Source organism: Streptomyces sp. NPDC005262, assembly GCF_042872425.1.
Lineage (GTDB): Bacteria > Actinomycetota > Actinomycetes > Streptomycetales > Streptomycetaceae > Streptomyces.
In genome coordinates this window covers 1-57671 of record NZ_JBIAKK010000028.1, presented here as the reverse complement: position 1 = coordinate 57671, position 57671 = coordinate 1, and the positions used below count along the sequence as shown (strand labels likewise).

At 67.8% G+C, this 57671-nt stretch carries 50 protein-coding genes and 5 pseudogenes (1 of these 55 running past the window's edge); 33 read left to right on the top strand and 22 right to left on the bottom strand.

Features of this window, described 5'->3' with window-relative positions:
* A protein-coding gene (locus tag ACFYP5_RS37665) for a hypothetical protein (RefSeq protein WP_389044364.1) crosses the window boundary here: on the bottom strand, positions 1-357 show its 5' portion. It extends 24 nt beyond the left edge of the window; the window shows 357 of its 381 coding nt (coding positions 1-357); the start codon lies at positions 355-357; its stop codon lies beyond the left edge, outside the window.
* 991 nt (positions 358-1348) lie between these two features.
* Between ACFYP5_RS37665 and ACFYP5_RS37660 the strand changes: the two genes are divergently transcribed.
* Positions 1349-1615, top strand: coding sequence for a hypothetical protein (locus ACFYP5_RS37660; protein ID WP_389044362.1), 267 nt, complete (start codon positions 1349-1351; stop codon positions 1613-1615).
* Positions 1616-2136: 521 nt separating this feature from the next.
* Here ACFYP5_RS37660 and ACFYP5_RS37655 read toward each other — a convergent pair.
* Positions 2137-2574 carry a nuclear transport factor 2 family protein gene (locus ACFYP5_RS37655; protein ID WP_389044360.1) on the bottom strand — a complete coding sequence of 146 codons (438 nt, stop codon included), beginning with the start codon at positions 2572-2574 and terminating at the stop codon, positions 2137-2139.
* Positions 2575-2700: 126 nt separating this feature from the next.
* Positions 2701-3585, bottom strand: a complete 885-nt coding sequence (locus ACFYP5_RS37650) for a pirin family protein (protein ID WP_389044358.1) — start codon at positions 3583-3585, stop codon at positions 2701-2703.
* A 94-nt stretch (positions 3586-3679) separates the two neighbouring features.
* On the opposite strand from ACFYP5_RS37650, the gene ACFYP5_RS37645 reads away from it, so the two are divergent.
* Positions 3680-4147: a MarR family winged helix-turn-helix transcriptional regulator gene (locus ACFYP5_RS37645; RefSeq protein WP_389044356.1), complete on the top strand. Its 468-nt coding sequence runs from the start codon at positions 3680-3682 to the stop codon at positions 4145-4147.
* A gap of 179 nt (positions 4148-4326) precedes the next feature.
* Here the strand turns inward: ACFYP5_RS37645 and ACFYP5_RS37640 are convergent, their stop codons facing one another.
* The 3 genes from ACFYP5_RS37640 to ACFYP5_RS37630 form a co-directional block, all read right to left on the bottom strand.
* A complete protein-coding gene (locus ACFYP5_RS37640; RefSeq protein WP_389044354.1) occupies positions 4327-4617 on the bottom strand; it encodes a hypothetical protein in 291 nt (96 codons plus the stop codon).
* 417 nt (positions 4618-5034) lie between these two features.
* The gene (locus ACFYP5_RS37635; RefSeq protein WP_389044351.1) at positions 5035-7461 is read right to left on the bottom strand and encodes a SpoIIE family protein phosphatase; all 2427 of its coding nucleotides are present in this window, start codon (positions 7459-7461) and stop codon (positions 5035-5037) included.
* Between the two features lie 36 nt (positions 7462-7497).
* Positions 7498-9960, bottom strand: coding sequence for a SpoIIE family protein phosphatase (locus ACFYP5_RS37630; RefSeq protein WP_389044349.1), 2463 nt, complete (start codon positions 9958-9960; stop codon positions 7498-7500).
* A 324-nt stretch (positions 9961-10284) separates the two neighbouring features.
* Between ACFYP5_RS37630 and ACFYP5_RS37625 the strand changes: the two genes are divergently transcribed.
* On the top strand, positions 10285-11016 hold the full coding sequence (locus ACFYP5_RS37625; protein ID WP_389044347.1) for a TetR/AcrR family transcriptional regulator: 732 nt from the start codon (positions 10285-10287) through the stop codon (positions 11014-11016).
* Between the two features lie 419 nt (positions 11017-11435).
* Here the strand turns inward: ACFYP5_RS37625 and ACFYP5_RS37620 are convergent, their stop codons facing one another.
* Positions 11436-13256 (bottom strand): glycoside hydrolase family 15 protein, encoded by a 1821-nt coding sequence (locus ACFYP5_RS37620; RefSeq protein WP_389044345.1) that lies wholly within the window; start codon positions 13254-13256, stop codon positions 11436-11438.
* A 119-nt stretch (positions 13257-13375) separates the two neighbouring features.
* Positions 13376-13957: a TetR/AcrR family transcriptional regulator gene (locus ACFYP5_RS37615; RefSeq protein ID WP_389044342.1), complete on the bottom strand. Its 582-nt coding sequence runs from the start codon at positions 13955-13957 to the stop codon at positions 13376-13378.
* 684 nt (positions 13958-14641) lie between these two features.
* Here ACFYP5_RS37615 and ACFYP5_RS37610 point away from each other — a divergent pair.
* The 5 genes from ACFYP5_RS37610 (at position 14642) to ACFYP5_RS37590 (ending at position 17824) form a co-directional block, all read left to right on the top strand.
* Positions 14642-15139: a hypothetical protein gene (locus ACFYP5_RS37610; protein WP_389044340.1), complete on the top strand. Its 498-nt coding sequence runs from the start codon at positions 14642-14644 to the stop codon at positions 15137-15139.
* 305 nt (positions 15140-15444) lie between these two features.
* Complete coding sequence (locus ACFYP5_RS37605; protein ID WP_389044337.1) at positions 15445-15846, top strand: SsgA family sporulation/cell division regulator; 402 nt, start codon at positions 15445-15447, stop codon at positions 15844-15846.
* Positions 15847-15991: 145 nt separating this feature from the next.
* Positions 15992-16324: an NIPSNAP family protein gene (locus ACFYP5_RS37600; RefSeq protein ID WP_389044334.1), complete on the top strand. Its 333-nt coding sequence runs from the start codon at positions 15992-15994 to the stop codon at positions 16322-16324.
* A gap of 59 nt (positions 16325-16383) precedes the next feature.
* Positions 16384-17283, top strand: a complete 900-nt coding sequence (locus tag ACFYP5_RS37595; RefSeq protein ID WP_389044332.1) for an aminoglycoside phosphotransferase family protein — start codon at positions 16384-16386, stop codon at positions 17281-17283.
* A gap of 127 nt (positions 17284-17410) precedes the next feature.
* A complete protein-coding gene (locus ACFYP5_RS37590; RefSeq protein WP_356674023.1) occupies positions 17411-17824 on the top strand; it encodes a hypothetical protein in 414 nt (137 codons plus the stop codon).
* Positions 17825-18038: 214 nt separating this feature from the next.
* Here the strand turns inward: ACFYP5_RS37590 and ACFYP5_RS37585 are convergent, their stop codons facing one another.
* From ACFYP5_RS37585 to ACFYP5_RS37565, 5 genes are all read right to left on the bottom strand, one after another.
* The gene (locus ACFYP5_RS37585) at positions 18039-18443 is read right to left on the bottom strand and encodes a DUF4265 domain-containing protein (RefSeq protein ID WP_389044328.1); all 405 of its coding nucleotides are present in this window, start codon (positions 18441-18443) and stop codon (positions 18039-18041) included.
* 80 nt (positions 18444-18523) lie between these two features.
* Positions 18524-19371 (bottom strand): IS5 family transposase gene (locus ACFYP5_RS37580; RefSeq protein WP_389044325.1). Its coding sequence is split into 2 segments (ribosomal slippage): positions 18524-19029 and positions 19029-19371, totalling 849 coding nucleotides; the frame shifts between segments, so codons are not numbered across the junction.
* Positions 19372-19433: 62 nt separating this feature from the next.
* Entirely contained in the window at positions 19434-19799 is a 366-nt protein-coding gene (locus ACFYP5_RS37575) for a hypothetical protein (RefSeq protein ID WP_389044323.1), read from the bottom strand.
* Between the two features lie 47 nt (positions 19800-19846).
* Positions 19847-20017: a hypothetical protein gene (locus ACFYP5_RS37570; protein ID WP_389044320.1), complete on the bottom strand. Its 171-nt coding sequence runs from the start codon at positions 20015-20017 to the stop codon at positions 19847-19849.
* A 73-nt stretch (positions 20018-20090) separates the two neighbouring features.
* Positions 20091-21197: a hypothetical protein gene (locus ACFYP5_RS37565; protein ID WP_389044318.1), complete on the bottom strand. Its 1107-nt coding sequence runs from the start codon at positions 21195-21197 to the stop codon at positions 20091-20093.
* Between the two features lie 307 nt (positions 21198-21504).
* On the opposite strand from ACFYP5_RS37565, the gene ACFYP5_RS37560 reads away from it, so the two are divergent.
* The gene (locus tag ACFYP5_RS37560; RefSeq protein ID WP_389044315.1) at positions 21505-21750 is read left to right on the top strand and encodes a DUF6368 family protein; all 246 of its coding nucleotides are present in this window, start codon (positions 21505-21507) and stop codon (positions 21748-21750) included.
* Here ACFYP5_RS37560 and ACFYP5_RS37555 read toward each other — a convergent pair.
* The gene (locus ACFYP5_RS37555; RefSeq protein WP_389044368.1) at positions 21707-22165 is read right to left on the bottom strand and encodes a transposase family protein; all 459 of its coding nucleotides are present in this window, start codon (positions 22163-22165) and stop codon (positions 21707-21709) included. The two genes, ACFYP5_RS37560 and ACFYP5_RS37555, sit on opposite strands and share 44 nt — an antisense overlap.
* 288 nt (positions 22166-22453) lie before the next feature.
* Entirely contained in the window at positions 22454-23077 is a 624-nt protein-coding gene (locus ACFYP5_RS37550) for a TetR/AcrR family transcriptional regulator (RefSeq protein ID WP_389044313.1), read from the bottom strand.
* Positions 23078-23311: 234 nt separating this feature from the next.
* On the opposite strand from ACFYP5_RS37550, the gene ACFYP5_RS37545 reads away from it, so the two are divergent.
* Both ACFYP5_RS37545 and ACFYP5_RS37540 read left to right on the top strand, forming a co-directional pair.
* Complete coding sequence (locus ACFYP5_RS37545; RefSeq protein ID WP_389044311.1) at positions 23312-26533, top strand: bifunctional cytochrome P450/NADPH--P450 reductase; 3222 nt, start codon at positions 23312-23314, stop codon at positions 26531-26533.
* A 134-nt stretch (positions 26534-26667) separates the two neighbouring features.
* Complete coding sequence (locus ACFYP5_RS37540) at positions 26668-27714, top strand: zinc-binding dehydrogenase (protein ID WP_389044308.1); 1047 nt, start codon at positions 26668-26670, stop codon at positions 27712-27714.
* Positions 27715-28309: 595 nt separating this feature from the next.
* On the opposite strand, the gene ACFYP5_RS37535 is transcribed toward ACFYP5_RS37540, so the two are convergent.
* Positions 28310-28945 carry a TetR/AcrR family transcriptional regulator gene (locus ACFYP5_RS37535; RefSeq protein WP_389044306.1) on the bottom strand — a complete coding sequence of 212 codons (636 nt, stop codon included), beginning with the start codon at positions 28943-28945 and terminating at the stop codon, positions 28310-28312.
* Between the two features lie 137 nt (positions 28946-29082).
* On the opposite strand from ACFYP5_RS37535, the gene ACFYP5_RS37530 reads away from it, so the two are divergent.
* From ACFYP5_RS37530 to ACFYP5_RS37510, 5 genes are all read left to right on the top strand, one after another.
* A complete protein-coding gene (locus ACFYP5_RS37530) occupies positions 29083-30228 on the top strand; it encodes a VOC family protein (RefSeq protein ID WP_389044302.1) in 1146 nt (381 codons plus the stop codon).
* Complete coding sequence (locus ACFYP5_RS37525; RefSeq protein ID WP_389044299.1) at positions 30225-31163, top strand: fumarylacetoacetate hydrolase family protein; 939 nt, start codon at positions 30225-30227, stop codon at positions 31161-31163. Before ACFYP5_RS37530 ends, ACFYP5_RS37525 begins: the two co-directional genes overlap by 4 nt.
* Positions 31160-32773, top strand: a complete 1614-nt coding sequence (locus tag ACFYP5_RS37520) for a bifunctional 3-(3-hydroxy-phenyl)propionate/3-hydroxycinnamic acid hydroxylase (protein WP_389044297.1) — start codon at positions 31160-31162, stop codon at positions 32771-32773. Before ACFYP5_RS37525 ends, ACFYP5_RS37520 begins: the two co-directional genes overlap by 4 nt.
* Before the next feature lie 16 nt (positions 32774-32789).
* Positions 32790-34808 carry an acetoacetate--CoA ligase gene (locus tag ACFYP5_RS37515; RefSeq protein ID WP_389044296.1) on the top strand — a complete coding sequence of 673 codons (2019 nt, stop codon included), beginning with the start codon at positions 32790-32792 and terminating at the stop codon, positions 34806-34808.
* 148 nt (positions 34809-34956) lie between these two features.
* Entirely contained in the window at positions 34957-35574 is a 618-nt protein-coding gene (locus tag ACFYP5_RS37510; RefSeq protein ID WP_389044293.1) for a malonic semialdehyde reductase, read from the top strand.
* Positions 35575-35875: 301 nt separating this feature from the next.
* Here the strand turns inward: ACFYP5_RS37510 and ACFYP5_RS37505 are convergent.
* Both ACFYP5_RS37505 and ACFYP5_RS37500 read right to left on the bottom strand, forming a co-directional pair.
* Positions 35876-36890 (bottom strand): annotated as a pseudogene (locus ACFYP5_RS37505) (HoxN/HupN/NixA family nickel/cobalt transporter).
* Between the two features lie 220 nt (positions 36891-37110).
* Positions 37111-37503: a hypothetical protein gene (locus tag ACFYP5_RS37500; protein ID WP_389044292.1), complete on the bottom strand. Its 393-nt coding sequence runs from the start codon at positions 37501-37503 to the stop codon at positions 37111-37113.
* 435 nt (positions 37504-37938) lie between these two features.
* Here ACFYP5_RS37500 and ACFYP5_RS37495 point away from each other — a divergent pair, with 435 nt between their 5' ends.
* From ACFYP5_RS37495 to ACFYP5_RS37420, 16 genes and pseudogenes are all read left to right on the top strand, one after another.
* Complete coding sequence (locus ACFYP5_RS37495) at positions 37939-38568, top strand: hypothetical protein (RefSeq protein ID WP_389044290.1); 630 nt, start codon at positions 37939-37941, stop codon at positions 38566-38568.
* A gap of 130 nt (positions 38569-38698) precedes the next feature.
* Positions 38699-39453, top strand: a pseudogene (locus ACFYP5_RS37490) (cytochrome ubiquinol oxidase subunit I).
* Between the two features lie 22 nt (positions 39454-39475).
* Positions 39476-40423: pseudogene (gene cydB / locus ACFYP5_RS37485) on the top strand (cytochrome d ubiquinol oxidase subunit II); the annotation flags it as partial.
* A gap of 108 nt (positions 40424-40531) precedes the next feature.
* On the top strand, positions 40532-41875 hold the full coding sequence (locus ACFYP5_RS37480; protein WP_389044366.1) for an NAD(P)/FAD-dependent oxidoreductase: 1344 nt from the start codon (positions 40532-40534) through the stop codon (positions 41873-41875).
* 79 nt (positions 41876-41954) lie between these two features.
* Positions 41955-43466, top strand: coding sequence for an MFS transporter (locus ACFYP5_RS37475; protein WP_389044289.1), 1512 nt, complete (start codon positions 41955-41957; stop codon positions 43464-43466).
* Positions 43467-43579: 113 nt separating this feature from the next.
* Complete coding sequence (locus tag ACFYP5_RS37470; protein WP_389044287.1) at positions 43580-44167, top strand: TetR/AcrR family transcriptional regulator; 588 nt, start codon at positions 43580-43582, stop codon at positions 44165-44167.
* A gap of 398 nt (positions 44168-44565) precedes the next feature.
* Positions 44566-45195, top strand: a complete 630-nt coding sequence (locus tag ACFYP5_RS37465; protein WP_389044286.1) for a hypothetical protein — start codon at positions 44566-44568, stop codon at positions 45193-45195.
* A gap of 87 nt (positions 45196-45282) precedes the next feature.
* Complete coding sequence (locus ACFYP5_RS37460) at positions 45283-46611, top strand: Dyp-type peroxidase (RefSeq protein ID WP_389044283.1); 1329 nt, start codon at positions 45283-45285, stop codon at positions 46609-46611.
* A 36-nt stretch (positions 46612-46647) separates the two neighbouring features.
* Positions 46648-47820, top strand: a complete 1173-nt coding sequence (locus ACFYP5_RS37455; protein WP_389044281.1) for a DUF4331 family protein — start codon at positions 46648-46650, stop codon at positions 47818-47820.
* On the top strand, positions 47817-48890 hold the full coding sequence (locus tag ACFYP5_RS37450; protein ID WP_389044278.1) for a tetratricopeptide repeat protein: 1074 nt from the start codon (positions 47817-47819) through the stop codon (positions 48888-48890). Before ACFYP5_RS37455 ends, ACFYP5_RS37450 begins: the two co-directional genes overlap by 4 nt.
* A gap of 230 nt (positions 48891-49120) precedes the next feature.
* Complete coding sequence (locus tag ACFYP5_RS37445; protein WP_389044275.1) at positions 49121-50167, top strand: zinc-binding dehydrogenase; 1047 nt, start codon at positions 49121-49123, stop codon at positions 50165-50167.
* A gap of 340 nt (positions 50168-50507) precedes the next feature.
* On the top strand, positions 50508-51212 hold the full coding sequence (locus ACFYP5_RS37440; protein ID WP_389044273.1) for a hypothetical protein: 705 nt from the start codon (positions 50508-50510) through the stop codon (positions 51210-51212).
* A gap of 1009 nt (positions 51213-52221) precedes the next feature.
* A pseudogene (locus ACFYP5_RS37435) lies at positions 52222-52524 on the top strand (transposase); the annotation flags it as partial.
* A gap of 73 nt (positions 52525-52597) precedes the next feature.
* A complete protein-coding gene (locus tag ACFYP5_RS37430; protein WP_389044272.1) occupies positions 52598-52975 on the top strand; it encodes a VOC family protein in 378 nt (125 codons plus the stop codon).
* Positions 52976-53148: 173 nt separating this feature from the next.
* Positions 53149-54132, top strand: coding sequence for a phosphotransferase family protein (locus ACFYP5_RS37425; protein WP_389044269.1), 984 nt, complete (start codon positions 53149-53151; stop codon positions 54130-54132).
* A 119-nt stretch (positions 54133-54251) separates the two neighbouring features.
* Positions 54252-54425: a hypothetical protein gene (locus ACFYP5_RS37420; protein WP_389044268.1), complete on the top strand. Its 174-nt coding sequence runs from the start codon at positions 54252-54254 to the stop codon at positions 54423-54425.
* A 169-nt stretch (positions 54426-54594) separates the two neighbouring features.
* Here the strand turns inward: ACFYP5_RS37420 and ACFYP5_RS37415 are convergent, their stop codons facing one another.
* Both ACFYP5_RS37415 and ACFYP5_RS37410 read right to left on the bottom strand, forming a co-directional pair.
* Positions 54595-54798: a cold-shock protein gene (locus ACFYP5_RS37415; RefSeq protein ID WP_389044267.1), complete on the bottom strand. Its 204-nt coding sequence runs from the start codon at positions 54796-54798 to the stop codon at positions 54595-54597.
* 246 nt (positions 54799-55044) lie between these two features.
* Positions 55045-55380, bottom strand: coding sequence for a MerR family transcriptional regulator (locus tag ACFYP5_RS37410; RefSeq protein WP_389044265.1), 336 nt, complete (start codon positions 55378-55380; stop codon positions 55045-55047).
* 898 nt (positions 55381-56278) lie between these two features.
* Between ACFYP5_RS37410 and ACFYP5_RS37405 the strand changes: the two genes are divergently transcribed.
* Complete coding sequence (locus ACFYP5_RS37405; RefSeq protein WP_389044262.1) at positions 56279-56815, top strand: helix-turn-helix domain-containing protein; 537 nt, start codon at positions 56279-56281, stop codon at positions 56813-56815.
* On the opposite strand, the gene ACFYP5_RS37400 is transcribed toward ACFYP5_RS37405, so the two are convergent.
* Positions 56790-57548 (bottom strand): IS6 family transposase, encoded by a 759-nt coding sequence (locus ACFYP5_RS37400; RefSeq protein WP_389044260.1) that lies wholly within the window; start codon positions 57546-57548, stop codon positions 56790-56792. The two genes, ACFYP5_RS37405 and ACFYP5_RS37400, sit on opposite strands and share 26 nt — an antisense overlap.
* 27 nt (positions 57549-57575) lie before the next feature.
* A pseudogene (locus ACFYP5_RS37395) lies at positions 57576-57671 on the bottom strand (IS5/IS1182 family transposase); the annotation flags it as partial.

Sequence of the window (57671 nt, the reverse complement as noted above, 5' to 3'; positions counted from 1 at the left end):
GCTCACGGCGCACCACTCCCCCGACGCCGGGCGGACGACGCTGAAGCGTGGAAGGAGCTGGGTTGCCAGCTCGTCCTGGAGCATGACCTTGTTTCCCCGGCCAGTTTCGCCGCTATGCCGCGCCTCGCGCCAGGCACCGCAAAGGCGCGTGCCCTGGCCGGGAAGATCATGGAACGCGCGGCCGGGCTGCACGGGGCCGATGATCTGCTGGCGGACTGCGCTGGCGTGATCGCGGAGTTCCGTGAGGTGCTGGAACGGCACCTGCTGTCGCGGCCGACTGAGTATCTCGTGTCCTTCCGTGCCGAGCTCGCGGTCGAAGGGGGAATACCACTGGGCGAATGTCCTGGAGGGCTTCACGGAGGACATCAATCACGTGGACTGTCCACCTACAGGGTCTCACCGACATGCGGTCTCGGCTCAAGCCACCGCCCTCCCCCGAACTGACATCGCGCCCGTCGCGTTCCAGACGGACCATCGTCTGGCTGCCGCCGGCCGAGAACGACTCACCCACGGCGCAGACCGCGGCCCGATCGTGCCGTCGGCCCGGCGCACGAGCGCCGTGTCGATGTCATGCCACTGGCCCGAGGCGTCCTGTGCCCGCTGTGGCGACGTCGCCTGTTTCAGGCTGTACGTCCCGTCCGGGTTCGCGAACGTCTGTGAATACTCGGTCCGCTCGGATGTGACCTCGACCGGCTCACCCGATGCTGCGGCTTCCTCGGACGGCGTCTGCGCCGCTGTCGTAGCAGCGTGAACCGCCGGTGAATTCACCATGCACGTAGCGCCGACAAGCAACGTCCACGCCAAAAGTCTGGCAACAGCATGGCGCGCCCCCGGATTCCGCCTACGCGAAACCCGGCCCCCCTTGTGCGAATTCACAGCCCCACCCCATGCGTCACACATGCATCACGAATATGACGCTGACCGTAACCGGGCAATCGCACAAGTCAATAGTGACCCAGGTCACACTACGGAGTTTTGGGGCCCCAACGAAGGAGAAGGACCGATTTAGGAGACCGAAAAGCTGCCGCACGAAATGAACGACCACGTGGCACGCAATGAACAACAGGCGAATGAAAGATTTATGACGTGCTGACATGCAGCACGAGCCGTCGCCGTGCCGATCTGTCTCACGTCAGATGCAAGCAACCGTTAAGGGCGTGCCTGACTGACCGACAGCATGTGTCCGGTCGCTGGGCCGTCCGGACCGCCGACGGACACGCACAGGCCTCCCCTGCATGTCTCAAAGTCGCCCGCCAAGCCACTTCTTGAGCCATCGAACAAGTCATTCGGATTGACGGCCGGTGCCGCAGGGCAGCTCTCTTTCTTCGGTCTGCAACAAGGAGGGCGGATGGCTCGCAGGAAGTCTCTGGCGGCGCAATTGGTCCAGACGTACCGCGATGCGCAGAAGGCGAAGGCCGCTGCTGCCAAGCGGGCCGACGCGGAGCGTGATCGTCAGGCCCGCGCAGCGGAACGGGAGGCTGCTCAGCGCGCCAAGGAAAAGGCCAGGCAGGAGCGGGAGCGGGCGCAGGCCTGGGTCCGTACGCAGAAGGAGAAGGATTCTCAGCGTTCCGCCGAGTCCCGGAAGGCCGAGCAGATCGTCCGGGGAGAAGCGTGAGGCGGCCCGGGCCAAGGAGGCTGAGCAGAGGAAGCGGGCCGAAGCGCGTGAGAAGGCGGCGGCAGATCGGCGTGCGAAGCAGGAGATGAGCGACCGTCTGCGTCAGGAGGCGATTCTCAAGACAGCCGAGATCGAGACGCAAGTGGATTGCCTGATGTCCGTGCTCCGCACGCGGCCGGAGGGTCTTCACGCGCACCGACTACGGATGGAAGAAGCTTTCAGCGAAGGGGGCTTCGATGGCCTGACCGCCTGCGTGGAGGAAACACTCGGTGAGGTTGGCTACCCCGACAGTCTTCGCGGTGGGCGTCGCGCGGCTTTTGCGCCGGAGGCGAGGGAGCTGGTCCTGGAGGTCGAACTGCCTGGCCAGGTAGTGGTGCCGGCTGGCGGTACCGCTTGCCGAGGCACCGCTGCGCGCGTGCGTGTTGCGCCGGGCAGATCAGGCTGCCCGGCGCACGGCCCGTGTGGATGGCGGGGCGCTCAGCCCGATGTAGGGCGGGCAGCCGCTGACGGGGCCGGCACGGTCAGGCCGTGACGTTGCCCTCGTAGGCGCCGTCGGTGGACGCCGCGACTCGCATCGGGTCCCACAGCTCGCGGAAGAGCACCAACTTCCCGTCGCGGAACCGCATCTTGTTCATGTAGATCTGCGTGTAGGCCTTGCCGCTCTTGGTCACCGCGTCGCCCTCGTACTCGTTGATCACGGTGTTCGGGTCAGCGTCGACGGAGTGGGAGACGACGTCCCGCATCTGCAGATCCTGCAGTTGGGAGAGCATCTGCGTCAGGTAGGTGACGGCGACCTCCTTGCCCTCGAAGCGGTCCGGCATGCCGAGGGAGGGGCCGTAGGGGAACTCCAGGACGACGTCGTCGGCGAACAGCTCGAAGCCGAGCTCTCCGATCAGGAACTTGCGGGCCAGCTCGCGGTTGGCCGCGGCGATCTCGGTGGCGGTACGGGTGTCCGACATGATGGTGTGCCTTTCTCGTGGCCGGTGGTTTCGGACTGCCCCGGCCGGTGGGGGCGCGTGCCGGGTGGGGCCTGGCACGCGTGTCGGGGGTGCTCCGTGGGCCCGGGTGCGGGCCTGCGGAGCGGCTCAGCGGTACTGGAGGCGGGCCTGGCGGGGGATGGCCCCGAACGAGCCGCTGTGGAAGCCGCGGAAGGCCTGTTCGATCTCGGCCGGACTGTTCATCACGAACGGGCCGCCCATCGCGACCGGCTGGCCGATCGGCTCGCCGCTGTACGCCATCACCACGCTGGGCCGGTCACCGTCGCCGGTCTGCAAGGTGATCACGGAGCCGTCGGCCTGCGGTGCGGGGTCGGACCACGCGGTCTGTCCCTCACCCACGGTGCGCCCGGCGACCTCGACCTGCCCGGCGAGCACGTAGAAGAAGGCGCGGTCGCGGCCGGGCAACAGGTATTCCAGGGTCTGGTTCGGCTCCAGCGTGATCACCGCGCCGGAGATCGGCCAGTGGTTCAGGGCCGGGCCGGTGATGCCGTCGGCGGTCCCGGAGATGAGGTCGACGCGGCTGCCGGCCCGCTCGACCACCGGCCGATCCGCCGCCCGCAGGTCCTGATAGCGGGTGTCCACCATCTTCATCTCGCGTGGCAGGTTCACCCACAGCTGCAGGGTGTGCGCACGCTCGTCGCGGTAGGCGAGTTCGCGGTGGATGATTCCGCGCCCGGCGGTCATCCACTGCACGTCCCCGGTGGCGAGGGCACCGGCGTTGCCGGTGTTGTCCCCGTGCTCCAGGACGCCGTCGACAACCATCGTCACCGTCTCCACGCCGCGGTGCGGATGCCACTCGAATCCGGGCGAGGAGAACCAGTCCTCGCTCAGCAGCAGGAACGGGTCGGTCTGCTCCGGCCGCATCGGGGCGATGATCACGTTCTTGTCATCGACCTGCGTGTCCGGCCCCAGGCGCATCTTGTCCTCGACCCGGACGACGGTCCGGCGGGTTGTGGGCCATCGCGCTTCCATGGCGTGCCTCCCTTCGGATGACCATCGAGTTGATGTGTCACCTCAAGATGTACGACCCCGAGGTGATATGTCAACTCGGGTTATGATGATGGCTGTGGCACAGGAGCAGCAGGGACTCAATGAGCGCGAGATGCGCGCCTGGCGGGTCTTCTTCCAGATGCAGGAGGTCCTGCGCGGCCGCATCGAGCAGCAGCTTCAGGCCGGCAGCGACCTTTCCAACGCCGACTACACCGTGCTGGTCGCCCTCTCGGAAGCGCCCGAGGGCCGACTGCGGGCCTTCGAACTCAGTCGCGAACTCGGTTGGGAGAAGAGCCGCCTCCACCACCAGCTCACCCGCATGTGCAGGCGCGGCCTCGCAGAACGCCAAAGCGGTCCCGCGCGCGCCATGTACGCCGCCATCACCCCGCAGGGCCGCGCGGCCCTCCAAGGGGCCGTCCCCGGCCACGCCGAGGAAGTCAGGCGGCTGGTCGTCGACCGTCTAACGGCCGAGCAGTTCCATCAGCTCGGCGAGATCTCCGCGATCATTCTCGATGGGCTCCGGGAAGAGGAACCCGCGCCCTGAGCCCCGATCCACCGCGTATGCGCGTCATCGCGGAGGCCGAGGGGCCGGTAGCGCGCCCGCGGGCGCCGTGGGCAACTGTCGACCTCCACCGGCGGGATGTGGTCTGTGAGGCTGGCACCAGGTTGAGGCGGCCGCGGGAACCCAGCCGCACGAGCTCAACCTGAGCTGTACTGAAGCATCTACTTCTTCATGTAGTGGAAGCCCAGGCTCTGCGAGACGGTCGGCGGCTGGGGTGTGATGCGCGTCGGGGCCAGGGTGCCTGGCCGCCCCTGGACGGCGGTGGCCTGCTCGCGCACGAGCGGCGAGCCTGCGCAGTCGAATGTGAAGTCCAGACCCAGGCCGTAAGTACCCTCCGGGCACTGACGGCTCAGGTCGGCGAAAGTACCGGGCGGCCCATCGGACAGCACCTGCAGCGTGTTTCCGGCGAGGGGGGCGCCGCGCGGCGCCGGTATGCAGTGGATGTCGGTCATGAGTCGCCCCTCGGGCGGAAGGGTCTCGCGAGGTGTCGGGCGGCTGCCGCGGTGGCGGTGGTGGGGAGAACAGGCATCAGGCATGCACTGCTCCATGTTCCGTACGCCGCATGGAACATGGCGCCAGCAAATCATACGGCGTGTGCGGCCCACCGCCTGGACAACAAGATCGGCTCCCCGATCCGCCTCATCCTCGTCTCTGGCACCCGTTCGGGAGGACATCAAAGTCACTGCGGGGCAGCAGTGGGTGTGCACCGATGCTTGAGAGGGCACCGGCGCCCACGGCATTCCAGTACTGAGTGTCAGACCCCCGGTGCCCTCATGGGAGTTCCGCCGTCGAGGAGTGCAGCGTCGCGGGTCACGGCTCTCGGGTGCGATGGGCGGTGCCCGTCTATGTCATGGGCAAGGCCGGTCGGGTCACTCGATGAGCTGCTCGGACCAGATCGTCTTGCGATTCTGGCCGTGGCGGCAGCCCCATCGCGCGCCGAGTTGGGCGACGAGGAACAGGCCGCGTCCTCCCTCGTCGGTTGTGCGGGCACGTCGTAGGCGGGGCTGAGTGCTGCTGGAGTCGGTGACCTCGCAGACCAGCACGTTTTGGCGGATCAGCCGCAGCTCCGCCGGCGGACGACCGTAGCGAATCGCGTTGGTGACCAGTTCGCTGATGATGAGTTCGGTGGTGAAGAGAAGGTCGTCCAGCCCCCACGTGGTGAGTTGGCGGGCTGCCCATTCGCGAGCCTCGGAGACGGCAGCCGGATCGACCGGGATTTCCCAGTGTGTGGTGTCCTCCGCGGGTATGGCGCGGGTGCGTGCCAACAGCAGGGTCACGTCGTCACGCGGCGCTTCGTCCACCAGGTCGATGAGGAGCGCCCGGCCGGTTTCCTCCAGAGCACGGTCCGGGCGGCAGGACGCGGCGAGCGCATGGGTCAGCCGCTGGAGCCCATCGTCGGTGTCGTCCGCGCCCCGATCGATCAGGCCGTCGGTGTAGAGAACGAGGACGCTGCCCGGCTCGAGGTCGATGGTGGTGGTCTCGTACGGCATACCGCTGAGGGCGAGCGGTGGTCCCGGCGCGATCCCGACGGTCTCTGCGGTCCCGTCAGGCCGGACCAGGACGGGTGGCGGGTGCCCGGCACTGGCCATGGCGCAGCGGCAGCTCACGGGGTCGTACACCGCGTACAGGCATGTGGCGCCGACGAAGTCGTGGTCACCGGGTGGGGCCTCGGCTGCTAGGCGCTGGACCAGGTCTGCGATCCGGGTGAGCAGCTCATCCGGTTCGAGTTCGAGGTCCGCGAGCGTCTGGATGGCGGTGCGTAGGCGGCCCATGGTGGCGCTGGCGGCGATGCCGTGGCCGACCACGTCGCCGGCGACAAGGGCCAGCCGCAGGGAGGGCAGAGCGATGGCGTCGTACCAGTCGCCGCTGATTTCCGCTCCGTCGCATGCGGGCAGGTAGACGCCGGCGGTCTCGGCTGCCGGAGTGTCGGTCGTGGCGGGAGGAAGCAGCCTCTGCTGCAGTGCCACGGCCGCCCGGTGCTCGCGGGTGTAACGGCGGGCGTTGTCGATGGCGAGCGCACTGCGTGAGGCGATCTGCCTCATGAGGTCGGCCTCGTCCTCGGCGAATGGGTCGGATCGGCCGGTGCGCCAGACCACGATGTTGCCGAGGGTGAGGCCGCGGGCGTACAGCGGCGCCACCATCACCGCATGGGCGTCTGGCGGGAGGAAATTCTCGGCCGACTGTGGGTCGCCGATCAGGGCGACGATGTCTTCACGGCCGTAGATGACTGTCTGGCCGTGTTGTGAGCTGCGCAGGAGGGGGTGGTCGGACAGTGGGGGGATGGAGTTGCCGAGCCTGATGCCGGGCGGCCACACGGCGGTGGTTGGTGCCAGGGCAGCGTTGCGCAGATGAGGATCTCCACCGCCCAACTGCTCGGAAGGTTCGTCCCCGTCGAACACGGACGTTGCAAGGTCGACTGCGGCGAGATCTCCGAACGCGGGTACGAGTGTGTCCGCAAGGTCCTGCGCGGTGTGCACGACATCCAGGGACCCTCCTACCTGCTCGGCCACCTCGCGGGCGAGCTCCAGATGACGGCGGGCGCGCAGCTGGTCGGTGCCGTCGATGTACAGGGCTGCGACCCCCGTGGGGCGTCCTCGTGCGTCCTCCAGCCGGAAGGCGGACAGCGACAGAGCGTGCCGGCGTGCAGGGTCGTGCCGCCAGCTCACCTGCAGGCTGCTGCGGACCACTGAGGCGCCGGTCTCGAGCACCTGGCGCAGTACTGTCTCGAGGTTCTCGGCGTCCTCGGCGCACAGCACGTCGCACAGCCGGGTGCCGGGCTGTACCGGACGGCCGCCGGGAATGCCCAGCGTGGCGTTCGTCTGCACGGTGGTGAGGTCCGTGTCGTGCAGAGCGACCGTGATCCGGTTCTGTGAGGACAGGGCGCGCAGGAGCGCTGCGGCGTGCTCGTGGTCGGCGACGTGGTGCGCAGGCGCCGCCAGCACGAGGAACTCGGCCGAGCCGTTCACTTTGGTGGTGCGGAAAGCGACGTCGACGGTGTTGCCGCACTGATGCCACAGTCGTACCCGGCCGGATGCCGGGATCGTCGTGGTGCTGCGCAGTTCGTCGGGGAGGTCGGCCACCAGTTGCTGAACGGGGCGGCCGCATACCTTCTCGGCGGTGAACCCCGTTAGCTCCGCTGCTGCCTCGGTCCACCGCACCACGGAGCCGCGGTTGTCGAGCACGGCGGCTGCCAGGCCCGCGAAGACGTGCGCGTTGCCGAGGGAGTGGGGGTCGGGGACGCTCAGCTCTTCCCGGGCGCTTACTGAGTCGGTGTCATTTGCGTTGCGGATAGCCATTTTGAAGACCTTCTTGCAGGAGCATAGGGCGACGATTCACGTCGCAGCGGCTGTGGGGGGCAGGTCTTGTTCGGCCCAGACCACCTTGCCGTCCGTCCCGGGACGCGAGCCCCACCTGCGCGAGAGGCGAGCGACGAGGAAGAGGCCGCGGCCGTTCTCGTCGAGGGTCTGGGGCTGGCGGGGGCGTGGCTGACTGGTGTTGGTGTCGGAGACTTCACACGTCAGGACCCGGTGCTGGATGAGCCGTAGGCGGCTCGGGCCGTCGCAGTGGCGAATGGCGTTGGTGACCAGTTCACTGACGATCAGCTCCGCTGGCGCCATGAGCGGCTCCAGACCCCATTTGCTGAGCTGACGAGCGACCAGGTGCCGGACGTTCGGGACGGTGGTCAGCTCGTTCGGCAGGTCCCAGGAGGCGACCTGGGTGGGTCGGAGCGCGCGGGTGCGCGCAAGGAGCAAGGTGACATCATCGGCCGGTGCCTGGGTCGGCAAGGTCTCCATCGCTCGCGTGCACAGGTCCTCCAGGGATGCGCCCGGGTGTGCGAGAGCGGCGCCCAGGCGGGCCAGGCCGACGTCGATGTCGTCGTCGCGGGATTCGACCAGGCCGTCGGAGTAGAACGCGAGCAGACTCCCCTCGGGCAGCTCCAGTTCCACGGACTCGAAGGGAACCAGGCCTAGACCGAGGCCGAGTGGGGCTCCGGAGGGCAGGTCGGGGACGGTGACCTGGCCCTGCACGTCGATGATCAAGAGCGGAGGATGCCCGGCCCGCGCCACCGTGCACCGTCGAGTGACCGGGTCGTAGACGGCGTACAAGCAGGTTGCTCCCAGCACCGCGGGGACCTCGTCGGAAGCGTTGGCGTCTTCGTCGTTCAACCGCCGGACCGTGTCGTCGAGGTGCGCCAGCAGTTCGTCGGGGGGCAGGTCAAGGTCCGCGAGCGTGCGCACGGCGGTGCGCAGTCTGCCCATGGTGGCTGCGGCGTTGATGCCGTGTCCGACCACATCGCCGACGACGAGGGCCACCCGGGCGCCGGACAGTTCGATGACGTCGAACCAGTCACCTCCCACGCCGTGGTCCATGTCGGCCGGCATGTAGCGCGAGGCAACCTCGACGGCGGCACCGCCTTGGACACGGCGGGGAAGCAGGTCGCGTTGCAGCGTGAGGGCGGCGGTGCGTTCGCGCGCGTACCGGAGGGCGTTGTCCAGGCAGAGCGCGGCCCGGGTGACGAGTTCCTCGGCGAGGAGCAGGTCGTTCTCCTGAAACGGCGTCTGTTCCTCGGAGCGGGCGAACAGCGCCAGTCCCAGCACGCAGCGCCGCGCACGGATGGGTACGACCATGAGCGAGTGGATTCCGCTGTCGCGCACCTTCTGTGCCCGCACCGGGTCGTGGTCGACCCAGGGGCCGGCTTGGGTGTCCAGTACTGGTTCCAGGTGAGACCTGCCCGTGCGTAGGACGGCGGCGAATGACGAGCTCGGGTGGGGGTGGATCACCTCTTCGCGCACAAACGGCAATTCCGGGACATCCGGGTCGATGGTGGCCAGGCCGGCACGGCGCAGCGGCGGGGTGCGGCCGCTCGTCGTGCCGATCCGTGCCGAGGGCTCCAGGCCGAGCGAGACCGGCTCCACCAGGTCGACGATGGCGTGGTCGGCCAGCAGGGGTACGGCGAGCTCGGCCAGCTCCTGCCCGGTCTGCATGACGTCGAGGGTGCTGCCGATGCGTGTGCTGGCCTCGCTGAGGATGGCAAGGCGCTCGCGCGCCCGCCGGTTGCCGGTGACGTCCACGGCCATGGAGCACACGCCCAGTGGTGTGCCGTCCGCGCCCTGAAGGCAGAAGAATGAGGCCGAGAATGCATGCTCACGGCGCGTGGCCGCCGGCGGCCACGCCCGGTACTCGTGCACCATGGTGCTGCCGTTCTCCAGCACCTGCTGCATCACCGCCTCGAGCGCTTCGGCCTCGAGGGCGGGCAGCGAGTCCTTCAGGCGGCGTCCGAACCGTCGGTGATGAGGCACGCCGTCGTGACGCTCCATGGCGTCGTTCACCCAGGCACAGCGCAACTGCAGGTCATGAACGACGATGCCGATCGGTGCGCGGGCAAGGAGCGATTCCCGCACCGGTCCGTTGGTCGCCCCCGAGGACAGGGAGCCTATGTCGGTCACGGACACCAGCCACCGGGTGTCGGCGTCCTGCCCCCACAGCAACGAGATCCGCAGCGTCATGGTGAGTGTGCGGCCGTCGCGGTGGCGGACCGCCACAGTGCCGGACCAGCCACCCTGGGCACGGCACTGCTCGGCGAACGCCGAAGCCCTCCTGGCGTCCTCGGGGGGCGGCAGTACGTGTGCGGCGGATCGGCCCACCACCTCCCCGGCCGAGTACCCGACAAGCTGCTGAGCGGCACGCGTCCACCCCATCACGGTCCCCTCCGCGTCGGTCATCGCTATCGCCGCGTCGGGTGTCTCGCGGGGGCCCGCCGACTCGGCGAGTGGGGTGTGGCCGGTGTTCGTCATGAGGGTCATCCCGTCGGTGCGGAGGTGAGAGAGCGTCGGCATGGGGCGCGGAGGCCCGATCCGCAGCCGTGGTGGACCGGCGGAGTCCGGGGGGGCGGCCTGCGGTACAGCACATGTCACTTTAGTGCCATTTTGCCCAGTTCTGATGAAATAGTCAGATACGAGCGCTCTAATGTCAAGACCCTCAAAGCTGATCAAATGATCAGACGTATGGTCGAGTGCGGCCAGCCGACGGCACGCCGTTAGGGGCGGGGTACAGACGGCCGGGGATATATGTAATGATGAAAGCATCAGAATTGGTGCTTTCATTTGTGGTGTATGACGATGTCAGCCTCACGCAGGAATCGCTTCGAACGCCGTCGCTCCGAGACCCGGCGGGCACTCGTCCGCGCCGCGCGGACGATCCTGGCCGAGTCCGGTGACACCAGCACCAGCATTCGGGCCATCGCGGAGCTCGCGGACGTGGGCTTCGGCTCCTTCTACAACCACTTCACATGCAAGCCGGACCTGTTCGACGCTGCCGTGGCCGACGCCCTGGAGGAATACGCCCTGGCCATCGACGAGCGTCTGTACGGCCTCGATGATCCGGCCGAGCGCCTCGCCCGCGGCGTGCGGCTCAGTGCCCGCCTGGCTGGGGCGCACCCAGAGATCATGCGCATCCTGTGCCACAGCGGGCTCGGCCGTATCTACACCGGCCGCGGACTGGCTCCGCGCGCGAGGCACGACGTGGAGCAGGGCATAGCCTCGGGCCGCTTCACCGGGGCCGACCCGGTCGTCGTTCTGGTCGCGCTGAACGGCAGCCTGCTGGCGCTCCTGGAACTGTGGTTCACCCAGCCCGAGGTGGACAACGGCCAGGCCTCGGACAGCATGGCAGAGATGCTCCTGCGCATGCTCGGCCTCTCCGCGGACGAGGCCCGCGACATCGCCCAGCGGCCCCTTCCCGCTGCAGCGCGAAGGGAGAGCCGTGGCGGGGCGGAGTCCGATTCTGCGGGGGATGGGGCAGATGGTGGCGGATGCACACCACGCGCCGAGCAGCCCCGGACCACACCGGCGTGAGCAGGCGTATCTCCGCTCCCTCGGCGCTCCCCCGAGCCGGGGCGGACTGGCTCTCGGTACGGGGGCGGCGCCCGTCGTCGTGACCGCGAGGCATGGGACTGGCTCAAGGCCACCCTCGCCATCGACGAACCGCGACGCCTTCTTCCCGAAACACGCGACGTGGCGACCTCGCGCTACGAACTGTTCAACGTCGGCGCGGTCAACTTCCTCCTTCGAGAGACCGGCGCGCCACCTCGATGCTGCGCCTTGACTCGCAGGCCGAAGCACTCAGCGAATGGCTGCGCTCCCGCAGCGCCAAGGTGCTCTGGTGAGATGCTGACGAGCCATGACCCGGCTTGCCGCGGCGCTGTTCGTCTCCAGCGTGGCGGAGACCGGGGCAGTCGCACGGCGGCTGCCCGAGGGACGCCGCCGGTCAGTCGTCAGTCCAGTGCGCGGTCGAGGTTGAACGCGGCGCTGATGAGGGCGAGGTGGGTGAACGCCTGCGGGAAGTTACCCAGTTGCTCGCCGGTGTGGCTGATCTCCTCGGCGTAAAGGCCGAGATGGTTGGCGTAGGTGAGCATCTTCTCGAAGGCCAGGCGGCCTTCGTCCAGGCGTCCGGCGCGGGCGAGGGCCTCGACGTACCAGAAGGAGCAGATGGAGAACGTGCCTTCATCGCCTTCCAGGCCGTCGGGGCTGGCCTTGGGGTCGTAGCGCCAGACCAGGGAGTCGGAGACGAGTTCGTTGCCGAGGGCATCTAGGGTGGACAGCCACAAAGGGTCGTGGGGAGCGATGAACTTGGTCAGCGGCATCATCAGCACCGCGGCGTCAAGCACGTCGCCACCCTCGTACTGGACGAACGCCTGCCGTGCGGGCGACCAGCCATGGTCCATGATCCGCCAGTAGATCGCGTCACGGACCGGGCCCCAACGGATGAGCTCGGCGGGCAGGCCGCGGTGCAGGGCGATGCGGATGGCGCGGTCGATGGCCACCCAGCACATGAGGCGGGAGTAGAGGAACTTCTTGCGCCCGCCGCGGGTCTCCCACACACCCTCGTCCGGCTGGTCCCAGTGCTGGCACACCCAGTTCACCAGGTCGCACACAGCGCGCCACTGGCCGCTGGTCAGGGGCTGGCACCACTCGTCGTAGAGGTACACGGAGTCGAGCAGGGCACCGTAGATGTCCAGCTGGAGCTGGATGACGGCGTCGTTCCCGACTCGAACGGGCGCCGAGCCACGGTAGCCCTCCAGGTGGGAGAGTTCACACTCGGGCAACTCGGCGCGACCGTCGATGCCGTACATGATCTGCAGTGGCCCGGAAGGCCCTTCGCGCCGGTCGATGTGGTGGGTGAGGAAGCGCATGAACGCCTCGGCCTCCTCGGCGAAGCCGAGCCTGAGCAGCGCGTAGACGGCGAACGCGGAGTCACGCACCCACGCATAGCGGTAGTCCCAGTTCCGGCCGCCGCCAATCTGCTCGGGCAGGCTGGTGGTGGGGGCTGCCACGATCGCGCCGGTGGGGGCGTAGGTGAGCAGTTTGAGGGTGAGCGCGGAGCGGTGCACCATCTCCCGCCAGCGGCCGCGGTACTGGGACTGCTGCAGCCACCGTCGCCAGAAGGCGACCGTGGCGGTGAACTCCGACTCCGCCTCGGCCTGGGAGTAGCCGCGCGGCGGTGTCTCCTCGTTGACTCGGTCCAGGGCGAAGACCACTGTCTCCCCCTGGGAGAGTTCGAACTCAGCCCACACGTCATTCTCGTCGCACTTCAGCGGTGTGGTGGAGGTCAGTGTCAGCGACAGTGCCTCGGACGTGAACAGGGCGGCCTGGTCCAGCATCCGCACGCTGTGCGGGTGGGCGCCATAGCCGAACCGGGGGGCCACCCGGGCCTGGAACGGGATCCTTCCGCGGACGCACACCACCCGCCGGATCAGCCTGTGACGGTCAGTATCGGCGACGTCCCCCACCGGCATGAAGTCCTGTATCTCCCCCAGCCCGTCCTCGGTGAAGAACCGGGTGATCAGCACATTGGTGTCGGGGAAGTAGAACTGTTTGGTGTCGGCCGGAACGGCGGGCGACAGCTCGAAGGACCCGCCCCGGTCCGCGTCCAGGAGGGCGGCGAACACACTCGGGGAGTCGAAGGAGGGGCAGCAGTACCAGTCGATCGTCCCGTCCATGCCCACCAGGGCCGACGTGTGCCGATCCCCGATCAAGCCGTGATCAGCGATCGGCAGGTACCGGGGGGACCTGTGCTGTGTCTTTGCGCCGGACATCGCAGCACCCTCCTGTTGCTCCTGCCTCTCATTGTGTCCTTCCCGATCGCCCGATCGCAGGGGCATCAGACCGGTTTGAGGTGAACGGAGCGCCTGCGGAGCGGAGCGGCTCCGTTCTGTCACACCTCCTCGCGGAGTCGTGCGACATGGGTTTCCACACCGACGATCACGGCGTCCAACGCACAGCTGAACATCGTGTCGACCATGTCCTTCGGGGGCAGGGGGGCGTCCTCCCCGTCGGGGTCGGCTGGTGCCGGCGGCAGGGTGGTCCACCGCTGCAATGCCCCGTTCAGTTCGCCGAACAGCAGACCCGTGAACATGGCGCACAGGGTTGCAGCGACGCGCGGGATCTCCGAAACCGGCAGTTTCGCGGCGGCCAGGACGTCGGTGAGCCCCAGCCAGAAGGGATCCTCCGGCTGGATGTAATCGGGGCGAGCGAACGAGTACCCCATCAGTTTGGGATGACGGTGGCACAGCTCACGGAAACCAAGGGCCAGTTCGCGCAGACGGTCCTGCCAGGGGATACCCTCTCGCTCCCCCGCGCGGAACTGCGAGCCGACGCGCTCGGCCACGCCTCGCAGCACAGCATCCTTGTTCGGCACGTGGTGGTACAGCGACATCGGGTTCGCATCGAGCGCGGCCGCGAGTTTGCGCATGGTGAGCGCCTCTACCCCATCGGCGTCGATGAGCTGCAGTGCCATGGCGTAGATGCCGTCCTTGGTGAGCGGTACGTCCCTCTTTCGCGTCCCCCGCGGGGCCTTCCGTCGAGTTTCCATACTGTGTACGGTACACGAAAGCGGTCCACGCAGTACATGGACACCGGGCTCCCGCCGCATCGGCGGCCCTCCGGCGCGTCGAGCGGCGCGCCCTCGTCACGCAAAAGGCCCCCCCTGATCACGTATTCCGAAACAATCTGGGCCCTGTCCGGTCTCCGGCGTGAATCCGGACCAGCACCGCTCGGGTGACTGGCGCCGCGCGGCGCACTCCCCATGGACACCTTTCCAGCCAGTAAGTGCCGATCGCCGCCTTGACGCAGAAAGCAGGCCAATCGGTTCAGCAGGCGTCCGCCGCGGCCCGCATTCCAGGCGCTGACTCGCTGGAGGTGACGGTGCGGACAGCCTTGGCGGCAAGGGCGGTGGGTTACCGGCATCGGATGCAGCGGCAGGTACGCATGCCCCGCCCCCACGCCCTTCCGGTCGCCGCCGGCCGCACAGGCTGCCATTGCCGTCATTGCCTCTCCTCGACACTTCCATACATCGTATGGTAATAATGGTGAGGCGCTTCCATACATCGTATGGAAAAGCTCGCTCGGACACGCCAGGCGCCCCGCATCGCCTGCACAAACAGCCGTTGGCGCAGACCGCACCAACCAGGAAGGTAAGACCATGAAGAAGCTCACGACGCGCATCGCTGCCACCGCTTCCGCCGTGGCGGTCGCCGGTGTCGCCGTCCTCGGAGCCGGGGATGCCGCTTCGGCCGCGACTCCTGCGTCCGTGCACGTTCAGCGCCCGGCCGTCTGCATCAACGCCGACGACTACCGCTGGGACCACGGTGTCAGTTACCTGCTCGAGCAGGGCTACTCCTCCCACGGAGTCCGTGGCTGGCACCACGACGGCCGCGTCACCGAACCGGCCCGGTACGGCTGTGAGGGTCAGTTCTACCGCTGGGACCACGGTGTCAGTTACCTGCTCGAGCAGGGCTGCTCCTTCGACGAAGTCCGTGGCTGGCACCACGACGGCCGCATCACCGAACCGGCCCGGTACGGCCGTGACGGTCACTTCGACCGCTGGGACGGGGCGGGACGCGGCCGGAAGTCCGACAGCTCGGACCGATACCACTGGAGCTGCTACGAGCACGAGGTCCGGGTCCCTGGCGACCGCTGAGAGAGGCCGCATGCGCCCGTGCCTGTCCGTGATGCCTGTCGGCGGCAGGGGGCTCGGCCCCTGAGGGATCGGCGCTCCGCACCGCCGCCCAGGGGGTCGGCTGAGTGAGGGTCTGACCTTCTCCTGCCTACGGACGCCCACCATGAGTCGCAGGATCGCGTCGCCCAGCTGCCGCGACGCCACGAATCGGACGGTCCACTGACGCCGGCCAGTGCCCGAGCCCTGTGCCGTAACCCCTCTTCCCTTGTTGCCTCTTCGCAGCCAGAGGCGTCCTGGAGTGAAAGTCGATGGAGTCTTCGAGGAATGTGGTGCAGGAGCTGTCTGCGCGGCTTGTCGTCTCGCACGACTACTCGCTGCCCATGTGCATGCGCCTGCGGTACGAGCCCACTGATCCATATGTCATCCGTGCCGACTTTTTCGCCCACGGTGACGACCCGGTCGAATGGGTCCTGGGGCGTGATCTTCTGATTGATGGCCTGAGGGATTCCGCAGGCTACGGGAACGTCCGAATCTGGCCGGCCGCTGGCCGTGGTGACCAAGCGATGCACATCGCCCTCGGGTCTTCCGCGGGCACCGCCTTGCTCGAGGTCCCCGTGCAAGACGTCAAGAGCTTCCTGAAGAACACGGAAGCCCTGGTGCCGCTGGGCACCGAGCCCGGACGCATCGACTGGGGCATCGAACTGGCCAACCTGCTCGCGGAACACTGAGAAAAAACCCCAACTTCCCAGCGAAATACGCCCGTTGCGTGCTCCATCGTCCGCTGTCGCCAGACGGAAGATCAGGATACGGCCTCAACTGCGTCACACCCCCGACCACTGACGATCACGATTAGAAGAAAAGGAACGAGTGTTTATGTCCCAGTACCAGCTTCGTGTCTACACACTGTGCAGCCCTGAGGCGCTGGCCGCCTACGAGAACATCTGGTCCAAGCACATCCTCGGCCTGGCCAAGCACCGGATCACTACACACGGTGTCTGGACGGAGCCTGCGGCCCACGGGAGCAAGGCGGCGCCCCAGCTGTACGCCCTCGTTTCCTACAAGGACACCGACGACGTGCAGGAGCGACTGCTGGCGTACCTGTCCAGCGCCGAATTCCACGCCGACATGGAGGGCTTTGACATGAGCCAGATCGTCGGCGTCGTCGAGTCCGTGCTGACGCCCACCCCCGACTCACCCCTGCGGTGACAGGAGCCGAGCGGAAAGGTGTTTGACGCCTGTCGGCGTCCTGTGGTCGGGTGCCGCCCATGAGCGCAGGACAAATGCATTCCGGTATGCACCCCATTGACGACGGCCTGGTACGAAGGTTGGTCGCCGGACAGTTCCCTCAGTGGGCGGGGCGGAGGGTGGAGCGATGGCCGTCCGGTGGCACGGTCAATGCCATGTACCGGCTGGGCAATGACATGGTCGTAAGGCTGCCGCTGGTGCAGGGCGGGGCCGAGGACGTGTCGATGGAGCAGGAGTGGCTGCCCCGCCTCGCGCCCCACCTGCCCACGCGCATCCCTCAGGTGTTCGGGGCCGGGGAGCCCGCCCATGGGTATCCGTGGCCGTGGTCGGTGTACCAGTGGCTGCCGGGAGAGCTTCCCGAAGCGGGGGCGCTGAGCGAGCCCGTGCTGCTGGCCGAGGATCTGGCGGCATTCGTGGCGGCGATGCGGAGCATTACGCTGCCGGCTGCGCCGAAGGCGCACCGTGGCGGGCCGGTTGCCTCGCAAGACGCGGAGACTCGGGCGGCGATCAAGGAACTGCGCGGGATCCCGGAGGAGGACGTCGACTGCGACGCCGCGGCGGCCGTATGGGAGGAGTCGCTGTGGGCGCCGGGTTGGGACGGGCCGCCGGTGTGGCTGCACGCCGATCTGATGCCGGGCAACTTGCTGGTCGACGGCGGCCGGCTGGCCTCGGTGATCGATTTCGGGTGCGCGGGGGTGGGAGATCCGGCCTGCGATCTGTTCCCGGCGTGGAATCTGTTGCCGGCCGATGCAAGAGAAGTCTTCCGCGAGGCGCTCGCCGTGGACGACACGACCTGGGTCCGAGGCCGGGGGCGGACACTCTCGCAGGCGCTGATCGCGCTGCCGTACTACCGCAGGACGAACCCCGCGATGGCACACAACGCCCGGCATGTGATCCGGGCGGTGCTGGACGAAGGCTGAGGCATGCCACTGCGTGTCGGGGCCGTGCTGGTCACAGCCAGCCCACCTCGCTCCTAATGCGGTGCTCTCCGCAACGACGCGTCAACCCGGTCGCTAGGCTCCGCTTATGAGTGCGGAGGCCCGACGCTTGGCGAACTTCCGAGTCCACCTCGTGCCCGCGGTCCTGGCTTTGGCCAACCCGCCGTGGCAACGGGCCGTGTGGCTCGACCCGTCAACGTTCGAGAACCTGGATCACATCTTCCACACGCTCTTCGACGACTTCTGCGACGCCGACGAACCCGAGCGTTACCTCGGAATGAGCCTGAGGACGGAAGAAGAGGTCGCCCTCATGAGGGAGCTTGGTGCCGCGCTCAACGCCGCCGCAGATGAAGCGCCCAACGACACCGACGCGGAGTACCTCCAGGCGGCTGCTTGGCCGGAGGTCGTGGCCGTCGCCGGACGACTCGCTCAAGTCATGGTTGGTAACGACATGGGAGAACTCGCCGCACTGCACGAGTCCGAAGCAGGGGTCCAGCCGGCCAACCAGGCTCGCAACGAGTAAGCACACTGAGTGTCTAACCGCGTGGCAACGGCGCCGCACAACCGCAAACGTCAGCGGGCCATTAGCCAAGGTCACAAGCGCATCGGCCCGAGGACAGCAAGGATCCCAAGTTGCTGCGGGACGAAGAGGTCCCATGCCATAGCCGTGCCAGAAGGGCTGGCGAACGTCGGTCAGCAGCGGTCAACTAAGAACTCCTATCGGAATGAGCCGTGGCTCAGGAGTCGATCTCCCAGTGAAGGGCGTTTACCTGGGCGGGGGGTTCCAGCACCGCCACGAGGTGTGCTGGGTCTGCGCCGGGGGCGAGGTCGACTGCGAGGTAGGTGCCCTGGAGCCATTCATGGGGCAGGTCGGTTTCGGCGACCTTGCCGTGCAGGAGCTCGTGCAGTCGGTCCCGGTCTTGATGATCGGCGATGAGTGCGACTCGAAGGGTGCGGTGGCCGGACTTCTGCACCACAGCGGACACAAGGTGGTTGCTGTCGATGGTCACTACATCGCGGTAGCAGATCCCGTAGCTGAAGAAGGGCAGACAGGCGACCTCGAACCTGCCGTCGTCGATCTGGCGGGTCCACAACTGCTCGCGCCAGCCGGCCTCCCGCTCGGACAGATCGGCGTGAATCATGTAGTTGGACGGGCCCCGGCCGATCGGGTCCTCGTGCGTGATGATGGTGATGGCGTGCCTCCCGGCGCTGGGTCCCGACCTCAGGATCCTGCAACAGTGTCCTCGGCCGGTATACGGCAGGGTGCATTCAGACGGCGCCAGCAGATGAGCGCACATCCGAGGGTGAGGAAGGCTTCGTGGATGTCGTCGCGGATCTCCCACCGGATCCGCAGGCGGCGGAACCAGTGCAGGTGGGCGAACGCGCGCTCCACCACCCAGCGTTGGGTGCCCAGGCCGGAGCCGTGCTCGGTGCCCCGGCGTGCGATCACTGGCTTCACGCCGAGGGCCCACACGAGGCGGCGGTACTTGTCGTGGTCGTAGCCGCGGTCACCAAGCACGATATCCGGGCGGCGCCGGGGCTGGCCACGCTTGCCTCGCACCGGCGGAACGGCTTCGAGCAGCGGGATGAGCTGGGTGACGTCGTTACGGTTGCCGCCGGTCAGGGTGGCGGCAAGCGGGATGCCGGTGGCATCGGTGATCAGGTGGTGCTTGCTGCCCGTCCTGCCCCGGTCAACAGGGCTTCGTCCCGTCTTGGGCCCCCCTTTAGCGCCCTGATGTGGGAGCCGTCGACAGCCGCCCGGGAGAAGTCCAGGACGTTCGCTCCACGCAGCTTCGCCAGGAGTACCTGATGCAGCCGGGGCCACACGCCGGCCTCGGTCCACTCGACCAGGCGGCGCCAACAGGTCATGCCCGAGCCGAAGCCGAGTTCCTGTGGCAGATGTTCCCAAGCGATTCCGGTGTGCAGCACGAACAGGATGCCCTGGAACACCAGCCGGTCCGGATGCCGCTTGCGTCCAGGGTGCCGAGCCCGGCGCTCCACCTTCGGCAAGAGCGGCTCAACCACCGCCCACAGCTCGTCATCGACATGCCACGGCTTTGGCCGAGCCACTCAGCACCCCCGGATAGTCCCCGAGTGATCCAACCACCTCGGAGATCATTTCGTTAGGAGTTCTAAGCCCAGATGAGCAGACCGCCCTCCCTGAGATGCGTCCACGGCTCCTGGTTCAAGTCCAGGAATCCGTCGAAGACACCCTCGCCGAACGTCTCGACCATGCGCTTGTAGTCGCTCGGCAGCACGGCGCCCAGGCGCGACTTCACCTCAGCCCAGTCCACGTCCGGCCGCTGGGCAGGCTGTGTCCAGCCGGTGATCCGTTTGAGCCGCTCCACCCAGTCGACGTCCTCGTGCGGAGCGACCGCCAAGGGTGCTGGCACCCCCCTGTGAGCCACCGCCAACACCGGCCGCTCGGCCCCCTCGATGTCCCGCGCCGCACCCGTGCCGATCCACTGGTCCCCGTACACCCACGCTCTTATCTTCACGACCCGGTCCTCGAAGGGGACGAGGAGAGCCGCACCCCTGGACTCGTCTACCGTCGGATCGGTGAAGCCGTCGAGGACGAGGGTGCGCGGAGCGCCGTACCTGCTGTCGAGCAGGTCGGCAGGTCCTGCGGTCCCAGGTAGCTGGGCAGGTACATGTAGCTGTCCCCCGGGCCGAGTTGGGTCAACAGGTCATTGACGGTCGCTTGCGTGAGTTCCATGGCGGGCGCCACTGCTCGGCACTGTTCGATTGCGGCAGCTTCGGAGAGTGAGCACGGACGCCCACTGTGTCGGCTAGAACACGCCTGTGCGCATGTACTGCGTGAGGTTCTCGAGGATCTCGCGCAACCATGGGCTGCGGACGGCCGGCAGCCGGACCAGGGTGTGCTGGAAGGTTCCCGCGTCGGCCCGGAATAGGTCATGGGGACGCGGCGGGGGCGGGTCGTCGCGGAGAACGCCGTCGGGCATGGTGCCCGACGCGGGCAGGTGTAGGCGCGGCTCGGGGAAAGCCAGCCACATCCACACCCCGAACGGCAGCGGCACCGGGTATGCCGATGCGGCCGGGCCGGTCGGGCTCCAGGGCTCCCCTGTCTGCGGGTGGGTCGGCAGAAGGAGTATGTCGGTGTCCACGTCAGGGACGGACAGTCCCGGTCCGGCCAGGACGGCGCGCCGCGCTGGCGGGCCCGCAGGCAACAGGGCATCAAGGGCGCGTTGGAACACTTCCGCGATCAGGCCGTGCGGGACCGTCACCGGCCGACCATCCGAGGCTGCCAGCAGGTGGGCGAGCGCCCGGCCGGCTGCCGCCTCCCACTGCGGACTCCACGACCAGTAGTGGTTCGACCCCAGCCGTCCTCCCCACGTGGCAATCGGCTCGAACGGGGGCGTTTTCTCCCCCTTCTCTGCCAGCTCCGCCCAGGAGAGGGGCGCAGCGTGGATACCGTCAACGGGGACGCGGTGCACGGCGTCCGGGCTGAGCCGCACTGCCTGCCAGAGTGAACAGTCGTCGACCCTGGTCGCCACGGGGAGGTCGCATGTCTCGCAGGCCATGTTGGGCCCGTCGGCTCCGTCGAGGCCGCAGCAGGCACCGCCGCGTTTCTCAGGAATCAGCCGGGTTCCACGGATATCACCGGGCGCGATCACACTCGCCCCGGGCGTGCTGTCGGACAGGGCGTGGACCGGCGCGTAGATGCCGCGTGCCTCCGCCTCGCCCGGATCGATCTCGTCCCACATCCGCCACGGCCCTCCCCAGGGGTCCGGGTCGAGGGCGAACGTCCCGGACTCCATGAGCACCGGAAGCTGGGCCCCGTTCCCGTACTTCTGACGGGCGTGGACTGGCAGTGAGACCTGGGACAGCGGGGTGGTCAACTCGGCGCCGCATCCCGCACACACGAAAACGAACAAATGTCCTCCGCCTGGGAAACAGACGCATCGTCGCAGCTCGCCGGCAGCCAGCCAACATGTTTTCTCATCCGTTGCGGGAACGGCACCCGCCACCGTCGTGGAGTATCAACGCCGCGCGGGCAAGTGCCAGCCGCCGCTTCCGACTACGGCAAGCGACGCACTCAGTGTTCGAATTCTCGGTGTCCTGTGGCGCCTCCCGAAGTGGTGAACATCTGCTGCCCATTCTCGGGTTCTGGCTCAGCTTGCGTGAAGGGAGCCCGCTGCGTAACCGGTTGGGGATGAACCCCAGGCTGGCTAGGCTCTCGTCATGAGTGGACCGGTGTTGGTGATTGAGTTGGCGGAGCCCGTCCCACCCGAATCCATCCGGCGGCTCCGGGATCTCCTTGTCCGTTCCTCATCTCACTTTGAAGAGAAGCGGGTCGACGAGTACGACCTGAACATTCACGCGGAGAGCCTTGGCATCGCCGACACCGGGGGCATCGACGGACGTCGGCCCGTCATGGTCTCTCTCATGGGCCCCGGCATCGGTGACGAGGCGAGAACGGTCCCGTAGTGGCGGCCCTTGCGGGTCGCGTACTCGTCGACGCCAACCACCCGAGGGGCTGGCACTTCCGGCTCGGGAAGTGCGTTGACCAGCTGCAGGACGGTGCTGCGGCTGACCGACGCACCGACGATGCCGGCCAAGCGGGGCCGGCCCGGCCCGCGAGGGCGAGGCCGATCGCGGCCAGGGTCGAGCGGAGCCGCTCGGTCCGCTGGCCATGCCTTCGGGTCAGACCGGGTATCTGCTCGACGAACGTGCGGCGCGAACACTCTGCTGTCCGGCAGGCGAACCGGCGGACCCGCAGCTGGAGTACGACGCTTCGTCCCGCACTCGGAACATTGGTGGGATACCGCAGGTAGGAGCCGTGGACCTGGGCGGACCACGCTCCGCACCCTGGACGCGAGGCGCCTGTTGCGGTGCATTGCACATCAACGCGCACTATCGCGATGTTCAGGTCGACCGACAGTACGGCGACATCCGCGATCGACGGGAACAACAACTCCTCCAGCCGGAGCAAGATCTCATTCACAGCCCCGAACTGTCGGCCCGATCACTCTTGCCACTGCTCGTTTTGAGGCAACTTCCCGAGGCTCTGCAGAGAGTTCAGTCGTCACTCACAGTGCACGGATCACACAAGCTGAGCCAGAGCCCGTTCTCTTGGACAAAGCCAGGCGTCTATGCGGCCCTCGGGCTGCAATGTCTTGGGGCCACGGACTCAATGGCTGGCATGGCTGTCACCGTCGGCTGCGAGCCGGCTTTCCAGGCCCGTGATGAGCGTGTCCAGGACCAGGCGGAAGACGCGGTCCTCATCGGGGCCTGGATTCGCGTGTCCGTCTTCGTCGGCAGTGGACAGGGTGGGGGGCTTGAGGTTCGCCCACTGGTGGAGCGCGCCGTTGAGTTCGGCGGTAAGGACACCGGTGACGACGGCGCACACGAGAGCAGCGGTCTCCGGGATCTCCGGGAGCGGCACCCCTGCGGCTCCCAGGATCGCGGTGAGCGCAGCCAGGAACGGGTCTTCACGCTGGATGAAGTCCGGCTGGTGGCTGAACGAGTAGGCCATGAGCTTGGGGTGGCGGTGCGCCAGCGTCCGGAAATCCGTGGCGAGCAGGCGGATGCGCTCCTGCCAGGGAGCGTTCTCCAGCGTCACGGTGCGGAACTGGGTGCCGACCATTCTCGCGACGCCGCGCAGCACGGCCTCTTTGTTCGGCACGTGGTGATACAGCGACATCGGGTTCGCGTCCAGCACGGTCGCGAGCTTGCGCATGGTGAGTGTCTCGACCTCGTCCGTGTCGATGAGCCGCAGGGCGGCGGCATAAATCCCGGCCTCGGTCAGAGGCACATCTCTCTTCCTGGTTCCTCGCGAGGGCCGCTTCAATTTTTCCATACCCCGTATGGTATCAGTTTCATACGACGTATGGAACTGAGCCGGACCGCAGCGGCCGCTCGAGCGGTCCGGGTTGCGTGCAACTTTCCATACGCCGTATGGTGAATGTTCCATACGGCGTACGTTTCTGTGGTGCACCGCGGCATCGACCGGCGCCCCTGCCCATCCCTCCACACAGAGGAACAAGCCATGACCACGAACTCCGCGAACGACCTTCGCCCCATTCGGTCCCCGCGCGGGATCCCGCTCCTCGGCCACACGCCGCAGATCCCCGACACCAACCCGGTTGCGTACTTCGGCGAGCTGTCCAAGCAGTTCCCTGAGGGCCTCTACGGCATGGACATCGCGGGCATCGAGCAGGTCTTCGTCTACGACCCGGATCTGATCGCCGAAGTCTCCGACGAGACACGATTCTTCAAGCAGATCGAGAAGACGCCGCTGCAGCACGTCCGGGACTTCACGGGCGCGGGCCTGTTCACGGCCCACCAGCGCGAAGAGGAATGGGGCATGGCGCACCGGATCCTCCTGCCGGCCTTCAGCCAGCGCGCCATGAAGAACTACTACGGGCAGATGCTGGAGATCGCCCAGGACCTGGTGGGCAAGTGGGAGAGCAGGGAGGGCCAGCCGGTCAACATCACCGACGACTACACCCGGCTCACCCTGGACACCATCGCCCTGACGGGGTTCGGCTACCGATTCGACTCCTTCGCCAAGGAGGAGCTGCACCCCTTCCTCAACGCGCTGCTCGAGTCGCTGATCGAGTCGCTGCGGCGCTCCCAGGAGCTACCGATGATGACCAAGCTCCGCAAGGCCGACGCCAAGAAGTACGGCGAGAACATCCAGCTGATGCAGGACCTGGTCGGCAGTGTGATCAAAGAGCGCCGTGAGGGGCAGGGCAGCACTGAGGAGGACCTGCTGGGGCTGATGTTGGAAGCGGTCGACCCGGAGACCGGCGAGCGGCTGTACGACGACAACGTCCGCGACCAGGTAGTGACGTTCCTGATCGCCGGTCACGAGACCACCAGCGGTCTGCTGTCATTCGCCACCTACTCGCTGATGCGTAACCCGCACGTGCTGGCCCAGGCCTACGCCGAGGTGGACCGCCTGCTGCCCGGCGACACCGTCCCGGACTACGACACGGTCATGCAGATGGACGTCATCCCGCGGATCCTGGAGGAGACCCTGCGCCTGTGGGCTCCCATCCCGGCGATCAGCAAGGCCCCGCTGGAGGACACCGTCATCGGCGGCCGCTACGAGCTGAAGAAGGGAACGCGGGTCAACCTCCTCATGGGCCCGCTGCACACCCACCCCAACGCATGGGACCGACCGCACGAGTTCGACATCGACCGGTGGCTGCCGGAGAACCGGGTCCAGCAGCACCCGCACGCCTACAAGCCGTTCGGTAACGGCGTGCGTGCCTGCATCGGCCGCCAGTTCGCGCTCACCGAGGCCCGCCTCGCCCTCGCGCTCGTCCTGCAGAAGTTCAAGTTCTCCGACCCCAACGACTACAAGATGGACGTCCGGGAAGCGCTGACCCGCAAGCCCGGCGACTTCAATCTCGTCGTACGCACCCGCCAGGAGCACGAGCGGACCGTCTTCGGCGCTGCGGACCTGGAGACCAACGACACTCAGCGGCAGACCGCGGTCAGCGGCGTCGGGGTGAACCTGACCGTCGCCTACGCCTCCAGCCTGGGTTCCTGCGAGGACCTGGCGCGCACCATCGCCGACCGCGGCGAGCGCTCCGGGTTCGGCACCACGCTGATCAGCCTGGACGAGATGGGCGACAACCTGCCCACCGAGGGCCTGCTCGCCGTCGTCGCCGCCAGCTACAACGGCAAGGCCCCCGACAACGCCCAGCGCTTCGACGACCTGCTCGCCGCCGGTCTGCCCGAGGGCTCACTGTCGAACGTGCGGTTCGCGCTGCTGGGCGCCGGCAACACCCAGTGGGTGGCCACCTACCAGGCCTTCCCCAAGCGGATCGAGGAAGGCCTGCTGGCCGCCGGCGCCACCCCCGTCATCGAGCGCGGCATCGCCGATGCCGCTGGTGACTTCGATGGCATGGCGAGTCGCTGGATGGACACCCTGTGGGCCACCCTGGCCGAGGAGTACGCCGCAGACACCTCCGAAGCGAGCGGCCCGCGCTACCAGGTCCAGCTGCTCACCGAGGCCGACGTGCGCCCTGCCATCGTCTCCGAACAGGCCTACCCCCTCACGGTGGTGGCCAACGAGGAACTCGTGGCCGACGCGACCGGCCTGTGGGACTTCCAGATCGAGCCGCCGCGCCCGTCCGCGAAGTCCATCACCATCGAGCTCCCCGAGGGTGTCACCTACGACACCGGCAACCACCTGGCCGTCTTCGCCAAGAACGAACCGGCGCTGGTGGGCCGCACACTCGCCCGGCTCGGCGTCGACCGCGACCAGGTGCTCCGGCTCGACCAGCCTGCCGGCGGCCGCACCCACCTGCCCGTGGGCACCCCCGTCACCGCAGGCCTGCTGTTCACTGAGTTCCTGGAGCTGCAGGACGTGGCCACCCGCTCCCAGATCCAGGCCCTGGCCGAGTACACCGAGTGCCCGTGGACCCGGCCGCAGCTGCAGGCCTACATCGCCGACACCACCGAAGCCGAGGAGCGCTACCAGAGCGAGATCCTGGGCAAGCGGGTCTCCGTGCTGGGCCTACTGGAGCGCTTCCCCGCGGTCGAGCTGCCGCTGGCCGTCTTCCTGGAGATGACGGGCCCGATCCGTCCCCGTTTCTACTCCATCTCCTCAGCCCCGCTGGCTAACCCGCGCCAGGTGCGCCTGACCGTCGGCCTCCTCGAAGGCCCCGCGCTGTCCGGTGACGGCCAGTACCGCGGCACCTGCTCCTCCTACATCGCGGGCCTCGAGCCCGGTGACGTCTTCTACGGCTACGTGCGCGTGCCCTCCCCGACCTTCGCTCCGCCGGCCGACCCCGCCACGCCGCTGATCCTCATCGGCCCCGGCACCGGCATCGCGCCGCTGCGCGGCTTCCTGGAGGAGCGCGCCTGGCAGCACGAGAATGGCACGCAGGTGGGCCTGTCGCAGGTGTTCACCGGCTGCCGCCACCCGGAGCACGACTACTTCTACCGCCAGGAGATGCAGAACTGGGAGCAGTCCGGGATCGCCCAGGTCCACACCGCCTACTCCGCGGTGACCGGCCACGCGGCCCGGTTCGTGCAGAACGCCATCGCCAACACCGCCGACACGGTGTGGCAGGCCATCGAAGACGGCGCGTACATCTACGTCTGCGGTGACGGCCGCCGCATGGCGCCCGCCGTGCGCGAGGCCCTCGCCGCGATCTACCGCCAGCGGACCGGCGCCGACGACGAGGCCGCCCAGCAGTGGCTCGCCCAGCTCGAGGCCGACGAGCGCTACCAGCAGGACGTCTTCGCCTGATCCCCCGACGCCGGGAGGGCGTGCGGCGGTCCTGACCCCGCACGCCTCCCGGCCACCACAAGCCCGCCAGACACCACTCACGGCACCGATCGGCCCGAACCGCCGGGAGTGCCGCTCACAGAAAGCAGCTCACCATGGACACCATGCTCGCCGGACGCTTCTACGTGGACTCGAAGAAGTTCGTCGTGGAAGAGGTCCCCGTCCCGGTGCCCGGCCCGGGCGAGGTGCTCGTCGAGGTCAAGGCCGCAGGCGTGTGCCTGTCGGACGTCCACCTGCTCGACGGCTCCCTCGCCCCGCTCTTCCTGGAGTCCGACGCGGTCACGGTCGGCCACGAGGTCGCCGGTGTCATCCACACGCTCGGCTCCGACCTCAAGCGCGGCCTGACTGTCGGCACCCGCGTCGCCATCGAGGCCGGCAAGGTCTGCGGCCAGTGCGAAGGCTGCGTGCGCCGCCGCCCCTGCACCGAGGTTCGTACCGCCGGCATCGACTACGACGGCGGCTGGGCCCACTACATGGTCACCCCGGAGGAGACCCTCGTACCCATCCCCGACAACCTCCCGTTCGACCAGGCCGCGATCATCCCCGACGCGGTCTCCACCCCCTACGCCGCCGTCGTCGCCACCGCAGGCGTACGACCCGCCCAGTCCGTCGGCATCTGGGGTGTGGGCGGAGTCGGCGCGCACAACGTCCGCGTCGCCCGCCTGGCCGGCGCCGCACCGATCATCGCCGTCGACCCGCTGCCCAGCGCCCGCGAGCGCGCCCTGTCCTTCGGAGCGGACCTCGCGCTCGACCCGGCCGCCCCCGACTTCGCCGAGCAGGTACGCAAGGCCACCGCTGGAAAGGGCCTGGACTTCGCCTTCGACTGTGCCGGCGTGCCCGCCGTCCGCGAGCAGGCCGCCTCTGTGCTCGGCATGGGCGGCTCCCTGATCCTGGTCGGCATCACCCCCAGGCCGCTCACCATCACTGAGGGCCTGACCTTCAACTACATGATGAAGCAGGTGCGCGGCCACTACGGTGCCACCCCCGAGGGCGTCGTCGAGCTGGTGCAGCTGGCTTCCAGCGGGCGCCTCGACCTGGCCCCCTCCATCACCGACCACCTCCCGTTGGCCGAAGCCGCCGACGCGGTCCGCCGACTGGAGAACAAGATCGGCGACCCGATCCGTCTCATCCTCGTCCCCTGATAACTGAACAGAAAGTTCATCAAGACCACCTCGGGCAGGGGTGAGTGGGCGCCGGTGCTTGAGGGGGCACCGGCGTCCACGGCTTTCCGGTATCCAGGCGGCCTGGCCGCCGACTCCGGCTCAGGTGAGCTCGGGCACGGGCGCCGGTGACCTCGCCGTGCGCTCGATGCTGCGATCGCCGGCTCGGAAAGTGAGCTGACCCCTTGTGCCGCGGGCCGCGGAACCGCTGCCGCCGACTCGTAGCTGAGTGCCAGAACCCGACGTCCCCCGAAGCGGCGCACAGTCCGCCCGCCTACGGCCGCACGGCCCATCCACCTCCGGCACAGCGGAGACCGCCCACGGTCAGGACGAAGGCATGTTCGCGGACCACGTCCCCGCCACCCGTACTCGCGCTGGCGCTGGCGCTAAAAGCGCTGATGCTGGCCCTCGCCGAGGAGAACGTCGTCGTATCCACCCCGGCGGATCTCACAGGGGAGGCTGCCGTGACCATGCTTCTCGTCGCCTGCGCTCCGCGTCCGGAGCATTCTGTGTGCGGCAGAGGGGCATCGACGGCGCTCCGAGCCCTCGCGGTCGACATGACCTGGACGACGCCGCATCAGACGAGGGTGGGCAGAGGGCGCCGGATGACTTCATGGGCGTCGTCCGGGGGGACGCCCAGCATGCGCAGGGACATTTCGGCCAGGTCGGAGGCGGTCTCGTCGCCGTCGAGGTCGGGGCGGGCCAGCCGCAGGGCCACGAGGGACATCAGGGTGCCGCCTACGGCGGACAGGGCGGTGGTCGCGTTGCTGCAGGTGAAGCGGCCCGAGGCGATGCCGACCTCCAGGTCGCGCAGGGCTCGCGGGGCGAGTCCGCGGTCGGAGTGAATGTAGGCCAGACCGCGGTCACGCAGGATCTGCATGAGCTCCGGGTGGGAGTCGGCCATCTGGGCGGTGAGCCGGAAGCCCACCGCGACGAGCTCGGCCGGGTCGTCGATCCCTTGTACGTGCTCGTCGATGATCTGCCCGAACTCCTCCAGGGCGTCCGTCACCGCGGCGTCGAACAGCTCCGTCTTGGACTCGAAGTGGTTGTAGAAGGAGCCGAAACCGACGTCCGCGCGCTCGGCGATGGCCTGGATGCTGGCGCTGGTGTCCCCGGTCTCCGCGAGGATGTGCCGGGCCGCACGGATGAGCGCCTGACGGGTCTCGGCACGGCGCCGCTCGAAACGGTTCTTGGTCGGGGCTGACGTCGGCATACGGCGAGTGTAACAACCGTCGCGATGAGTATGCCATCACTGATGAAAGCATCAATTCTTTGGTCTCACTCTATTGACGACGAGAAACCGCATAGTTGATGATTTCCTCATTACAGCAATGTTGCCTGGAGGACACCATGTCCCGCACCCCCGTTAACAGAGCCGCTCCTCAGACGCCCCACCAAGACCTCCACAGCGAGCAGGGCGCCCTTCGCGGCGAGCATCCCGGACGCTCACGGAACCCGGTCATCAAGGTGGTGGACTTGGCCTGGCTGGAGTTCGAGAAGCCGGACCTGGACAGGGCCGAGGTGTTCGCGCGCGACTTCGGGTTCGCGACCGCCGCCCGCACCGAGGAGGAGCTGTGGCTGCGTGGCACGTTCGCGGGCCCACCTTGCATGGTCATCCGGCGCGGGCGTGCGTCCCGGTTCATCGGGCCGGCGTTCCGCGCGGCCGAGCGGGCCGATCTCGACCGGCTGGCCCGCGTCACCGGCAGCACGGTCCGGGACATCCACGTGCCGGGCGGTGGACAGTCAGTCACCATGCTCGACCCCTCGGGCCTTCCGGTCCGGGTCGTGCACTGCGCCGAACAGCTGCCCGCACTGCCCGAGCAGCCCCCGCTGGTCCTCAACTTCGGCACCGATCAACGCCGCACGAACGCCACCCAGCGACCGCCGCGTGAACCGTCCCGTATCCAGCGGCTGGGTCATGTGGTGCTGGAGACACCAGTGTTCGCCCGCACCCTGGACTGGTACCTGGACACCCTCGGACTGATCGTGTCCGACTTCCTGTTCCTGGACGGACAGCGCGGGCGCGGTCCGACGATGGCGTTCATCCGCTGCGACCAGGGAAGCATGGCAGTCGATCACCACACGCTGGCCCTGCACCTGGGGCCCGGCACCGGCTACGTCCACTCCGCCTACCAGGTCACCGACCTCGACGCTATCGGAGCCGGCGGCGAGTACCTGGCCGAGCGCGGCTACCAGCGCAGCTGGGGCATCGGCCGGCACATCCAGGGCAGCCAGCTCTTCGACTACTGGCGCGACCCCGACCACTTCATGGTGGAGCACTTCGCCGACGGCGATCTCTTCTCCTGCGACCTCGAACCCGGGTGGGCGCCGATGTCGGCGAGCGGTCTGGCCCAGTGGGGCCCGCCGGTCACCCGCGACTTCCTGGGCACCAACCCGTCCCCCGCCAAGCTGCGCGAGGTCATGACGGCCCTGCGCGGCGACAACGAACTCGACCCCGCACGCCTGCTGGGCCTGATGAAAGCGATGAGCTCATGAGCACCAATATTCTGCGCACCACCGACGGCTGGTGGGTCGTCCGGGACGAACGCGCCGTCCGCATCGAGACCAAGGCGGTCACCACCGCCGACTTGCTCGCCGACCGGGACGCGGTCCGCGAAGCCGCCGGCTCCGCCGAGAGCGGCACGCCCGTCGCCGACCTGGTGGCGCTGCCTCCGGTGACCACGCCATGCCGAGTGGTCGCCCAAATGGTCAACTACCGCAGCCACGCCCGCGATTCGGGCTTCACCGGCGACGTACCGCCCACCTTCTTCCGTAAGGCGTCCGGCTCGATCAGCGGCCCGCACGAGGAGGTCGTCCGCCCCGCGCACGTGAAGTTCCTCGACTACGAGGTGGAACTGGGCCTCGTCATGGGCGCACCCCTGCCCGTGGGCACAACCGTCAAGGAGAGCGACCTGCCGCACTACGTCGCCGGTCTTGTCCTGACCAACGACGTCAGCGCCCGCGACGTCCAGCTGACCAAGACCCAGTTCTACGAGAGCAAGTCCTACCCGACCTTCACTCCCACGGGGCCGTACTTGGCGCTGCTGGAGCCCGAGGACTTCGCCCATCTGCTGAACCTGCGGCTGCGGCTGTCGGTCAACGGCGCGCCGCGCCAGGACCGCACACTCGCCGACATGATCGTACGACCCGCGCAGGCCCTCACCCTGCTCGCGCGCTTCCAGACGCTCGAGCCCGGCGACCTGCTGCTGACCGGCACGCCCGGCGGCACCGCACTCAAGGCTCCGCCCAAGCCGGTCGCGAAGATCAGTGCCCTGCTGCCGCCCGCGGTGAAGTGGAAGGCGTTCTTCAAGGGCCAGGCCAAGAATCCGCACTACCTGCGCAACGGTGACCTGATCACCGCTACGATCGCCACCCCGGACGGGCGGATCGACCTGGGCGAACAGCGGAACGCCGTTACGGACGCCACGTGAGCGCCACTTCCCGGAAACCGGTGGTGATCATCGGTGCGGGACCCGTCGGCGTCACGGCCGCCCTCCTGCTCGCCCGGCACGGAGTGCGCAGCCTGCTTCTCGAACGCCACCCGGACATCTACCCGTTGCCGCGCGCTGTCGTCGCGGACGACGAGATCCGCCGGATCCTGCAGAGCGTCGGTGTCCACGAGGAGTTCGCCGCCGTCGCCCGCCCGGCGCGCGGGCTGCGGCTGCTGGACCCCCGGCGCCGCGTGATCACCGAGTTCCCGCGGTCCCTGCACGGACACCACGGCTTCCCGCAGACCAGCATGTTCGACCAGCCGGAGCTGGAACGCCTGCTGCGCGAGGCTCTGGCGCGCCGCCCGGAGTGCGAGCTGTGGAGCGGGGTGGAGGTCGTGTCCGTCACCCAGGACGCCGACGGATCACACGCTCCGACGGGTCCGGTCCAGGTCACTTTCCGCCGCGACGGCAGCGACGAGGAGGAGCACGTGCGGGCCGATGCTGTCCTCGGCTGCGACGGCGCGGGCAGCCTCACCCGCGACGCCATCGGCGCCGTCTGGGAGGACCTGCACTTCGAGGAGACCTGGCGGGTCATCGACGTGCGCACCAGCCTCCCGGTGCGCACCTGGGAGGGCGCCGAGCAGATATGCTCCCCCACCCGGCCGGCCACGTTCATGCGCGTCGGGGAGGACCGCTACCGCTGGGAGTTCCGGCTCGCCGAGAGCGAGCACCTGGACGGCCCGGACGGGTGGGAGCGCCTGCGCGAGCTGGTCGCCCCGTGGGTGGACCTGCCGCCCGACGCCTCGCCGGGCGACGACTTCGAGGTGATCCGGCAGGCGCAGTACACCTTCCTGGCCCGCCTCGCCGACCAGTGGCGCCGAGGGCGCGTCTTCCTGCTGGGCGACGCCGCCCACCTCACCCCGCCCTTCGTCGGGCAGGGTCTGTGTGCGGGCCTGCGTGATGCCCACAACCTCACCTGGAAGCTCGCTCGCGTCCTCCAACAGGGCGCACCCGACGGGCTGCTGGACACTTACGAGCGCGAGCGCAAACCGCACGCCCGCCATGTGATCCGCGTCGCGGTCGCCGTCGGCTGGGCCATGACCGGCGGCCAGGACCGCGGTGCGGCGTTCCGCCGGGCCGTCGTGGGCACGCTCTGTCGCATCCCCGGCGCGACCGCGGCGGTGAGTCGTGACCTCAGCCCAGCCCTGACCGCGGGCCCACTCGTACGGCGCCGTCCCCGGCTGACCGGGCGCGTACTGACCGGCACTTTCTGCCCGCAACCGTATGTACTGCACGACGGCAGGCGAGTGCGCCTCGATGACGCGCTCGGCAACTCCTTCGCCGTCCTGACCACCGTGCCGCCGACCGCGCAGATGACGGCCGTGGCCACAGCACTGGGCTCACCCACGATCCACCTCGACGACCTGGGTGACGACCACACCCTGGCCGCCTGGCTGGCACGCGGCCGGGCGGACGCCGTGCTGCTGCGCCCCGACCGCGTCGTGCTGGACACCGTCCCGGCCGGCACCGGCGCCTTCACGGACACCGCCGCCTGGGCTCCCCTGCTGCACACGGCCCGCCATACCGCCGATGTTCGGCCCGTCCCCTGACGAGGAGCACCACGCCATGACCACCCCGCACCTCGCACCGTACCCGGAACCCTTCTTCACTCCCGATCCGGAGGCGGCCGCGCACAGCCGCATCGCGGACTTCGCCCAATGGGCCACCCGGCACAAGGGTGCCCCTGGCGCCCACGAACCCACCGACTACCAGGCCCTGTACCGCTGGTCGGTCACCGACCTGGAGGGGTTCTGGGCCGCGGTGTGGGAGTACTTCGACATCGATGCGACGACTCCGTACCAGTGTGTGCTGGCCGAGGAGACCATGCCCGGCGCCCGCTGGTTTGCCGGCGCCACCCTCAACTACGCCCACCATGCGCTGCGCAACCTTCGCCCGGACGCGCCCGCGATCACCGCGCTGGACGAGACCGGAGCCGGCTACGAAATCACGGGCCGGCAACTGCGCGCCCGGGTCGCCTCCGTCGCAGCCACCCTGCGCGACCTGGGCGTCGGACAGGGCGACCGGGTGGTGGGCTACCTGCCCAACACCCCCCACGCCATCATCGCTTTCCTTGCCACCGCCAGCCTGGGCGCGGTGTGGTCGGTGTGCGGCCAGGACTACGCACCCAAGGCCGCCGCCGACCGCTTCGCCCAGCTCGAACCCAAGGTCCTCATCAGCGCGGACGGCTACCTCTTCAACGGCACTACGCATGACCGCCGTGCCGCCTCACTCGAACTGGCCGCCGCCCTGCCAACGCTGAAGGGCACGGTGGTCGTGGAACACGTGGGCCTTGCCTGGCCCGAGGGCGGGCACCCGGGTCTGACGGTGCCCTGGGATCACGCGGCCACCCGCACCGAGGACCTCTCTATTGCCCCGGTGCCGTTCGATCACCCTCTGTGGGTGGTGTTCTCCTCCGGCACCACCGGCGTGCCCAAGGGCATCGTCCACGGGCACGGCGGGGTTCTGCTCGAACATCTCAAGATGCTCGGCCTGCACTGCGATCTGGGCACCGGGGACCGCCTGCTGTGGTACACCACCACCCACTGGATGATGTGGAACCTGGTCGTCTCCACCCTGCTGACCGGTGCCACCACCTGCACCTACGACGGAAGCCCGGCACCGCAGGCGCGCCCGGACATCCTGTGGGAGCTGGCGGCCTGCCACAAGGTCACCCTCTTCGGCACCAGCCCCCAGTACCTGCTGGCCATGGCCAAGCTGGGCATCGAACCCTCCGCGCACGACCTGTCGGCAATCCGCGTCATCGGCTGCACCGGCTCCGCTTTGCCCGCCTCCACCTACCCCTGGGTCCGCGACCACGTGGGCGCAGGCGTCCAACTGGCCTCCACCAGCGGCGGCACGGACGTCGTCTCCAGCTTCGCCGGCAGCGCCACCACGACCGCTGTCTGGGCGGGAGAGTTGTCCGCCCCCAGCCTGGGCGTGGCGCTGGCCGCCTACGGCGAGACGGGCACCCCTGTCCTCGACCAGGTCGGCGAACTGGTCGTCACCCGCCCCATGCCGTCCATGCCGCTGTATTTCTGGAACGACCCCGACGGCAGCCGCTACCACGACGCCTACTTCGGCGCCTACCCCGGTGTGTGGCGGCACGGCGACTGGATCACGCTCACCTCGCACGGCTCGGTGATCGTCCACGGCCGCTCCGACGCCACCCTCAACCGTAACGGCGTGCGCCTGGGCAGCGCCGACATCCATGACATCGTCGAACGCCTACCCGAGATCATCGAGGCCCTCGTCATCGGCGCGGAGGAACCCGACGGCGGCTACTGGATGCCGCTCTTCGTCGTCCTCGCCGACGGGGTCGGCCTGGACGACTCCCTGCGCGACCGGATCCGCGACGCGATCCGCACCGGCGTCTCACCCCGCCACGTCCCCGACGAGATCCTCGCCGTGCCGGCGCTCCCGCACACGAAGACCGGCAAGAAGCTCGAGGTTCCCGTCAAGCGCCTGCTCCAGGGCGTCCCCACCGAGCAGGTCCTGAACCCCGCGGCGGTCGACAACCCCGACCTGATCGCCTACTTCGCCCGCCTGGGCGCGGAGCGGAACAAACGCTCAACACACCACACATGACGTCGGTCAGGGAACCACAGGCCCACGTGACAGCACCGGGTCCTTGTGCCCCGCCCGGCTCCGCAAACCCCGTCCCCACGGGGTGGTGCCGGGGCGGTCAACCCGCCCCGGCACCACACACATCCGAAGTAAGAGAGAAATGATGAGCATGACCGACCGCGAACCGCAGACCCTCGACGTCCTTGACGATCCCGGACGAAAGGTGCTGTTCACCGAGGCCCGCACCGCGAACACCTTCGCCGAGGTGGCCGTTGCCGACGACGAACTCGCCATGATCTGGGAACTCGCCCGCTGGTCGCCGAGCGCCGCCAACGGTCAGCCTCTGCGCGTGCTCTTCGTGCGCACCCACGAGGGCAAAAAGCGACTGGCCCGGCATCTCGACGAGGGCAACAGAGCCAAGACGCTCAGTGCGCCGGCCGTGGCGATCCTGGCGTACGACATCGACTTCCACGAGCAGATGCCGACAGTCTTCCCGGCCCGCGGCGAGATGCTGCGAGCGGCCTTCGCCGACCAGGCCGAGAAGCGCGAGAGCATCGCAGCATACAACTCGGCACTGCAGACCGGGGTCTTCCTGCTCGCGGTGCGCGCAGCGGGGCTCGCGGCGGGTCCCATGGCCGGCTTCGACAGGGCCGGCGTGGACGAGGAGTTCTTCACCGGTACCAACTGGCGTTCGCATCTGGTGGTCAACATCGGCCACCCCGGCGCCGACCCGTGGTTCCCGCGGCTGCCCCGCGTGCCCGTCGAGGACGCCGTCACCTGGGCCTGACGGCCCCTGCCGCCGGGTCACCCGGAAGCCGAAATCCGAGCACCGAGAGTGGTCGGCGTGGAGGTGAGAGGCCCCATGACGTGAGCGCCGGTACTCTCTTGAGTACCGGCGCTTACTTCTCCCACGCCTGCGGCCAGCCGCACCAGTTCGTGGATGCGCTGCTTGCCGGTGCTTTGTCCACTGCCGGGCGAGACCTGGGAGGTGAGGGGCGGCCAGGCGGAGCTGGCGGCTGTTCGGCACAGCAGTGCGCCACCGCGACAAGGGATGACGTTCTCCGTCCGAGCCAACGCGTCACCCGCTGTCAGTCGGCCTGCCGCTCGGCGGGGCGCAGCCCGGCGGTCCACTTCTCCTCGATACGTCCGAACTTCCACACGGCCAGGGAAGCAGCCCACGGGGCGAAGAAGAGACCGACGACGGCGAAGCCGATGGTGTTCAGGTCCAGGTGGCCGTCCAGTCCCAGAACATGCCGTGCAGGCCGGCCTTGTCGGCAAGCAGACCCAGCGGCTCGGCGGTGCCGATGATCAGCGCGGCGGCGACGGGCAGGCCGGTGATGGTGAGGTTGTAGTAGACCTTCCGTACCGGCTTGGAAAAGGCCCACTCGTAGGCGAAGTTCATGAAAGAACCGTCGATGGTGTCGAGCAGGCTCATTCCGGCTGCGAAAAGGACCGGCAGGCAGAGAAGTGGCGTACCAGGGCAGGTCGGAGACCGCTCCGGAGCCGGCCAGCACCAGGAGAGCTACCTCGGTGGCGGTATCGAAGCCAAGGCCGAGCAGCAGGCCGAGCGGATACATCTGCCTGCCATGGCCTGGTGATCGACTTCATCACGCGCCCCAGCAGGCGGTTGACGAGGCCGCGGTTGTTGAGCTGTTGCTCCAGCGCGGCCTCGTCGACGTGGCCGCAGCGCATGGAACGTCCCGGAGACGGTCGTGCCGATCAGCTGGGTGACGTGGTGTAGTTCGGAGTTGTCGTCGCGGACCGGTCCAGCGAGGCCTCTGACTCCCAGGGAGAGTACGAGGGCCAGCCCGAATACGACGCTGGAGGTGCCCCAGGGAGAACCAGAATCCTACTGACAGGGGGCGTCGGCCCTCCTCCATGAGCTTCCGGGTGGTGTTGTCGATCGCGGCGATGTGGTCGGCGTCGAACGCGTGCCGCATGCCCAGGGTGTAGGCGCTCACCCTGATGCCGATCCCGAAGCCCTTGGCACCCAGGCTGTAGTGCTCCGGCACCACGATCGCCACCAGCATGAACCACCCGATGACATGCAGCGCGATGATAAACGTGGGCATTCCGGCGCCGGCCCCACTCGACACGGCTCATCGAGCCGGATATACGGCGCCAGCGTGAAGGGGGCTGCCGGGGTGCGTGCCTGTCATGCGTGGCCTTCCTTCGCTTCTCGGGCCAGGTCAGTGGCGACGTGCGGCGTCGCACGGGCGCCCGGTAGGCGGAAGGGGTCTTTGACCCGCTCCCGCCTACCGGGCGCTTCATACGCGTTCAGACGACGTGCACTGCTGAGCCCGCGGTGCACCCGGCGCCGGTCTCACCTGCCGCGGCTCCAGTCGTGGTGGGACCCGTTCCAGTCGTCCCGGTAGTTCCAGATGCGCTTCCAGTCGCGGTCCTCGTCATCCCAGCGGTAGAAGTGACCGTGGCGGTCGTACCGGTACCAGTGGTTGTAGCAGTCGCTGTACTGCGGGTCGTAGTAATGGCGGTTGCCGTAGTCGCCCCAGCAGTAGTAGTTCTCCTCGTGGTTGTGCCGGTAGGCGACGTTGTGGTGCCAGCGGCTGTCGTCGGCCTTGACACTGACGGCTGAGGGCTGGACATGCGCGGATACAGGAGTCACGGCCGAGGCAGTGCCGCCGGCGCCGAGAACGGCTCCACCCGCGACCGCGGCGGAGGCGGCAGCGAGAGAAATGCGCTTCGTGAGCTTCCTCATGGGTTTCCTTTCAAGTGGGCGCGATCCGCGATCCCAGCGATTGCTCATGCAGGTGATGCGATGCGCCATCTGTTGGCGTAGCCGCTCGGCGCGATTCACTCCTGGTGAGAGTCGGGCCGGCAGCCACTCGAAGCAGAGGCCACCGGTAAGACGGCACTCCACGATGTTCCATACGTCGTATGGAAGCGTCTTCAATTCGTACCATACGACGTATGGAAGTGTCGAGCACAGAGCGTCGCAGCCACCAAGGGTCGTTGCGGGGCGAGGAGTTCGAGGCATGCGTGGCACAGGTCACTATGAGACAAGTTGACTCATAGATTGACTGTGAGTCAATCTGTCTCACATAGGGGGTCGCGAAAGATCAGCTTTCGCGACTATCCGCAGATGTCGTAAATGCCGCTGCGTTAGCGCACAAGGTCTCTACTGGAGGAAACCATGACCTCTACGATCACCAAGAAGGCCGGCAAGGGCCGCACCGACGGTGTCGTCTCCGAGCTGGCCACCTACTTCCACATCAAGCCGGGACACGAGCAGGAGTGCGCGGCGGCCTGCCGGCAGATGTGCGACGCCCTGGCGCAGGGCACCATGGCCGACACCATCAAGACCGGTCTGCGGGACACCCGCCACGTGATCTTCAACAACGGCACGGAACTGCTGTGGGCCACCACCTTCGAGACCGAGTGGGACCCCTACATCGACGACGCGTTCCTGACCGTCGGCTTCGAGCATTTCGTGGCCTGGATGCAGCACACCACCGAGTGGGACACCAAGATCGCCCCGTGGATCGAGCAGTCCGGCGGCCTTAAGTCACTCACCGGCGACAAGACGCGCGAAGGCTTCGAGGAGCACATCCTCGCAAACATGGCCGGCATGAAGCAGATCCTCCAGGACGGGCAGCAACAGGCCGCCGCCTACTGGAACCCGGTCAGCTCCCTGACGATGCCCGAGATCGTCAAGGCCCACCGGATCAACGCCGCCTTCCAGGAAGTCCTGGACAACCCCGCCGCCGAGGAAGCCCTCTCCCACCCCGCCCTCCAGCCACTCCTCGCCCAGGCCGCCAGCTGACCCCTCCCCACACCCCGGAGGGGGCACCCCCACCCCTCCGGGGCATCGACCGCTAGCCATAGGCAACTTTGTGAATGCATTCACTTTCATAAAGCCGCCTGAACCCCGTGGAGAGGCAGTTGGTACGGCCATGGCACCCGACGCGATAGCCCGCTGGCAGTTCGGAATCACCACCGTCTACCACTACCTTTTCGTGCCGCTGACGATCAGTCTGGCCGGCATCACGGCCGGCCTGGAGACGGCGTGGGTGCGCACGAGGCAGGAGAAGTATTTCCACGCCACCAAGTTCTGGGGGAAGCTCTTCCTCATCAACATGGTGATGGGTGTGGTCACCGGCCTCGTCCAGGAGTTCCAGTAAACATCCCGGTGGCGTACTGGTCGTACCGCTTCATGATCATGTTCGGGATGGCCTCCGTCGCTGTCGGCGTGGCCGGGTTGTGGCTGACCCGCAACCAGCGCTGGATCGCCCCGGCTTTCGTCACCCGGTCGGACGAGGTGCCGCACCTGATGGTCACCAGGAACCGGGCCCTCGGGCCGTTCCTGACCAAGTGGGCCTGGCGAGCGGCCATCTGGACACTGGGATTCCCGCTGATCGCGAATTCGTTCGGCTGGATCTTTACGGAGACCGGCCGCCAGCCATGGGTCGTCTACGGCCTGATGCGCACCTCGGACGCCGTCTCTCCGGGGGTGAGCGCCGCGGAGATGCTCACCACCCTGATCGGCTTCACCGTCCTGTACGGCGTCCTCGCCGTCATCGAGGTCAGGCTGATGGTCAAGTACGCCACGGCCGGCCCCCGCCTCGACGAACAGCCGCCGCAGCCTGACCTCCGGCTGCGTGATCCGTCCTCCGCCGAGGACGACAAGATCCTCACTTTCGCCTACTGACCGGCCGTCAGGACGTTTAGCCATGCACCTCCAAGACTTCTGGTTCCTGCTGATCGCCTTCTTCTGGACGGGCTACTTCGTCCTGGAGGGCTTCGACTTCGGTGTCGGCGTGCTTACCAAGCTCCTCGCCCGTGACGAGCTCGAACGCCGCGTGCTGCTCAACACCATCGGGCCCGTCTGGGACGGCAACGAGGTGTGGATGATCGCGGCCGGCGCCGCGACCTTCGCCGCCTTCCCGGGCTGGTACGCCACTCTGTTCAGCGGCTTCTACCTCCTGCTGTTCGCTGTTTTGGTCTGTCTGATCGTGCGGGCGGTGGGCTTCGAGTACCGCCCCAAGCGCGACGGAATACGGTGGAAGCGCAACTGGGAGCACGCCATCTTCTGGTGCTCGCTGCTGGCACCGCTGCTGTGGGGGCTGGTCTTCGCCAACATCGTCCACGGCGTCGCCATCGACCGGCGGCAGGTGTACACCGGCGGTCTGAGCGGCCTGTTTCACCCCTACGCGCTGCTCGGCGCGCTGACCCTGTTGGCGGTTTTCACCGTCCACGGAGCGGTGTTCGTCGCGCTCAAGACCGTCGGCGACATCCGCGTCCGTGCTCGCACACTCGCCTTCCGACTCGGTGCTCTGGCCGCCGCGCCCGCCGCGGCCTTCCTGGTCTGGACGCAGGTGGACCGCGGCAACGGCCGCAGCCTGGCGACGACGGTCCTCGCGCTGGCCGCATGGGGCCTCGCGCTCGCCTGCACCAGGGCTCGCCGTGAGGGGTGGGCGTTCACCTTCTCCGCCGTCACCGTGGCGGCCACGGCAGCCACGTTGTTCCTGACTCTTTATCCCGACGTCATGCCGTCCACGCTGAATCCGGCCTGGAGTCTGACCGTCACCAACGCGTCCTCCTCGGCGTACACGCTGGGGATCATGACCTGGGTGGGCGCCGTCTTCGCTCCGCTGGTCATCGGCTACCAGGCCTGGAGCTACTGGGTGTTCCGCAAGCGCATCGGCACCCACCACATCCCGCGGACCGACTCACCCGGACCCGCTCACGCCCCCTCTCGCGCGCCTTCTCACACACAAGGAATCGGTATGGCCCTTGCCCCTGTCCCGGACAGGCCACGCATCCTCATCGCCGGTGGCGGATACGTAGGTCTCTACACCGCGATGCGTCTGCTGAAGAAGCTGCGCCGCGGCGAGGCGAGGGTCACGGTCGTGGACCCCCGCCCGTACATGACCTACCTGCCCTTCCTGCCGGAGGCGGTAGCCGGCAACGTGGCCCCGCGCAACCTGGTCGCTTCGCTGCGCGATGTCCTGACCGGCGCGGAGGTAGTCACCGGCCACATGGTCTCCGTCGACCAGGCGGACAAGGTCGCCCACGTCCGCGCCGCGGCGGGTGACGCGCTCGAGCTGCCCTTCGATCACCTCGTTGTCGCGCTCGGCTCGGTCTCCCGCACGTTCCCGATCCCCGGCCTCGCCGAGCACGGCATCGGCATGAAGTCGGTCGAGGAGGCCGTCAGCCTGCGCAACCACGTCATGGCCCAGCTGGACCGCGCTGACTCCGCCACGGACGAGACGGTGAAGCGCAAGGCCCTGACCTTCGTCTTCGTCGGTGGCGGCTTCGCCGGGGTGGAGACCATCGCGGAGGTCGAGGACATGGCCGGCGACGCTGCCCGGGCCTACCGCAACGTCAGCCGGGAAGACATGCGCTTCATCCTGGTCGAGGCCGCCGGTCGCATCCTGCCCGAGATGGGTGCGGACCTCGGTGTCTGGACCATGGAGAAGCTTCAGGCACGCGGCATCGACGTGCACCTCGAGACCTCCATGGCGTCCTGCGTAGACCAGCACGCGATCCTGACGAACGGTGTCGAGACGGATGCTTCCACGATCGTGTGGACAGCCGGTGTCCGGCCCAGTCCCGCCTTGACCCGCTTCGGCCTGCCGCTCGGTCCGCGTGGCCACGTCGACACCCGGCCCACCCTCCAGGTCAGGGGCCTGGACCACGTGTGGGCCGCGGGCGACAACGCCCAGGTTCCCGACCTGGCCGCTGAAGAGGGCGCATGGTGCCCGCCCAACGCGCAGCACGCCGTACGTCAGGCTCCGGTGCTCGCGGACAACGTGATCGCGGCTCTGCGCGGCCGTCCGCCGAAGGTGTACCGGCACAAGAACTTGGGCGCGGTGGCCGGCCTCGGCCTCCACAAGGGCGTCGCGATCCTCTTCAACAGGATCAAAATCAAGGGTCGCCCGGCGTGGTGGTTCCACCGCCTCTACCACGGCAGTCGTGTGCCGACGCTGAACCGCAAGATACGGGTGTTCGTGGACTGGTTCTTGGCCTCGCTCCTGAAGCGGGAAACCGTCGGCCTCATCGAACTGGAGCACCCGCGCGACCCTTTCACCGAGGCGGCCACGCCGGCCCCGCCCGACGAGCGAGCGTGAGCCGCTCTCCCCTGAGGGGGACCGGTCTGGTCCCTTCCCTCTCCGCCATACCCCCGTCCGCTACCTGGAGGGCTGTCCTATGTCCCAGAACGTCGCCGTCACCGCTCACGGCGCTGAAACCGCACCTGCGAATGTGCCTGTCGACCCGTCACACCAGCGTCGCTGGTGGATCCTGCTGGTCATTTCCCTCGCCCAGCTGATGGGTGTCCTCGACGGGACCATCGTGAACATCGCCCTGCCGTCCGCCCAGCTCGACCTGGGCTTCTCGGACGCCGACCGGCAGTGGGTGGTCACCGCCTACGCGCTGGCCTTCGGCAGCCTGCTGCTGCTCGGCGGCCGGGTCGCAGACCTTCTCGGGCGGAAGGTGACCTTCCTGGTGGGTCTGGCCGGCTTCGCGGCTGCCTCCATGCTGGGAGGCGCGGCGAACGGTTTCGGGATGTTCGTCACCGCGCGCGCGATCCAGGGCCTGTTCGCTGCCCTGCTGGCCCCGTCCGCGCTGTCGCTCCTGATGACCACCTTCACCGATCCACGCGAGCGGGCGAAGGCCTTCACCGTCGCGGGCTCGGTCGCCGGCGCGGGTGGGGCCATCGGCCTCATCCTCGGCGGGGTTCTGACCGAGTACCTGAACTGGCGCTGGACCATGTACGTCAACGTGGTCTTCGCGGTGGTGACGTTCGTCGGTGGTGCGGCCCTCCTGCACCGCACCCCGCGCGACACGTCCTCGAAGCTCGACGTTCCCGGCACCCTGCTGGTCTCCGCCGGCCTGTTCTGCCTGGTCTACGGGTTCTCGAACGCCGAGACGCACGGCTGGGGTTCGGTGGCGACCTGGGGCGTGCTGGCGGCCGGCGCCGTACTGGTGGCGGTCTTCGTCTGGTGGCAGAGCAGGGCGGCGTATCCGCTGCTGCCTCTGCGGGTCCTGCTGGACCGTAACCGCGGCGCTTCTTTCGCTGCCCTGTTTGTCGTCGGCGCGGGCATGTTCGGTGTGTTCCTGTTCCTTACCTACTACCTGCAGCAGAGCCTCGGTTATACCGCCCTCCAGACCGGCTTCGCCTTCCTGCCCATGATCGTGGCATCGTCGTTCGCCTCCGCCGTGGCCAACAACGTCGTGGTGCCGCGCATCGGACCCAAGCCGGTGGTGCCGCTGGGCATGGCCATCGCGGCCGCCGGGTTGGTCTGGATGACCGCGCTGGGCCTGAACAGCGGATACGTGACGCAGGTACTGCCCCAGCTGGTGCTCATCGGCATCGGGCTGGGCACGGTCATAGCGCCCGCGATGAGTCTGGCCACCTCCGGCGTGGCTTCCTCCGACGCCGGGGTGGCGTCGGCCGCCGTCAACACCCTGCAGCAGGTCGGCGGTTCCATCGGCGTCGCCCTGCTCAGCACTATGGCCTCCGACGCCGTCACCGACTACCTCTCCGGCCGCAACCCCAAGGACCCCGGCGTCCTGGCCCAGGCCGGCCTCGAGGGCTACTCCACGGCCTACTGGTGGTCGGCGGCCATCTTCGTCATCGGCCTGGTCGTGACCGCCCTGCTCTACCGCCGGGGTGCGCCCCAGCAGGACGAGAACGCCGCACCTGTCGTTCACATGTAACTCAGGCCCGGGAGTCGCGCAGACTCTCCTCGGTTTCCCCCTCACTCCCCTATGAGACAGTATGACTCATAGTAAGGTGTAAGCCGGGTTGTCTCACAGAAGGGTGCAATAGGTTGGAAGAGAGAACTGACCCGCGTCTGCTGCGCAGCCGTGACGCCATGGTCTCGGCGGCCACCGCGCTGCTCACGGAGGGCGGACTGGAGGCCGTGACGCATCAGTCGGTTGCCATCCGCGCCGGCGTCGGCAGAGCCACGGTCTATCGGCACTGGCCCGGCCTTCTCGACCTCCGCCTGGCCGCACTGGAAGCCGGCATGCCTCCGCTACCTCCCGCGCCTGCGAAGCTTCGGGCCGCTTCAGGCAACGATCCGCGAGCGGAGCTCGTTCACCATATGAGCGCGCTCGCCGAGCGGTGGGACGACGAGCAAGCAGGTGCCGTCCTTGCCGCGGTCCTCGGCGGCTCACGGCACGACGAAGGCATGCGCCGCCTCCGGGAGTCGCTGGTGAGCCAGATCGCCGATGCCCTGCGTCCCGCTGTGGCCGCCGCCGTCGAGTGTGGCCGGCTCCGGCCCGGGGTCACCCCCGAGACGTTCGCCATGGCCACCGCGGGCCCCCTGTTCTTCGAGCGCTTTCTCGCAGGGAACCGCCTGGGACGTGACACCGTGGAGGCCATCGTGGATGCCGCTTTGCAGGGCTGGTCCTAGCGTCGCCGAGTCCCGGGTGAACGAAGGCGAGCCGGGGTGGCCGTGAGCTCCGGCCCGGCCGGTCACCCTCCGTTCAACCGGGGTCGACCAGGACGGTCGGCCCTTCTTCCGCCCGGCCGCGCGCCGGGCCCCGTTGGCATTGCCGGCAGCAGACCATGAGTCCCCGCTTGCCTTGAACTGCAGCTCCACCTGCAGCAAAGCCTCTGCCACAGCGCCCTGAGACAGGCCGCAGGCTTCTGGTGATGTGGCGCAGGTCACTATGAGACAAGTTGACTCATAGATTGACTGTGAGTCAATCTGTCTCACATAGGGGGTCGCGAAAGATCAGCTTTCGCGACTATCCGCAGATGTCGTAAATGCCGCTGCGTTAGCGCACAAGGTCTCTACTGGAGGAAACCATGACCTCTACGATCACCAAGAAGGCCGGCAAGGGCCGCACCGACGGTGTCGTCTCCGAGCTGGCCACCTACTTCCACATCAAGCCGGGACACGAGCAGGAATGCGCGGCGGCCTGCCGGCAGATGTGCGACGCCCTGGCGCAGGGCACCATGGCCGACACCATCAAGACCGGTCTGCGGGACACCCGCCACGTGATCTTCAACAACGGCACGGAACTGCTGTGGGCCACCACCTTCGAGACCGAGTGGGACCCCTACATCGACGACGCGTTCCTGACCGTCGGCTTCGAGCACTTCGTGGCCTGGATGCAGCACACCACCGAGTGGGACACCAAGATCGCCCCGTGGATCGAGCAGTCCGGCGGCCTTGAGTCACTCACCGGCGACAAGACACGCAAAGGCTTCGAGGAACACATCCTCGCAAACATGGCCGGCATGAAGCAGATCCTCCAGGACGGGCAGCAACAGGCCGCCGCCTACTGGAACCCGGTCAGCTCCCTGACGATGCCCGAGATCGTCAAGGCCCACCGGATCAACGCCGCCTTCCAGGAAGTCCTGGACAACCCCGCCGCCGAGGAAGCCCTCTCCCACCCCGCCCTCCAGCCACTCCTCGCCCAGGCCGCCAGCTGACCCCTCCCCACACCCCGGAGGGGCACCCCCACCCCTCCGGGACCCGCGTGACGACTTGCTCCACGCACAAAAGCTTCGGAAGGCACCATGACCACAAAGACACGCAGCGCCCCGGAACTCGATGACATCCAGGCTGCTGCTCTCCAGCCGCGGCCGACCCCCTACGCGGGCTCCTACCTCGCCCTGCGCATCGACGACCGGCGACAGGGGCGGGAGCTGCTGCGGCGGCTCACTCCCGCCCTCGACTCGGTCGCTTCGTTCGACCCCGAGCGTCAGGTCTCGCTCGCGGTGGCACTCAGCTTCCAGGGCCTGAAGGCCTTGGGGGTGCCCGAGGAGTCGCTGGCCACCTTCCCGGAGGAGTTTCGCGAGGGCATGGCCGCGCGGGCGGCCTATATCGGGGACGTCGGGGAGAGCGCGCCGGAGAACTGGGAGGGCCCGCTCGGTTCAAAGGACGTGCACCTCATCCTGGCCGGACTCGCCCCGGACACCGCCCGTCTGGAGACGGTCCTCCTCCTGGTCCGCGACGCCCTGCGCGATCTACCCGGCGTCGCCTCCGTCTGGCAGCAGGACGTGCACGTCGGACCGGACGAGAAGGAGCCGTTCGGTTTCCGGGACGGCATCGGTCAGCCGGCGATCGAGGGCACAGGTATCCCCGGTACCAATCCGCACGAAGAGCCGCTCAGCGCAGGCGAGTTCGTCACCGGATACGTGGACGAGACCCACGGCATCACGCCCGTTCCGCAGCCCGAGGTGCTCGGGCGCAACGGAACGTACGTGGCCTTCCGCAAGCTGTACACGCGAGTGGCCGACTTCCGTAAGTACATCCACGAACGCGCCACGGACGCCGCCGACGAGGAGTTGCTGGCGGCCAAGTTCGTAGGCCGCTGGCCCAGTGGTGCCCCGCTGGCACTGACGCCGGACAAGGACGATCCGGAACTCGGTGCCGATCCCGAGCGCAACAACGCGTTCATGTACGGCGACGACTCGGAGGGCCTCAAGTGCCCCGTGGGCGCCCACGCCCGGCGGATGAACCCGCGGGATGCGGTCGTCACCGGCGAGGTACGTCTGCACCGCATGATCAGGCGCGGTACGACCTACGGCCCGCCGCTGCCCAAGGGAGTGCTGGAGGACGACGGCGCCGACCGCGGCATCATGTTCGCCTTTGTCGGAGCGCACCTGGACCGGCAGTTCGAGTTCGTCCAGAGGCAGTGGGTGAACGACGGCAAGTTCATCGGGGCGCCCGCGGACAGAGACCCGCTGATCGGCGTGAACGACGACGGTCAGTTCACCGTCCCGCGCAAGCCGATCCGCCGCCGCTTCAAGGGGCTGCCACCGTTCGTCGTCAACCGGGGTGGCGAGTACTGCTTCATGCCCGGCCTGTCGGCGCTGCGCTGGCTCGCCGACCTCGACACCTGACATCTCCCACGAACCACACGACAAGGAGCGTTTCTCATGGCTGACCACTTCTCCGGGCCGCGTGCCATCGCCGACCCTGCGTCCGACATCTGCGACGTGTACGCCTTCCCGAGCCCGGAACGGCCGGGGAACCTGGGGCTCGTCCTGAACGTGCTCCCGGCCAGTGCCCCCACGGCCCTGTTCTCCGACGCGATCACCCACCGTTTCCGCGTCCGGCCGATCACGTCCGTGAGCGAGGGCACCACCGCGGCGTTCGATGTCGGCGAGGACGAGTACGTCTTCGACTTCACCTTCGATGCCCCCCAGCAGATCGACGGCACGGACACCCTGGTGCAGACAGGCACGTGCCAGGCCCCCGGCGGCCGGAAGGTCACCTTCCAGGTCGGCAACGAGGTGCCCACCGAGGCCGACGGGCTGAAAATCTTCGCCGGGTCGCGGCTCGACCCGTTCTTCATCGACTTCGTGGGCGTGATCACCACCGATGCGACGGGGAAGCTGTCCTTCAGGTCTGACGCCAGCAATGCCCTGGAGGGCCTGAACGCACTGAGCATCGTCCTCGAGGTCGACGCCGCGGTGCTCGGCCCGGCCGCCGGCTCACTGGTGGCGGTCGTCGGCGAGACCCTGACGTCCGGTGGTGGACGCCCGATCCAGCTGGAGCGCATGGGCCGACCGGAGATCAAGAACGTGATCCTGTCGAGCAAGAGGTTCGACACCGTCAACCGCGATCTGGAGATCCGCGACCTCTACAACGAGGAAGACACCTTCAACATCCGGCCCGACTATGCGGGCGCCTACCGCGCACGGTTCAACGCCAACCTGGCCTGGCTCGACAATCTGGACGGCAAGACCGCCTGGCCGCTGGACGAGCAGGGCGCCCACCCACTGACCGAACTGCTGCTGGCGGACTTTCTCGTCGTCGACCTGTCCAAGCCCTTCTCCGAGGACGGCTGCTTCGAGATCGAGACCGCCCTGGTCGCCGGCCGCCCGCACACGACCTGCGGTGGCCGGTCACTCAACGACGACATCGTCGACACGCTCTACACCCTGCTGGTGGGCGGCGTCGACAGCGAACGCCTCAGTGACGGCGTCGACCAGGCCACCCAGCCGGCCACTCGCACCTTCCCCTACCTGAACGCTCCCAACCCGACCCCACCGGACCTGATGGCCCGCCTGGCCGCACAGATGCCTCCCCGCGAGGAAGCGGCATGACTGGGGCGTCTCCGAAGGAGAGCGAACCGGTCACCACGAACGGCACCATCGCCATGGTGAATCTGCACGGACAGATCGACGGCCTGGCCGTACAACTCAGCCGTGCCGGTACCGGTGAGACGCCGGACGCTCCGTTGGCGGTGACGCAAGGAGCGGCCCTCATCGACCTCCTCAACCTCCGAGGCCACATCCTGGGCCGCGTCGCTGACTACGAGCAGGCCGCGGACCTCGCTGAGCGGCTCGTGCGCGCTGCACCCGAGGACAGCACGGCCCTGCTAGCCCGCGCCAGGACGTATGCGACCCTGCACCGCTTCGCCGAGGCCGTTGCCGACCTCCGCGCGGCGGGCCGCAGCGGCGCAGACGCGGCCGCACTGGACGCCGAACGGGCTGTCGTCTTGCAGGCCCTCGGCTGCTACACGGAGGCCATCGCCCTGATCCGCAAAGCGGCGCAGCGGCAGAGCGACTTCACAACGTTCGGCGCGCTCGCCGTACTCCAGGCGGAGCGCGGAGAGGTCACCGAGGCGACGCGGTTGTTCGACGAGGCGCGGCGCCACTATCAGGGGACCTCGCCGTTTCCGCTCGCTCAACTGGACTTCAGACGCGGTGTGATGTGGCACCGCGAGGGCGATCTGGACGAGGCCAGCTCGTGGTACAACGCCGCCCGGCGCCGGGTGCCCGACTATGCTCCTGCGCGCGGCCACCTGGCCGAGGTGGAGCTGCTGCGTGGAGCCCCTCAGGCAGCCCTCGCCCTCCTGCGTCCCCTCACGCAGACCAGCGACGACCCCGAGTACGCCGCCCACCTCGCGGCCACATTGCACTCAGTCAACCGCGTCCATGAGGCGCAACAGTGGCGCGAGCACGCGGCAGCGCGCTACGACGAACTGGTGCAGTGTCACCCGGAGGCCTACGCCGACCACGCGGCCGACTTCTGGCTCACCGTGGGTGACGACGCCGACAAGGGGCTCGAAATGGCCCTGCAGAACCTCACATTCCGCCAGACGGCCCGTTCCCATGCCCTGTTCCAGCGCGCCGTCCTCGCGCAGAACCGGGTTGCACAGGCTGCCCCGTAGCCGCTGAGCAGCAGCGCCGATGGCTATGGGGCACGGACGGGGTCGGCCGGACGCACAGGGGTGCCCGTTCGGCCGACCCCGCACCAGCCCACCAGGGGCAAATGTTCCTGACGCCTAACCGGTTGGTGCCCGCACCCCTTGAACCCTCGCAGCGCCGCTCACCCCTTTGTCGTCCTGGGGACCGCTGCAGCCCCCGAACCCGAAACCACTACTGAAGAAGGCTCAAAACGATGGACACCATGCTGGCAGGACGCGTCCACCTGGACACGAAGAAGTTCCTCCTGGAGGAGATCCCGATCCCCGAACCCGGACCGGGCGAAGTACTCATCGAGGTGAAGGCGGCCGGCGTGTGCCTCTCCGACCTCCACCTCATCGACGGAAGCATCTCGCCGGTTCACCTGAAGTCCAACGTGCTCACCCTCGGGCACGAGCTCTCCGGTGTCGTCCACTCCCTGGGACCCGGCCTCAAGCGGCATTTGGCCGTCGGCACGCGGGTCGCCCTGCAGGCGGGACAGCCCTGCGGCGAGTGCGCCACCTGCGTCAGGGGCGGCACGTGCACGTCGTTCCGCGGCCGCGGCGTCGACTACGACGGCGGCTGGTCCCAGTACACGATCGCCCGTGAGGACACCGTCGTCCCCATCCCCGACACGCTCCCCTTCGACCAGGCGGCAATCATCCCGGACGCCGTCTCCACCTCGTACGCGGCCCTGGTCGAGACCGTGCAGGTGCGTTCCGCCCAGGCCGTGGGCATCTGGGGAGTCGGCGGGGTGGGTGCTCATGCCGTTCGGCTGGCCCGCATGATGGGTGCCGCGCCGATCATTGCCGTCGACCCGCTGCGCAACGCACGGGAGCGAGCCCTCGCGTTCGGCGCCGATATCGCGCTCGACCCGGCCGACCCTGGTTTCGCCGAGGCCGTGCTGCGGGCCACCGGCGGACTGGGGCTGGACTACGCCTTCGACTTCGCGGGCGTTCCCCGGGTCCGGGAACAGGCGTCGCCCCTCCTCGGTAACCACGGTTCGCTGGTCCTGGTGGGTATCACCACGGAGCCACTGACAATCTCCGAGAAGATGACCTTCAACCTGAAGAACAAGAAGGTGTTCGGACACTACGGATCCTCGTTCGACCACGTCTACGAGCTGATCCGGCTGGCCTCCAGCGGCCGTCTCGACCTGGCCCCGTCCATCACCGACCACATCCCCCTGGCCGACGCCCCCGAGGCGATCCACCGCCTACAGCACAAGATCGGCGATCCGATCCGCCTCATCCTCGTTCCCTGACGACTCGATCGAGCGCGTGGGCGTGCCGGTCGTGCGCTCTACGAAGGCGCGCGGCCGGCGTGTCCCCCGTGAAGAGCAGGGGTGCGCACAAGAGGCCGAATGCTCTCTTCGATCGGCTACGGGCATCCGGCGCGGCTTCCTGGACGGCACCGCGAGCTTCAGCGGCGGGCGGCATACGCTCGGCCTACCCGTCCGGGACGAACCCCATGGCCTTGAGAGGGGCGTGGCTCCCGCTGACCAGCCACAAGGCCAGCACTTCGAACCGGGGGACATGACGGAGCTGCAGTTGCCCCGATGAGCAACGTTAGCGTGCTCACCCTGAGGCTGGCACACTGAAATTGTGTCTCTGCTGATGACCGCTGCTGATCAAAATGCGTCCTCATCGATTTCTGGGGCCGCCATCGTGTCGGTCTCCGCATTGGTCTTCACCGTCGCATCATTCTGGTGGCTCAACGCCAGACAAGGACGCCTGAAGTCGTGGGAGCCTCATTCCTTTGCAGCGATTGCCCACGGTTCCACGGCTCGCCTGCGGTTTCCGCTCGTCCTTCACAACACCGGTGCCAAGCCGATAGTCGTGCAGGATCTCAGGGTAACCTTCCCTGATGAGCCCGCCTCTCATCTGCCATTTCTGTGGACGTGTTCACCATCCCGTCTCGAACCCGGGCCGGACGAGAAACCGGATTTGCCGGCCGGATTCGTTGTGGGCGGCAGAGAAGCGCAACAACACTTCATCGAGTTCGAGGCACCTTTTTTTGCGTTCGTTCCGGAGAGCCGTGACTACAAGGTCCAAATCGAGGTGATGGTTGGCCACCGCAAGGGGTGGCGCCCGCTTCTGACGTTCACGTTGAGGGCCACCAACATCATTCATCCCGAGCGGTACACCGTCTACAACAACGCAGTTTTCGAACTGACGAAGGAAGACCGGCAAAAGGCAGACGCTGCGCTCCTGGAGCTGTTGGACGAGCAGGACAAGGACGCTTCCGGCCAGGGCGAGACCAAGCAGCGAGACTCTTCGAACGACGAGGGCAACGGTACGGACTCATAAGCCGCGAAGACGGTCCCGAGATCGGTCAGGGCGAACGTGTCGACACCCTGCCCGCTACCGTCGGACCCGGTCATGGACGTTGCCGGGACGACGATACTGAAGGTTTCGGTTACCGGACCGTACGAGCGGCTCACCTCGGCGCCTGGAAACGATCTACACGTTCGCGGGAAAAACCATCACTGGTGCGGTAGTAGTACCTGACCAGGGTCCAGCAGACACTGACTGCCATGGACGGCCCGGCAGTCCGCACCCGGCGACGAAGCGCTCCTGCTGAAGGGCGCCGTCACCCTGGTCGCGCAGGCATCTGACCGGTTGGCCGATGCCGAGTCTGGCCACCTGATCATTGATCTCACGCTGAAACCGTGAACACGAGAAGAGATGGCGAGCGGAACGGCGCACCCTCGTCCCCCAGCCGACGCACCACGCTGGCGAGCCGCTCAATGAGCACGGGACCACGGGGCCGCCCGGTGTGGTCGGAGCGGAACGGGCCTCTACCCCGCCGAGCAGGCAGCACTGGCAGCCACAGCGCTCGTCTCCCAGATTTATGTCGCGGCAGCGGAGCTGGCCGCGCTCGCCGAACGCCTCGTGGTAGTACCCACACCGATGCAGAAGGCGGGCATCCCGTGCGGTGAGTGACGGGCTGGGCCTGCCACGTTAGACCGTCAGCAGCACCCCGGCCGGGCTCACAGACCCAGACGGCGACACCTGGATCATCGGAGTCGAAAACCGCCAGTCGAAAGGCCACATCACAACAATCGTCATCAACCACATCGCGCTCTTCATCGTCGAAGCCGACTCACCGACGCTTCACACGGAACTCGCCATGAAACTCGACCCCACCGGCACCACACCCACCAGGCTCTGGCCCGAGCCCCAAGAATTCAAATGGCCAACCGCACCAGTCCTCACACCCAACGAAGTAGACGCCATCAGCGAAGGAACACACCCGCTCCCCAACACCATCACCGGCTGACAACCAACCACTGCCACCACCTCACCCATTCACAATGCCGGCCGGCTCATCAACTGGTCTGATGACTTCCTGCACATGACGCTCAAGACGGTCTCCCGCCCCCGCGGAGCCAAGGGCTTCGTCGTCCTGCCCCGCCGCTGGAAAGTCGAACGCACCCTCGGCTGGATCATGAAAGCCCGGCGAGACGTCCGCGACTACGAACGTCTCCCTCAGCACTCAGAAGCGCACCTGACCTGGGCACTCATCACCCTGATGACCCGGAGGATCACCCGCAGCGGTCCTCGCAAGGACTGGTCGAAGAAGCGCTCGACGGCATCTCGGCTCGCAGAGGATGCTTGAGCCTGAAGGTCAGCACCAGGGTGCTGCCGAAAAATAGATCGCCAGGTCGGACCAAGCCTCCTACCGTTCCGCCATGCAGATCGTTGTGACGCTGGACTGTGTCGACACCGAAGCCCAAGCGGACTTTTGGCTCGCCGCACTCGCCCCGCTGGACTATCGGCGCGGCTTCCATGGACCTCCCTACCTGAGCCTGATCGGGCCCGCTCCTGCACCGACCGTTCTCCTGCAGCACGTCCCAGAACCAAAGCAGGGCAAGAACCGCATGCACCTTGACCTCGACTTTGGCACCGAAAACCTGGCGTCCGAGGTTGATCGCTTGGAACGGCTCGGCGCTGTGAGGCTCTCTGAAGAACTCAGCGAACACGGCTTTCGCTGGGTCGTCGTGGCCGACCCGGAGGGCAACGAGTTCTGCGTATTCAACCCCCCGAACAGCATCAACGTTGCCGAGTAGATACGACGTCGGGCAGGTTCCCCCGAGGCCTGTTCATCCGTCGACTACCGACCCTTGCTGTCTGGGCCCCCGGCGCCGGTGCCCCGCCTTTCCAGACACTCACTCAGTCATCGCGGAACTCCCTTCGAGCGGAGGCAGAGCCCGCCGCGCGGTCACGGCAATAGCATGCTCGGATGCCTGCCGATCCTGACCCTGTCGCGCTGGCGGACCTGGCCCGACGGCTGGTGCGCACGACCTTCAGGGCGCGCGCAACCGAACCACAGCCGCTGGCGGCCGGCGCCTGGTCTCAGGCCTTCGAGCTGACCATCGACGGCATGGAGATGGTCCTGCGTATCGGCGCGCACGGTACAGACTTCGCCAAGGACGAGATCGCCGCCCGTTGCGCCGGACCCAACCTGCCGGTCCCGCCGGTGCTGGCGAGGGGCGTGTTCGACGACTGGCAGTACGCGATCTCGGCCCGCGCGCACGGGACCGGGTTCGACGACCTTTCCGCTGCCGACGTGGCGCTGACGCTGCCGAGCCTGCTGACCGCGCTCGACGCCATCGGCAGGATCGACCTTGTCGGCACCGCCGGCTACGGCATCTGGACTCCGGACGGGCGAGCGCCGTACGACTCCTGGGTGGACGCGCTGCTGGCCATCGGTACCGAGACGACCCGGGTACCTGGCTGGCGAGCAACGCTGGCCAACTCCGAGATCGGGCCCGGGCCGGTGGAGGCCGGGCTGTCCGCAATCGCCACACTGGCGCCGTACCTGCCCAACGAGCGCCAAATGATCCATGGCGACTTGCTCAGCCGCAATGTCCTCGCTGCCGACGGCACCGTCACCGCCGTGCTGGACTGGGGCAACGCACTGTACGGCGACCACCTCTACGACGCGGCCTGGCTCATCTACTGGTGGCCCTGGTACCCGCAATGGCGCACCATCGACATCCACGCCGAACTGCTCACCCACTGGCACGCCACCGGGCCGCTCCCGACCCACCTGCACGAGCGCCTCCACGCCTACCTCATCCACATCGGCCTCGACGCCATCGCCTACTGCACCTACCAACACCGCTGGGACGAAGTACGGCACAACGCCGACACCGTAGTCGCGCTGACCCACCGCGCGCCGGGCGAGATCGTCCTCAACCCACCCAGGATTGGACCCCCGTGACCGCGGCCATCGGCGCCCAACCGGTTGCGGCCCAAAAGTCCCTACGCCGCCCATCTGCGCGTCGCGGTCGGTACAACGGAAGGTTCAGGGCCGATCTACGGGAAGAGGGCCGATGACGGATGTGGGAGCGGGAGATCGCCTCCCCTGCCGGGCCGCTGCCGGGTGCGGTGCTCGATGTGCTGGAGCACGGCGACGGCTGGGTCGGGCACGTGCAGCCGGCCACCGGGCGACCGGCCAGCGACATCGACAGGGCCGCGACTGCCATCGAGAACGTCGACCCCATCGGCCTGTAGCCGGTCTCGACACAGATCAGGGCCGCGCAGCTGTTGCTGCGCGGCCCTGATCACGTGCGCCCAGATTCCGACCACCGTCGCCTGAAGGCCGGCGCCCGCGGAGGGTGAACCAGTCGGACAGCAGGGCCTGCCCGGAGGCAGCCATACGCTCCGAGCGCGGGCGGGAAGGTCAGGCGGGGTTGATGTTCTCGGCCTGGGGGCCCTTCTGGTCCTGGGTGACGTCGAACGTCACGGCCTGGCCTTCCTGGAGCTCACGGAAGCCCGAGGAGTTGATCGCGGAGTAATGGGCGAACACGTCCGGGCCACCGCCGTCCTGGGCGATGAATCCGAAGCCCTTCTCCGCGTTGAACCACTTCACACTTCCCGTAGCCATGTCTTGCCTTCCAGTCGATGAACGCCCCCACAACGTGCGGAAGGCATAGGTGATTGATCGCCCTGGTCCTGCGTCACAGCACAGCAGAACGCCCACGCCGAAGACGTGGGCGAAGGGGAACTTCCGAACCATGACAGCTGACGCAAACGCTACACGCCACACACCCTGTCACCAGAGGAAATGACCACGCGTCCCACCCGGCTGCGATGTGCCGGCGGCCCGCCGGTACCCGGCGGGCGCACTTCCTCATGCCGCGGGCGGACCGGACGCTTCTGCGGCGCGGCGGTATTCGACGTTGATGCGCTGGGCTTCTTCGAGCTGGTCTTCGAGGATGACGATCCGGCACGCGGCCTCGATGGGAGTGCCCTGGTCGACGAGCTCCCGGGCGCGGGCGGCGATGCGCAGTTGGTAGCGGGAGTATCGGCGGTGGCCGCCCGCGGAGCGCAGCGGGGTGATCAGGCGGGCGTCGCCAATGGCGCGGAGGAAGCCCTGGGTGGTGCCGAGCATCTCGGCGGCCCGGCCCATGGTGTAGGCGGGGTAGTCGTCGTCATCGAGACGGCCGAACGAGTCGTCTGCTGTCATTGCACCTCTCTGTGGACCACGCTGGAGGGGCCCTGGTGCCATTGGCACCAGGGCCCCGAAGGAACTTCTACACCATCTGCCGGCCCTGGTACTGCGCCGGCCTTCTTGATCCGCACCAACTCACGGGGGATGAGAGCGTGTGCGGGGATCGCGGTTGCTTGACCGGAGACCACCTCACTATCGATGTCCTGCGGTACCCGGGCTCAGACATCCGCCCGGGCGATCCTGATGGCGCCTGGCTCCTCCGTTCTTTCCCTCTGGGATCAATCACTTACCTACTGCTGGTACTGCTCTCCTGCGTACTGCTGCGTGGCCTGTGACAGCGCCACGCTTCGGCAGCCAGCCCCGTCGCCCGTCCTGCGTCTGCTCTGGCTTAGAACCCCACTGCCGAACCTCCCGGTGCGCGCGTCCGCAGCCGACGCCTTCACCGAGGTGCTGCTCACTGACTTCACTGCTGGGTACTGCGCACTGCACTTACTGGTACTGCCACTGCGGTTACCGCTCGTGGCGGCCCCTGATCACTGCGGGCCACCCGGTCCGGCCGTCAGCCCCGTCGCCGTCCTGCAACCGCTCTGGCTTCGGAACTCCACCACCGCACCGTCCTGCGTACTGCAACTGCGTGTACTGCTGCCCGCCAGTTCATCTCTGCCGGGCCCTGTTGATCTCGGCTACGAGAGAAACCATAACCACACCACCACCCAATGTCTACTCCAGCCAACATAGATTTTTGAGTGTTCGGCGGTGAGGTAATCGCCCTCGAACGGAGCAGGGCGCGGACCGCTGGCACCTGCTCCAGAACCTGGCTGCAGCGGTCGGGAAGACTTGCCACCAGCACCGCTCCTGCCTGCGCAAACGCGCCGACGAGGAGACCGCCCGGCTTCCCGATGCGCCACCACTGATGGACCTACCACTGCCTGAGCTGCCCCGGACGCAGATCATCGAGCGGACCCGGCACCGGCACGCGGACATCCACCGCCTCGTGGCCGCTGGCTGGACCATCAGTGCCATCGCCCGGCGCCTGAACCTCGACCGCAAGACCGTGCGGCGCTTCCGTGACACCGACCTGGACCAGCTTCTCGCTTCCGCCCACGAGCGGCGCCCGGCAGGCGTTCTGGAGCCGTTCAAGCCGTATCTCAACACCCGGTTCACGGAGTCGCTTGGCCAGGCCAGCGGCAGCCGTCTCTTCCTCGAAATCCGAGAACGCGGCTACCGCGGCAGCTGCCAGGTCGTCCGCAAACACCTCGCTACCCTCCGCGCGGGCAACGCCGAACGCGTGCGAGCCGACATCCCCAGCCCCAGGAAGATCACCGGCTGGATCATGCGACCACGCGAGGGCGTTGTCACGTTGTTGGGTGTGCGGGTGTCTGTCGGCGTGTCGGGGCATGGTGGACCGGGGTGCCGACCTGTGCTCAGGCGGTGGTGGACCGGCCGGTGACGCCGGTGACCTGGTCCCAGATGGCGAAGCGGATGGTCATTTCGGCGCGGTGTTCGGGTGCGGTCATCAGGTGGCGGCGGGGGCGGAAGTGGGGTGAGATGCCGCTGAACGCGGACAGGAACCGCTGCGCTCCACCAACGCTGCGGAAGCCCTTCATCGCCCGTTCACGCTGCCGGGACGGCTGGTGGGAGTTCTCGGCCCGATTGTTCAAGCCCTTGTGCGAGCGGTGCTCCACCGAGGGCATGACCTCGCGGTGGGCGGCGCCGTAGGAACGCAGCTTGTCCGTGACGATCACCCGCGGCACCGCCCGGGTCCTCTTCATCAGACGGCGGAAGAAACGCCTGGCCGCACCCTTGTCCCGTCGGTTCTGGACGAGGATGTCGAGGACGTTGCCGTCCTGGTCGACGGCCCGCCACAGATACTTCAGCTCGCCGTTGATCTTGATGAACACCTCGTCCAGGTGCCATTTGTCGCCGGGCCGGGGCCGGCGGCGACGCAGCCCGTTGGCGTAGGCCTGGCCGAACTTCCGGCACCAGCGGCGGATGGTCTCGTGGGAGACGATCACGCCGCGCTGGAACATCAGCTCCTCCACCTCACGGAAGCTGAGAGAGAACCGGAAGTACAGCCACACACAATGGGAGATCACCTCGACCGGGTACCGGTGCCCCCTGTACGACGGCGGCACAGACGACACCAGCGATCCCCTCCCCAGCGTGATCAACACGAAGATCATCCCACCCGGTCAGCCAACGTGACAGCGCCGTTTGAACTGGTGGAGCCAGGCGAAGGTGCGCTCGACGACCCAGCGAGTCTTGCCCAGGCCGGAGCCGTGCGGGACACCGCGGCGGGCGATCTT

Bases quoted from the DNA above. Each gene is read 5' to 3' on its own strand.
- ACFYP5_RS37480 (WP_389044366.1), top strand. From the start codon at position 40,532: ATGGCCCTTGCCCCTGTCCCGGACAGGCCACGCATCCTCATCGCCGGT.
- ACFYP5_RS37570 (WP_389044320.1), bottom strand. From the start codon at position 20,017: ATGGAACTCACGCAAGCGACCGTCAATGACCTGTTGACCCAACTCGGC.
- ACFYP5_RS37455 (WP_389044281.1), top strand. From the start codon at position 46,648: ATGGCTGACCACTTCTCCGGGCCGCGTGCCATCGCCGACCCTGCGTCC.
- ACFYP5_RS37450 (WP_389044278.1), top strand. From the start codon at position 47,817: ATGACTGGGGCGTCTCCGAAGGAGAGCGAACCGGTCACCACGAACGGC.
- ACFYP5_RS37610 (WP_389044340.1), top strand. From the start codon at position 14,642: ATGAAGAAGCTCACGACGCGCATCGCTGCCACCGCTTCCGCCGTGGCG.
- ACFYP5_RS37655 (WP_389044360.1), bottom strand. From the start codon at position 2,574: ATGTCGGACACCCGTACCGCCACCGAGATCGCCGCGGCCAACCGCGAG.
- ACFYP5_RS37595 (WP_389044332.1), top strand. From the start codon at position 16,384: ATGAGCGCAGGACAAATGCATTCCGGTATGCACCCCATTGACGACGGC.
- ACFYP5_RS37500 (WP_389044292.1), bottom strand. From the start codon at position 37,503: ATGAGGAAGCTCACGAAGCGCATTTCTCTCGCTGCCGCCTCCGCCGCG.
- ACFYP5_RS37620 (WP_389044345.1), bottom strand. From the start codon at position 13,256: ATGTCCGGCGCAAAGACACAGCACAGGTCCCCCCGGTACCTGCCGATC.
- ACFYP5_RS37615 (WP_389044342.1), bottom strand. From the start codon at position 13,957: ATGGCACTGCAGCTCATCGACGCCGATGGGGTAGAGGCGCTCACCATG.
- ACFYP5_RS37530 (WP_389044302.1), top strand. From the start codon at position 29,083: ATGTCCCGCACCCCCGTTAACAGAGCCGCTCCTCAGACGCCCCACCAA.
- ACFYP5_RS37650 (WP_389044358.1), bottom strand. From the start codon at position 3,585: ATGGAAGCGCGATGGCCCACAACCCGCCGGACCGTCGTCCGGGTCGAG.
- ACFYP5_RS37430 (WP_389044272.1), top strand. From the start codon at position 52,598: ATGCAGATCGTTGTGACGCTGGACTGTGTCGACACCGAAGCCCAAGCG.
- ACFYP5_RS37405 (WP_389044262.1), top strand. From the start codon at position 56,279: ATGGACCTACCACTGCCTGAGCTGCCCCGGACGCAGATCATCGAGCGG.
- ACFYP5_RS37460 (WP_389044283.1), top strand. From the start codon at position 45,283: ATGACCACAAAGACACGCAGCGCCCCGGAACTCGATGACATCCAGGCT.
- ACFYP5_RS37465 (WP_389044286.1), top strand. From the start codon at position 44,566: ATGACCTCTACGATCACCAAGAAGGCCGGCAAGGGCCGCACCGACGGT.
- ACFYP5_RS37420 (WP_389044268.1), top strand. From the start codon at position 54,252: ATGTGGGAGCGGGAGATCGCCTCCCCTGCCGGGCCGCTGCCGGGTGCG.
- ACFYP5_RS37560 (WP_389044315.1), top strand. From the start codon at position 21,505: ATGAGTGGACCGGTGTTGGTGATTGAGTTGGCGGAGCCCGTCCCACCC.
- ACFYP5_RS37535 (WP_389044306.1), bottom strand. From the start codon at position 28,945: ATGCCGACGTCAGCCCCGACCAAGAACCGTTTCGAGCGGCGCCGTGCC.
- ACFYP5_RS37635 (WP_389044351.1), bottom strand. From the start codon at position 7,461: ATGGCTATCCGCAACGCAAATGACACCGACTCAGTAAGCGCCCGGGAA.
- ACFYP5_RS37510 (WP_389044293.1), top strand. From the start codon at position 34,957: ATGACCGACCGCGAACCGCAGACCCTCGACGTCCTTGACGATCCCGGA.
- ACFYP5_RS37540 (WP_389044308.1), top strand. From the start codon at position 26,668: ATGGACACCATGCTCGCCGGACGCTTCTACGTGGACTCGAAGAAGTTC.
- ACFYP5_RS37515 (WP_389044296.1), top strand. From the start codon at position 32,790: ATGACCACCCCGCACCTCGCACCGTACCCGGAACCCTTCTTCACTCCC.
- ACFYP5_RS37445 (WP_389044275.1), top strand. From the start codon at position 49,121: ATGGACACCATGCTGGCAGGACGCGTCCACCTGGACACGAAGAAGTTC.
- ACFYP5_RS37625 (WP_389044347.1), top strand. From the start codon at position 10,285: ATGTCAGCCTCACGCAGGAATCGCTTCGAACGCCGTCGCTCCGAGACC.
- ACFYP5_RS37525 (WP_389044299.1), top strand. From the start codon at position 30,225: ATGAGCACCAATATTCTGCGCACCACCGACGGCTGGTGGGTCGTCCGG.
- ACFYP5_RS37585 (WP_389044328.1), bottom strand. From the start codon at position 18,443: ATGATTCACGCCGATCTGTCCGAGCGGGAGGCCGGCTGGCGCGAGCAG.
- ACFYP5_RS37545 (WP_389044311.1), top strand. From the start codon at position 23,312: ATGACCACGAACTCCGCGAACGACCTTCGCCCCATTCGGTCCCCGCGC.
- ACFYP5_RS37475 (WP_389044289.1), top strand. From the start codon at position 41,955: ATGTCCCAGAACGTCGCCGTCACCGCTCACGGCGCTGAAACCGCACCT.
- ACFYP5_RS37640 (WP_389044354.1), bottom strand. From the start codon at position 4,617: ATGACCGACATCCACTGCATACCGGCGCCGCGCGGCGCCCCCCTCGCC.
- ACFYP5_RS37600 (WP_389044334.1), top strand. From the start codon at position 15,992: ATGTCCCAGTACCAGCTTCGTGTCTACACACTGTGCAGCCCTGAGGCG.
- ACFYP5_RS37425 (WP_389044269.1), top strand. From the start codon at position 53,149: ATGCCTGCCGATCCTGACCCTGTCGCGCTGGCGGACCTGGCCCGACGG.
- ACFYP5_RS37400 (WP_389044260.1), bottom strand. From the start codon at position 57,548: ATGATCTTCGTGTTGATCACGCTGGGGAGGGGATCGCTGGTGTCGTCT.
- ACFYP5_RS37630 (WP_389044349.1), bottom strand. From the start codon at position 9,960: ATGACGAACACCGGCCACACCCCACTCGCCGAGTCGGCGGGCCCCCGC.
- ACFYP5_RS37660 (WP_389044362.1), top strand. From the start codon at position 1,349: ATGGCTCGCAGGAAGTCTCTGGCGGCGCAATTGGTCCAGACGTACCGC.
- ACFYP5_RS37410 (WP_389044265.1), bottom strand. From the start codon at position 55,380: ATGACAGCAGACGACTCGTTCGGCCGTCTCGATGACGACGACTACCCC.
- ACFYP5_RS37495 (WP_389044290.1), top strand. From the start codon at position 37,939: ATGACCTCTACGATCACCAAGAAGGCCGGCAAGGGCCGCACCGACGGT.
- ACFYP5_RS37415 (WP_389044267.1), bottom strand. From the start codon at position 54,798: ATGGCTACGGGAAGTGTGAAGTGGTTCAACGCGGAGAAGGGCTTCGGA.